This is a genomic window from Rhizobium sp. Leaf371 (assembly GCF_001424045.1).
Classification (GTDB): Bacteria; Pseudomonadota; Alphaproteobacteria; order Rhizobiales; family Rhizobiaceae; genus Ferranicluibacter.
Genome location: NZ_LMQB01000007.1, coordinates 1 through 41,214, shown reverse-complemented (window position 1 = coordinate 41,214; position 41,214 = coordinate 1). Strand labels below are relative to the sequence as shown.

Here is a 41,214-nt window from a genome sequence, read left to right as displayed (position 1 = left end):
GATGGAGGACTGGGAAAGAAGCCGTCATGGTGCTGATTACCCGCTTTAGATCACGGCCAGAAGCAGGGCGATCGCCAAGCCGACGAGCATGAGGCACTTCACCAACATGACCAGGACGCGGCGCATCCTGAAGGAACGTCGCCCTGCCAGTGGCGAGAGAGTATGATCGAACGCTTCATGGCTTCTCGGAGACAGGCTTCGATATGCAGCTTTGCCTCCCCATTCGTCGGTGGCGAAGACATGTGAATGCTTGATGGATGGCTTTTTGGAAGACATGGCGTCCTCCTCGATTTGAGGCCAAGGCGTTTAGCCCTTAAGCGGCAGCGCCCGCGAAATCTGCTGCAGAAGATCTAAAGCCCATTTCCTCGATCACCGCCTCGCGTTCGGGANTGGCGAAGACATGTGAATGCTTGATGGATGGCTTTTTGGAAGACATGGCGTCCTCCTCGATTTGAGGCCAAGGCGTTTAGCCCTTAAGCGGCAGCGCCCGCGAAATCTGCTGCAGAAGATCTACCCTGCGCTGAAGGCAAGCCGTTTGCAATGACTATGACGATCGAGGACTAGCCAGAGCGGAGGGTTCGTGTGAATAAGCACAACTAAAACGAGTCGCGTTTCTGCTCGTTGGGTCGAAAGTAGAGCGCTGGGAGTATTGCGTTATGGACCCGAAAAAATGGGATAGCCCTGTTACCTTTGAGGAAAACAGTCGCGGCGGCTTCAGGACAATTGCAAGCACAGAAGAGGCGGCAAGGGTATTGCTCATGGACTGGCCAGTTCGAGGGACAAAGGCGCACCAGCGGGCCAAGGAGGTGATGATGTTTGTTCTGATGGGAGAGCGTCCGCCGGAGGAGGCGCGCAGTGCATTCCTTGCTGCCGCTGCCGATGCAAATGTCTTTATTCGAAACGCTTAAGTAACGCGCGAATTTTCTTCCGCCTTCCCTGAAGTTTTAAAGGCGTAGCTTCTACATTATTCTTTGCCGTCTGTTGAAGCCCTGTTCGCACAAAGTCTGACGTGAAGCGGCCAAGCACGGGGGCGGCGGCTAAAATCTTAGCTCATTGGGAAAAGCCATCGACACGATGGCAAGGTGAAGACGGGTTTGAGATCAAAGAGGTTTCGACAGCAGTCTGATTTCTTTCAGAGAGGTCAGCTGAAAGTCTGGTGGTGCCCCTGCCGAGGAATTGAACCTGGATCTGCTACAGACGAGGTAGCTGCTCTGGCGTTGAGCTACGAGGGGCATGTTCTCCATACGCCGCCATTCGGCCCGCCTTGCAAGTCGGTTCCGCCAGTAACGTTAGCGGGTAGGGGGTTGCGCACATCGGCTCGCATATGGGGCGCAAACCCGGATCTGCCAGGTGGCACGCTTTGTCTTCTGATCGCCGCTGCATTCGCGACGACGGCTACGTCAGTTGCTGCCTCAAACCGATGCATCGGATCAGTGTGCATGTAGCGCTTTGCCCTCGTCGGTCTTCGGCTTTCGGATGAAGAAGGCCGCCGCAACTGCGCCAAGCGAGATGATGGCTCCGCAGGAAAAGGCAGCGCGGACACCTGCTGCTATGGCCTCGCCCGATACGGCGCCGGAAAGCGTGGCTGCTTTGCCCTGTATGGTCATGATCGCGACGAAAAGCGCGGTCCCGGCGGCGCCCGCCACCTGCTGCGTCGTGCCGATCATCGCGCTCCCGTGCGAATAGAGGCCGGGGGGCAGTGAGCCAAGACTGGCGGTGAACAAGGGCGTAAACATCAGTGCAAGACCGATGCTCAGCACCACATGCGCGACCATTACCAACAAGATCGGCGTGTCGGACTGGATGAGTGTCAGTGCCCACATCACCATGCTGAAGAGGATCGAGCCAGGTACGACGAGCCACCGTGGCCCATGCATATCGTAGAGGCTCCCCACCTTAGGCGCACATAGTCCCATGATCAGGCCACCGGGTAGAAGCAGAAGGCCAGTCTGGAGCGTCGTTAGTTTCACCACATTTTGGAGAAAGATCGGTAGGAGGATGAAAACGCCGAACATCGACATCATCAAGATGGCCATCATGACAGCAGGAATGGTGAAAGCCGGTATGGCGAGCGTGCGCATGTCCAGAAGCGCCCTTTCCTGCCTCTGCAGGTGAGGCTGGCGGAGCACGAAGACCAGGATGATCACGGCACCCGCAACGAGCGGCACCCATGGCGAAATCGCCGGAGGATGGATCGCCGCTTCTCCCAAACCGCTAAGACCATAGACAAAGCTACCGAAACCCACCGCGGCCAGGGGTACGGAGGGGATGTCTATGGGCGCGCTCGAAGGCTGCGTGACATTGCAGATCTTCCATGCGCCGAGCGCCAGCGCGCCGAGTGCGATCGGGAGGACAAGCAGGAACATCCAGCGCCAGTCTAGAACAGAGAGAATGAGCCCGGAGATCGTCGGGCCAATGGCCGGTGCCACGGAGATCACGATCGAGATATTACCCATGATCTTGCCCCTTGTTTGCGGCGGCACCAGGTGCATGACCGTGGTCATCAGAAGCGGCATCATAATCGCCGTTCCGCTGGCATGCACGATGCGGCCAATGACCAGCACGGGAAAGCCTGGCGCCAGGGCGGAAACGAGGGTGCCTATCGAGAACAGCGACATGGCGAGCAGGAAGACCGGCCGCGTGTTCAGGCGTTGCAGCAGGTAACCGGTCACGGGGATGACGACTGCCATGGTCAGCATGAAGGCCGTTGAAAGCCACTGCGCCTGGCTCGCGGTAATCTCGAGATCCTAAATCAGCCGCGGCAGAGCGACAACCATGATCGTCTCGTTCAAAATCACCACGAAGGCCGAGATCAGGAGGAGACCGATGACCATCCGATTTCGGTCGGTGTGCTCCTCTGGCTCGGATCCATGACGAGATCCGGAAATGTTCTCGAAATCAGCGGTCATGACTGGCCTTCGCAGGGGTTAGAGAAATTGAAGCTGTTTGCTTGAAAGTGCCGATCTGCAATTGCATTGCCGCATTACACACGCTGATTCCGATGTTTCGTGCTTGGCTCGTTGCAAAGCCGTTGCCAGCCTGGCGTAACGATCTCCTCTGTGGCGCTGCGGCATAGGCCGTCGAAGAAGCGGGTGGTAGCAAATCGCTTTGGTGACGATCCCCATCGCGACAGGTTTTTCGAAAAAGCCAGTTTATGCGAGGTGTGCAACCGATTTCGTGCCTCTGTGAAAACAAACGTGAATGCCCCCCGGGTTGGTCCGGCTGACGTCCGGCTTCTGACAAGCAATGTTACCTCAGTCCCAGTCGGGAGCGCCGGCAGGAAAATAGGCACGATAGGGTCGCGCATCGTCAATGCGACGCGCGACGGAACGGCGGGTGAGCAAGCGCGCACGATAGGCTTTGAGCGTAACGAATTGATCTGCGATCGGGTTGACCCAATATGCACAGAAGAGTGCGGGGGCCGCAGCGCAGTCGGCAAGGGTGAGGTCCGCGCCGCGCGCCCAGTCGCGGCCTGCGAGTTCGCTGTTTCTCGTAGAGCGCGATCTGCGCCTTCCAAGTATAGGGCGAAAACGGATGACCGAAGAGCCAGATTACCAGGTGCCGTTCCTTATCTTCGCTTGACGTTCCTCTTCACGCGCACTTTCGATCGCGCCAAAAGACCCTGTTTCGACGGCACCTGCGGGTTCGTAAGTTGCAATGACGGTCCCGCCAGAGGATATTCGGTGTTCCACCAATCTGAGCGTGCCCGACGACGTGCCGTCATTGAACAGCCGCTTGCCACTGCCGAGCACGATCGGAAAGGTGTACAACACCAACTGGTCGAGCAGGCCTGCTGCTAGCAGTGCAGGATAGATCGTGCTTGATCCCTGGATCAACAGATCAGGACCATCGCCCTGTTTGAGCATCGTGACGTCGTCGATCCCGCGCACTCGATGGCTGTTTTCCCATGGCAGCGGTTGCTCACCCTTTGTCAGGACGTATTTGTTCGCCAAAGTGAAGGCCTTGCCCATCTCTTCGCCATCGGCGTAAGGCCAGTAGGCGGCGAAAATGTCATAGGTGCGCCGGCCCAGCAGGAGGTCATAGGGCCGCGAGAAAAACGCGCCAATCGCGGCGCCGACCTCTTCGTCGGCGACGGGAAACATCCAGCCGCCCTGGACAAATCCGCCGGTCGGGTCTTCTGTCGGTCCACCCGGCGCTTGTACGACGCCATCGAGTGATACGAACATGCCACCGATGATCTTACGCATCGCGCGTCTCCCCTGCGCGCGCCGCCTCGATTTTGGCGATGTCGATTTTGCGCATCTTCATCATCGCCTCCATCACGCGCTTGGCCGCTGCGGGGTTTGGGTCGGACATTCCGGCCATCAGCGCGCGGGGCACGATCTGCCACGAAAAGCCCCAGCGGTCCTTGCACCAGCTGCACATGCTCTCTGTACCGCCGTTGCCGACGATCGCATCCCAGTAGCGATCGGTTTCCTCCTGACTGTCGGTGAAGACCTGGAAACTGACCGCCTCGTTCGGGACGAAGCGCGAACCGCCATTCAGCCCGACGAACGATTGGCCGAGCACAGTGAACTCGACAGTGATCTCCTCGCCACGCTTGGTCGAGGGATTGTCCGCGGGGGAGTCTTGCCCCGCGCCGACATAGCTATCGGGGAACACGCTCGCGTAGAATTCGGCAGCCTCGCGGGCCTTGCCGTGGTCGAACCATAGACAGGTGGTTATCTTTGCCATTGTGTCACTCCCTATTTGCCACCGACCAGCGCAAAGGCAGCGCCTTGAGGATCATTACCCATGATGATGTGCATGCCGCCCGGCACCTCGTGCGGCCCCATTGTCACCGTGCCACCGCTCCGTTCGATCCGGCCCTTGAGGAAAGTGCGATCGAAATGCCTTGCACGGTCTTTGACCGTGTCTTCGACGGACAGGTCGAGCGGATGAACCGAACGATCAAGAGAGCTACCATCAAAGCATCAGCTACATCTCGATTTTCATAGACCCGATCACCGCTTCTCTCGACGCCAGGCTTGTCATGGCGCGATCGCCCATCTGGCGGGCCACGAGATTGAGGAGGCCTTCGCAGAAGACGATATAGGCACCCATGCTGTTGCTGAAGAAGCTGCTGGCATGGGGCACGAAAAATGCGTGTCGGGAGGGACTGACGAGGGGGGAGGCGCGTGTGTCCGTCACCGCGATGACAACAAGGCCGAGCTTGGCCGCGATTTCAGCCACGTTCGCGACGCTTCGGGTATAGGGCGCGCAACTTGCGACGACGACGACGTCCCCCTTCTCCAGCTGTGCCATTGCCTCCGCCACGCCGAGGCGAGGCGCGTCCAGCAGCGCGACGTCGCTGCGCAACATCCCCAGGCCATAGGTGAGGAAGCTCGCAAAGGCGTGAAACTGGCGCACGCCATGGACCCTGACGCGGCGGGCGTTGCCCAGGAGATCGGCGGCTTCCAGCAGTGCGGCCGGATCGAGCTGCGTCAGGAATCCATCGATATTGTTGCTCGTCTCGCGGCCGAGACGCTCAAAGATGTGCCGCTCTTCTTCGCTCTCCTCCTTCGTCGAGAAGAGGCGCCCGGCCTGCTGGCTGTAGAAATGCCGATCGTCCGCAGAAAACGCCTGGCGAAAAACCTTCTGAAAATCGCTGAACCCGGCAAAGCCGAGTTTCTGCGACAGCCGGGTTAGGGTCGATGCGTTTACCCCGAGAGCGGACGCCAGCTCGGAAATCGTTCGAACCGCCGTCTGCTCGGGTGTCTCGACCAGCTTTGCCAGCACGTCGAGCGCCTTGTTTCCGAGCGAAATATCGGCTTTCTCGCGATTGATGCTCACCGTGAGATTGCGGAGTTCCTCGATCGTCGCCGGTTTCGTAAAAGCCGTCACCTTATCCGTCAAAGCCATTCAACCGCCTGCCGTCACATTGCCCTGATCGTCAGATCCACGTTCTCGAAACGAGCTGCTGATCCCTCGCCATCATAAACGGCCCAATCGACGCTGTCCCTGCCGATTTTGAAGACCGCCGTGGCGAGCGTATTTTCGCCATCGGGATCATCTGGCTGCGTGCGGTAGATCGGCAAGGCACGCCGTTGCCTGTCCCGCAGAACGGACAGCGGCTCGGGCGATCGATCGCTTGTAGCGAGGATCGCCTCTCCACGTTCCTGCCGGGAGGCGGACGACCCCGTTATGATCTGTGGCTGCGACACCATGTCGGCATGCATGAGATGGTTAGCATGAACGGATGCGCCGGCAATATTGACGATCGAGCAATCCGTGTGCGTGAACTCGACGCTGGCCAGGCGCGACTGGCCCGCTTGCGCCAGTGTCAGGTGGAAAGCGCCGGCACGCGGCGCTTCGGGCAGCAGAGATAGCGCGGCATCGATCGTCGGGCAATCGAGAATCGCGCGGGTCAGCACCATGCGCGGCAGGCCGCTCCCGCCAAGCGTCGAGCGAATGTTGTTGACGGTCATCACGAGGCCGCGTCCATTGATCGCGAATGTATGCCCGGGTAACGAGCCCGGATAGATGAAGGCTGTAAACGACAGACCGTGTTCGGGTGCAATGGTCGCCAGTGCGCAGCCGGGTCTCAAGCCGGGATCGCCATCCTCGTTGTGCGCAACGACCGGGTCGGCGCCCGGGGTCCGGCCCGAAATTTGGCCCGGTATCTGGCCCGGTATCTGGCCCGGAATTTGAATAGTCGTGCAACCGTCCGGCGCCATTGCCCAGAGGTCCCCTCGGCAATTCCAGGCAAAAACCTCGTCGAAGGGAAGCCCCAGCCCGTCCGCGAGGCCTGAGAGCTCCTGCCAATAGTGCGGGTAGTGTTGCTCGACCAGCGATCTGGCAATGTGTATCCGCGCGTCGTCCTTCAGTTCCATCACCGTTGCCCAGGCATATGTTCTGACCAGATGGCGGTGGACCTGCGCTGCCCCATGGCGCCCGAGACCCCGGCCGACGTCGTAGTGGCTTCCCTCCAGGGTTATGCTGGGAAGGCGATGGCTGGCTTCAATGGACATGCTGCAGGAACTCGCGGAGGCGGGGATTTTCAGGGTTGTCGAGCAGGACGGCGGGATCGCCGTCCACGGCGATATTGCCGTTTTCCATGAAGATCAGCCGTGTTCCGACCTGGCGGGCAAAAGCGATCTCGTGCGTCACCACGATCATCGTCATGCCTTCCTCGGCGAGCGACTGCATGACGCGCAACACTTCATGACGCAGTTCCGGGTCAAGTGCCGACGTCGGCTCGTCGAACAGCATCAATTTCGGCTTCACGGCCAAGGCGCGTGCGATGGCGACACGTTGCTGCTGGCCGCCGGATAACTCTGACGGATAATGGTGGCCGCGATCGGCGAGGCCGACTTTCGCGAGCAAGGCGGTTGCCTGCTCGGTCGCTTCCGCCTTGCCGAGATTGCGGACCCTTCGCGGGCCGAAGGCGACATTTTCGAGCGCCGTCATCTGCGGAAACAGGTTGAACTGCTGGAATACCATCCCGGCTTCCTGGCGGATGAGCCGGACTTTCGCGCGACTTTCCCGAACGCTGATCCCGTCGACGACGAGATCGCCGCCGTTGATGTCCTCGAGAGCGTTGATGCACCGCAGCAGGGTGGACTTCCCTGATCCGGACGGGCCGATCAGGACGACGACCTCGCCGATGCCGATGTTGAGATCGACGTCCTTCAAGACGGAGATCGGTCCGAAATTCTTGGTAACATTTTTGAATTCTACGAGGCTCATAGGATCGGCATCCTTTTCTCGGTGATCCGCAGGACAAGGGTCAGCGTTCCCGTCATGACCAAATAGAATACGGCGACGGCCGACCAGATTTCGACGGCGCGAAAATTCGCCGCCATAATTTCCTGCCCCTGACGGGTCAGTTCACCGACGCCGATGACGATGAACAGCGACGTGTCTTTCAGACTGACGATGAACTGGTTGCCCAGCGCCGGAATCATGCGCCGGAAAGCCAGTGGTCCGATAACGTAGACGAGCACCTTCCAGAGAGGCAGGCCAAGCGCTAGGCCGGCTTCCTTCAGCCCCTTGTGAATGGACAGGAACGATCCCCGGACGATTTCCGCGATATAGGCGCCGGCATTGAAGACGATCGACACGATCGCGGCCATCAAGGGATTGATGCGAATGTCAGCCATGAGCGGCAGCGCGAAATAGATGAACATCACCTGCACGATGATCGGCGTACCGCGAATGATCTCGATGTAGAGAAAGGCAACGGAGTTGAGGGCGGCATTGCCATAGGCGCGCATCAGGCCGGCACCGATGCCGATCAGCAAGCCGCCGGCAAGGCCGGCAAGCGCGATCAGGACGGTCAGCCGCGCGCCCTTGAAGAGTTCCGGCAGGGCCTGCCAGACGACGGACCAATCGAATTCCATGAAAAAGCATCTCCAGGCGGGAAAGGAGCGCCGGCGTCGCCGGCGCTGGTAACGTCTTTGGAGATCAGCTCTTCGGCGGTTCCGTGCCGAACCACTTCTTGTAGATGGTCGTATAGGTGCCGTCGGCCTTCAGCTTGGCGAGCGAAGCATTGACCTTTGCGACAAGCTCGCTGCCTTTGGGAAACGCCATGCCGTATTGCTGTGCCATCATCTGGGCGCCGACCGTCTTCACTTTGCCCTGGCCATTGGTCTTGATGTAGTAGAGCACGTTCGGCGTATCGTGCATGGCGGCGTCGGCGCGGCCGGTGGCCACTTCGAGGTAGGCGTTGTCGCTGTTGGGGAACAGGCGGAGCTCCGAGTCCTTGAAGTGTTCCTTCGCATAGTCGGTCGCGGAGGTTCCGGTCTTTACCGCAAGCGTCTTGCCCTTCAAATCGTCCGGCCCCTTGATGACGCTGTCGGCGGGGACCATCAGCAGAAAGCCGCTGTCATAATAGCCGTCGGAGAAGTCGATGACCTTCTTGCGCTCGTCCTTGATGGTGATGCCGGCGAGACCGACATCGACCTGCTTTGTCTGCAACGCCGGGATGATCCCGTTGAAGTCCATCGGCTGAAGCGTGTAGGTGACACCAATATCCTTGGCTACGGCATCCCAGAGATCGATGTCGAAGCCGACATATTTGTCGCCTTCCTTGAATTCGAACGGCACGAAGGCCGTATCGGTGGCAACGACAAGGTCAGCCGCGCGTGCGGGCGACGACAACGCGATCGCCGTCGCGACGGCGGCACCCAGCAGGTATGCAAATCCCGATTTCATGTGAGTTCCCCTTCTTGGCAAAGCATGCGGCGTTTGCCTTCTGTCTACGAACGCAAATATAAAATGCTTTTATTGAGTTGTCGCATTGAAAATTTGCGCACCGATGCAGCGGCGAGCCGCGAAGGAAGAAAACTGCCCATGTGGTCGTGAAAAGGAAAAACGGCCCTCCGGAAATGGTTGAGAGCAATTACAACTGCTTAGCGTAAGCTCCATTGCGGTGGGCAGACTCCTGTCCGGCCCGATTGCCTTGGAAACATCCAGCATGATGAAAATCGATCCACATGGATCATAATTTTTCATCAGGAAACGAATGGATCACGAATTGTTTCAGTCGCAGATTGAGACCGATCATCGCGTCACGGTCCGTCATCAAATAGAAAACGGCCATGATGGTGGTCATCATGGCCGTTCCAGGATCGAGCGTCGGCCCAAGTGCGCAAGCCTGCGCGCAACATCACTCCATGGACGCGATGGCCGCATCCACGGCATCGCCGAGGCGCTCGACGATTTGATCGATGTCCTGCTTGCAGACAATGAAGGGCGGCGCCATCAGCACGTGATCGCCGATCTTTCCGTCGATCGTTCCGCCCATGGGATAGACCATCAGCCCGCGCGCCATGGCTTCCCTCTTGATGCGCGCATTGAGCTTCAGCGCAGGGTCGAAGGGAGACTTCGTGGTCCGGTCCCGCACGAGTTCGATAGCCTGGAACAGGCCACGCCCTCGGATATCCCCCACATTGTCGTGGCTGCCGAAACGCTCGCCCAGCCGTGTCTCCAGATGGTGCCCCATGTCGGTGACATTGGCGAGCAAGCCATCCCGCTTGAGGATCTCCTGCACGGCAAGGCCAGCCGCCGCCGCCATCGGATGCCCCATATAGGTGTGGCCGTGCTGGAAGAAGCCGGAGCCTTTGGAAAACGCGTCGAAGATCGCGCCGGAGAGAAGCACGGCCCCGACAGGCTGATACCCGCCTCCAAGCCCTTTGGCGATGGTCATCAGGTCCGGTGAGATGCCGTCCTGCTCGCAGGCATGCAATGTGCCGGTTCGGCCCATGCCGCACATGACCTCGTCCAGGATCAGCAGAACCCCGTATTTGTCGCAGATCGCCCGGATGCGCTTGAAATAGTCGGCAACCGCCGGGGCGGCGCCGATCGTGGCCCCGACGACGGTTTCGGCGACGAAGGCGATCACCTCGTCGCTGCCAAGCTCCAGGATCTTGTCTTCAAGCTCTTGTGCGGCGCGGGCCGCATAGGCCGCGTCGCTTTCGCCTTCGCTCTGGAAGCGGTAGGCATAGCAAGGGTCGATATGGTGCGTCTCGATCAACAGTGGCTTGAACTGCGACCGGCGCCATTCATTGCCGCCGGTCGCAAGCGCGCCGAGCGTGTTGCCATGATAGCTCTGACGGCGCGCGATAACGTGACGCCGGCGCGACTCGCCCTTCTCCACGAAATACTGCCGCGCCATCTTGAGGGCTGCTTCGACGGCCTCAGATCCGCCGCTGACGAGATAGACGCGATCGAGCCCCGCCGGTGCATCCTCGATCAGGCGATCCGCCAGCCGTTCCGCGATATCCGTGGTGAAGAAGCCTGTATGCGCATAGGCCATCGTGTCCAACTGCGCATGGAGCGCACGGATCACATCCGGATGCCCATGCCCGAGGCACGAGACGGCAGCGCCGCCGGACGCGTCGATATAGGCTTTCCCATCGGAATCGAAAAGTTCGATCCCCTTGCCGCCAGCGGCAATGGGCAACGGGGCGTGAATGGCCCGGTGGAGAAGGTGCGTCATGGCTGTCTCTTGGTGTTTCTGGGCTGGAGATGAACGTTGAAAGCGGCCAATTGCTCGTCGAAACGGCGAAGGGCCTGAACCGCCCCGTCTCCGCCATGGCCCGCGAGCAGGGTGCCGAGAACTTCCGCCACGGCGAAGGCGGGCGACATGGTGTGAAAGAAGGACGGGCCGTCAGTGGAGACCACGATCGTGGCTGTCGCGAACTGCGCGAGTGGCGAGACGTCGCTGTCGGTGATGGCGACGATCTTGATGCCGCGGCCATGGGCATATTCGGCGATCTCGATCGTCGCACGGGTGTAAGGCAGGACGCTGACGACGAGCAGAACGTCGTCCGGCGTCGCCGTCCCGAGCGCATCTGCGCCCGTTCCCGCGATGCCGTCGAGCATCGTCGTTTTATCGCCAATGAGCGTCAGGATGTAGTGGAGGTGCCAGGCGGCAGAATGGCTGGCGCGCAGTCCGAGGCAGGAGACACGGCGCGCCTTGGCCAAGGTCGCCGCGGCCTGCACGATGCGATCGAGGGACCGCGGCTCGGTCAGCCGGGCGATCTGTCCTCCGATCGATTGCAGCATTTCCGCCGCAAGAGCGTGGTCGCCCTTCAGCTTCTGGCTCAACGCCTGAACTCCGGCCTTGCCCGCAAAGCCGGCGTCGCCGCTGCGCATCGCTTCGGCATAGAGCGTGCGGATGTCGTCATAGCCATCCAGCCCCAGATGCTTGGCCAAGCGCGTCATCGTTGCCGGCTGCACCTTGGCCTGACGGGCCTGCTCCCGCATGGACAGGAGCGCGACATCGCTTGGATGATCGAGCACATAGCGTGCAGCCGCCTGCAATTGTACCGACATGCCGTCGAATGCCGTGATGATCGCGTCTGTCAGAGGCCCTTGATGCATGATCCCGATGTATATGTTTTCGGCGTCTTTTGCAACGTTCGTTTCAATGCTAGATGATAAGATCTATTTGGATCATTCGAGGTCGACCTTTCGATGACAGCAGAACTCGCCCTTCCATCAATTGCCATCGCCGTCGCGCCAAACGGCGGTCGCCGCACCAAGGTGGATCATCCGGCCATTCCCCTGACGGCGGCGGAACTGGCGCGAACGGCAGCGGAGTGTCTCGAAGCTGGCGCCGCGATGATCCATGTGCATGTGCGTACGCCCGACGGCCGGCACCTGATTGACGCCGACGCCTATCGCGCCGTCATTGCCGCGATAAGAGCGGAGGTAAGCGATCGGCTCCTCGTTCAGATCACCAGCGAAGCACTGGGACGATATCGGCCGCAAGAGCAGATAGCGGTGGTCAAAATGGTGAAGCCGGAAGCGGTATCCCTCGCGCTCCGCGAGCTTGTTCCCGACGGAACATATGAACCGATGTTCGCCGATCTGTTATCATGGATGAAAACCGAGAGGGTCTTTCCCCAGATCATCCTCTATGATCCGGCAGAGGCTGTCCGCCTCGCGGACATGATGCGCCGGGGCCTGGTTCCCTGGAACGACCTACCGGTTCTGTTCGTGCTTGGCCGCTACACCGTCCATCAGGTTTCGCGACCAACGGAGATCCTGTCATTCTTGGGAAGCGAGATGCCGCGGTTCGGCCACTGGAGTCTGTGCGCCTTCGGACATCAGGAAGCCGCCTGCGTCACAGCGGGAGCGCTGCTCGGTGGACATGCCCGCGTGGGTTTCGAGAACAACATCTCGATGCCGGATGGCACGCTTGCGAGCACGAACGCGGATCTCGTTGGTGTCGTCAGAGACGCTCTGGAGAAGCTTGGCGTTGACACCCAAGATGGCAATGCTCTTCGTCAGAGTCTTGATAAGATCTTGGTCTAAAGAGCAGATCCGGGCTCAACAGTGCGGTCGATTGATCCCTGGCGATAGTTAACGGAACATTAGCAGAACGTCACCGCGCAACTAAAGCGAGCATTTTCTCTGCCGCAGACTGTGTGGCATTTGCCCTAATTCCGGGAAGTCCGCGGTCGACTCCCAAGAACGCGGACTAATGACTTAGACTGTGATCTGGCCTTCGTCGTTATCGTCCCAATAACGCATCGATTTGGCATGGACCTTGATTGTCGCGACGCCGGATGTGTCGACCCCATCTCGGAAACAGCGGTCGAGGTCTCTGGTCCAGTGATCGGCGTACGCATCTTTGTCGTCGATCAACGATGCCGTTCATCAGATCAATTCCTAGAATGAATAGTTTCGGGATTTCACAAGTGCGATCAATGCTGTTCGCGGAGATTTTCTGTTTCCAATCGGAGTCGGTGTAGTGGCTGCTCGATTACGAGTGTAAATCTCAAAAATTATTGCGACGATTACTTGGAAAATAGGCTTCTACCCTATATTTTGCGGGAAGAATTTCGAGCTATCAGATAGAATGTTAGCTGATTTCGCTCGCCCGCCACCTGCCTCGCAGGCCGCTGCAACTAGCGCAGGTATCCGCGACAGCGCATGATCTAAGCTAGGAAAGCCAAGCAACTGAGTCAATCTGAGATTACAAAGACAGACAAGGTGTCGAGAGTTCGAATCCGCTCAAGGCGTAGGAGGCCAAAAGCGGCCTCCCGTCGGACAGAGCTGAAGCGGACGAGCGCTGTCATTTGTCAGCAGCGAAGTCAGTCGACACCGACACGAAGCGCCATTCTGAGAGGATCGCAGCGTCTTGCGCGTGTTTCTTCTCGATCGCGGCGACGGTGTCGCTTCCGAGCGGCAGGCGTACCGGAGGGTTTGGGGCTTCGGTAAACGCGATCAGAGCGTCCGCCAGCTTATCCGGGTCGCCGGGCTGGTTATGGCTGAGACCAGCGGCGATGGCGCGCACCTTTCCGACGGTTTCTGAATAATCGCCGATGATGTTGCCGCTGATCGACAGCGAGGTGGCATCGAGGAAATCGGTTCGGAAATAACCGGGCTCGATGACTGTGACGTGGATGCCGAGTGGCGCCAGTTCGTCGTGTAAGGCTTCGCTTAGACCCTCGACGGCAAATTTCGTCGAGGAATAGACGCCGAAGCCCGCCGCGCCGCGATAGCCCCCGATCGAGGAGATATTCAGGATCCGGCCGGAGCGCGCTTGGCGCATGAATGGCAAGACGGCGCGGGTCACGTTGAGAAGGCCGAAGACGTTGGTGTGATAGACGGCCTCGATTTCAGCGACGGTTGCTTCTTCGACTGCACCCATCAAGCCGAAGCCGGCATTGTTGAGGAGGATATCGATGCGACCGAAGCGATCGATGGCGGCTTTCGCTGCGGCGATCGCTTGGCTGTCATCGGTCACGTCAAGGGCGACCGGTAACAGGTTGGGATGTTCGCCGAACCGCTCCGTGATTGCTTTAGGATTGCGGGCGGTGGCGACGACGGCGTCTCCCTGCGCAAGTGCACGCGTGGTGATGAGCGCGCCAAAGCCACGTGAGGCGCCTGTGATGAACCAGATTTTCATGATGATGTTCCTTGATGTCGGGTGATAGTGAAAATGCTGTGCGTGCCTGATAGGTCGGCCGGGTGGCCGAGCTATTAGGGAAAGAGTCACGGCAGGACTTCTGCCAGCTCGATCAGATTGCCGAAGGGATCGCAGAAGAAGGCGAGGCGGCGGCTGATCGCCGGAAGCTCGAACGGCTCGGTGACGATGGTGACGCCTCGGGATCGCAGTTCCTCGACGGTGGCATCGACGCTTGCGACATTGAGACAGAAATGATGGTAGCCGGCATATTTGAGGCTATCGCCGAGATCCGTGTACGGGCGGACGTCTGCTGGCGATGGGTCTCCGCCACCAAGGATTTCCACGTAAAAATGGTCGTCCGTGGCCGGGGCAAGATAGGCGAGTTGCTCGTCGGCATAGTCCCATTCAGCCACGACACGGAAGTCGAGCTTCTCGACATACCAGCGCTTGGCGGTTTCGAGGTCCGGCGTGCGGACCGCGATGTGGTGACCGCGCATGTCGGCGAAGGGCGATGCAGTGTTGCGGGTGGGAGAGATGAAATCGGCCATTGTCTTGTCTCCTGTGTGGTCCGGCACCAGCGCCGGTTTGCAGGGAGAAATCTGGACCTTTTTGACAATTAGGATTAGAGAGATAATCTTCTTCTCAATGATGAGTGAGATTTGACAATGCGCAGCACGGATCTCTCGGAACTAGCCGCCTTCGACGCGGTTGCGCGTCACCGCAATTTTCGCCGGGCCGGCGAAGAGCGTGGGGTGACGGCCTCCGCGATCAGCCATGCAGTGGGCAATCTCGAGGCACGCGTGGGCATCCGCCTGCTCAATAGAACGACCCGCAGCGTGTCGCTCACCGATGCGGGAGCAATGCTGCTCGCGCAACTATCACCGGCATTCGGGGATATTGGATCGGCGCTGGATGCGCTCAACCAGTTCCGAGATACGCCGTTCGGCAAGGTGCGTATCAACGCGCCGAATTCCGTAGCGCCATTTGTCTTCCGATCCGTCATCGGCCCGCTGATCGCGGAAAATCCTGGACTACAGCTGGAAATCGTCGCGACCGACCGTCTCGTCGATATCGTGGAGGAGGGGTTTGATGCCGGCATCCGTCTCGGCGAGAGCCTTCGCGATGGGATGACGGCCGTGAAGATCGAACCACGGCTGCGGTTTGCCGTTGTGGGCTCAGTACGGTATTTCGAGCGTCATTCTGTGCCTAGGACACCTGAGGATCTCCGCAACCATGTCTGCATCCGCAACATCTATCCAAGTGGCAAACCCTACGCCTGGGAGTTCAACCGCGCCGGCAAGATCATCGAATTCGAGCCGACCGGATCGCTATCGCTGGATGATCACGAACTGATGGTCGAGGCAGCTCTGTCGGGCGTCGGGCTTGCCTATGTCTGGGAAGAGCGTGCGCGCCGATACGTCGCGGAGGGCACTCTAGTAGAATGTCTTGCCTCCTGGAGTGCGCCCGAGGACTGGCTTTATCTCTACTACCCAACCCGCAAGTATCTATCGGGCGGCCTGCGCGCGGTCATCGATGCGCTTCGGGTTTGAGTGGCCGTTGCACGGGAACCAAGTGAAGGATTAGCCATCCCCTGCGAAAGACGGCCCCGCCCGTTAAGGTGAGGGTATCACCAATCGTCAGACCGTCGCGTTCACGTGCCGCCTCTACGAGCATCGCGATTTCCGCTGAGGCGACACCACGAGCGTTGAATGTGTCGCAATTCTCCTGCCCCACGGTCAGGCTTTGCCATCCCGGCCATTCCCAGTTTGGAGAATAGCGCACAAGTGTGGAGCAGTTCGGATTGCGTGCGTTCAAAAGCTCCACAGGTGAGTTCCATCCGAAATCTCGCTATTTGACGCGATGATTGAGAGCTACCGCACAGTAGGGCTGCTGCCAGCTTGATCTGGCAGCTCAGAACCACAGCGAGAAGGGCCCTTCGCACACACCAAGGTGCCTGGCTTCTTTCGAAAAAGAAGCCGCCCGTTGGTCCGGATGCATCCTGACCTGCAAGCCAGACGATCGTGTCTGCGGCCTGCTCGACGGTGCGGGAGTGATTGTTAAAGTCCGTCTTCGTGTAACCGGGATCGGCGGCGTTCACCTTGATGCCGTCCTCCGCAAGATCCTTGGCTAGGGACAGAGCGATCGCATTCAGCGCAGTCTTCGAACTGTTGTACGCTAGATATTGACGGCATGGTATGGGTGCGCGGGGTCGGAAAGCCAAGTCAGTGAGCCCAGGCCGCTGCTGACCATAATCACGTTGGCCCGACCAGAAGCTCGAAGAAGGGGCCGGAACGCCTGCGTCACCCGGATTGGGCCGAAAACACGTCGGTCTGGTAAACCGTTTCGATCTGGCTCAGGTTCTGTTCGCCCGGGGCGGCACAACCGTTCCCGGCCAGTATGCCTATTTCTGTCAAAGTGGAAAACGCAGAAGCGGCCTTCGGTCCCCAGCACGTAAGTATCTGCCTGGATTAAAAAAATCGATGCCAATATACTCGCCGAACGACGGGCCCGCGGCTCTGATCCCTTCAAGGCGCTAGTAATGGCCGCAATGTACGCCGGTCCTAAGTAAGTGATCTCGCGCACGGTGCCACAAAACAGCGACGCTATCCCGCATTTGCAAAATCGCGGGCAGCCTGAATGAACGCACTGAAGGCAGCCGGCGGGTTCTTCCTGCCAGGGTAGTACAGCGCTAGCGGCGCCAATGAGGGTGTCCAGTCCCTGAGGACGCGTACCAGTCTCCCCGCCGCAATGTCATCACGCACATCCGCTTCCATGACGTATCCGAGCCCAACCCCATTCTGAGCCGCTATCTTGACCAAGCTTGACTCGTCGAGGGTGATCGAGCCCTGCACATCGATCTGGACAGCGTTCCCATCCTTTTCAAATTTCCATCGAAACAGGGCGTTGTTGGGCAGACGGGCGCGAATGCAGCGAAACCGGTACAGGTCGGTTGGTACGGTTGGCATGCCATGAATGCGCAGGAAGTCTGGTGATGCAACAACCGCATTACTTCGCTTTGTACCGAGTGGCACAGCGATCATGTCGGTGGGTACCAAATCGGCCGGCCTCAAGCCCAGGTCGAAGCCCGCCGCAACGATGTCAACGATCCGTCCCTCCGTGACCAGATCGATATGTACTTGAGGGTAGCGCTGCATGAACGACAATATGAGCGGTTCCATCACCTCGCGGGCTGCCGTCGCGAAGGCATTGATGCGCAATGTGCCTGCCGGAGTTTCCTGAAGAGATTGGACGGTGAGCATTGCATCGTGGATGTCCATCATTGCCGGTCCAACCCGCTCGGCAAAGGTTTTTCCCGCGTCGGTGAGCGAGACGCTACGCGTTGTACGGTTGAACAGGCGAACGCCGAGACGCTGCTCAAGCTTTGCAACGGCATTGCTTAATGCTGTGGCGGACATGCCGAGCTCGAGCGCGGCAGCCCGAAACGAGCCGAGGCGCGCGATGCTGAGAACGGCGTCCAAATCGACAAGTACAGAGCGTGTCATTATCCCTCTTTTCACAATTCCACATCCCCTTTTATCCCAGTTATCGTGGCAGACAATACGTCTTAGATTACCGTCATCGACCTCGTACGGGGGTGGTGCCCCCAGCTGGCAGAGGCTGGACTAGGATTGGAGGAACCCATGACGATCAATCTTCCCAAGGCGATCGAAGCGTATTTCGAGGCCGACCGGACAGGCCGCCCGGATGCGATCGCTGCTACATTTACCGAGAACGGCATCGTGAAAGATAAAGGCCACACGCACCAAGGCCGTGATGCCATCCGCGCATGGATGGCTAATGAAGCTCAGCAATACAGCTACACGGTCGAACCCTTCCTCATCGGTACAGCAAACGGGAAAACCCAGGTGACTGCCCATGCCGTTGGCGACTTCCCGGGCAGCCCCATTGATCTGCGCTTCTTTTTCGTCCTCGCGGGCGACAAAGTCGCCGAACTGGAGCTCACCGTATGACACAGTTCCTCACCTTGCAGGGTCATCGCGCCCTGATCACCGGCGGCACTTCGGGTGCCGGAGCCGCAACCGTAGCGCTGTTCAAAGAGCTTGGAGCACGTGTGCTGACCACCGCTCGCACCAAGCCGGCGGATTTCTCCGGTGCGGCATTCATCGAAGCCGACCTGACCACCCCGATGGGGGTACAGACCGTCGTTGAGGCGGTGCATCGGGAGCTCGGCGGCCTCGACATCCTGGTGAATGTGCTCGGCGGCTCTTCTGCCCCATCAGGTGGCTTTGCTGCGCTCACCGACGAGGAATGGGAGAAAGAGTTTAACCTCAACTTCTTTCCGGCCGTCAGGCTGGATCGCGCTCTCATTCCCGGAATGATCGCGCAGGGAAGCGGTGTCGTCATCCACGTCACCTCAATCCAAAGAAACCTTCCGCTACCCGAGGCGACTACTGGCTACGCTTCGGCCAAGGGTGCCCTTAACACCTACAGCAAAAGCCTCTCCAAGGAGGTTTCTCCAAAGGGCGTGCGGGTGGTGCGTGTCTCTCCCGGCTGGATCGCCGATCCGGGTGCCAACGGTCTTGCCCTGCGTATCGCCAAGGAAGCTGGTATCGATTACGATGCAGCAGTGCAGGTGATCATGAACTCGCTCGGCGGCATACCGCTCGGACGACCGGCAAAACCGGAAGAAGTCGCCGATCTCATAGCTTTCCTGGCATCGGATCGAGCAGCATCCATCACCGGGACCGAGCATGTGATCGACGGCGGGACGGTTCCGACCGCGTAAGCACTCACACTATTGCAGATCAGGCGGGTGGCTCCCACCCTCCGATTTGGGAGTAGATCGCGTCCCGCAGGTGCCGCACATCGCGGTTCAAGGCAGCGAGTTCCGGCGGTGTCTGGGTCGAGGCTTCGAGCAGGGTATCGCTTAGGCAGCCTGCCTTGTGCTGCAAGGCACGGCCCTGATCTGTCAAAGCCACGAGAACCTGACGCTCGTTATTAGCGTTGCGCATCCGACGCACAAATCCAGCGGCCTCTAGGCGTTTCAACAAAGGTGTCAGCGTGCTGGATTCGAGAGCAAGCTGGTCGGCAATGGACACCACCGTCTGCTCGTCCCTCGCCCAGAGAACGTTCAGGACGAGATACTGCGGATAGGTGAGCCCTAGCTCGTCGAGCAAGGGTTTGTATGCGCGCTGGATCGCGATGCCGGCGGTATAAATCGCATAGCAGAGCTGGTTCCGCAGGGGCGGGGGATCGTTGTGGTCTTGGATCATTTTAAACTCCTGTCGACCTCCATATAATCGAAATTATCACGAAAACCAATATCGCGATAAGAAAGATGTTGACGCACATAACAGGATATGAGACTACATAGATATCGCAATAACAATTATCGCAATTAAGAAGAGGTGAAAGCCATGCCAAGCAAGATCACTACCACTCTGTCTGCAATCGCAGCAGCAACTTCCCTTTCGACCGCTTTGCCGGCTCAGGCCGCTGAGGTATTGCCCCAGAGCCAATCCGTTAAAAACGTCGTCCTGGTTCATGGTGCGTTTGCCGACGGTTCTGGCTGGAAGGGTGTTTACGACAATCTGACGAAGCGCGGCTATCGCGTCACCATCGTGCAGAATCCGCTGACGTCGCTTGCAGACGATGTCGCCGCAACGAAGCGTGCGCTTGAGCGTCAGGACGGGCCAGTCATCCTCGTCGGACACTCCTGGGGCGGTACCGTCATCACGGAAGCTGGTATCGATCCGCAGGTTGCCGGCCTCGTCTATGTCTCTGCTCTTTCTCCAGATGCCGGCGAGACAACGGCCCAGCAATATGAGGGATTTGCGCCGGCATCCGAGTTCGTCATCGAAACCACAAAAGACGGTTTTGGCTATGTCAGCCCGGCAAAGTTTAAGGTGGGTTTTGCGCATGACGTGAGCGATGCCGAGGCTGCGTTCATGAGCGGTTCGCAGGTGCCGATCAACATGTCGGCGTTCGGCACCAAGCTCAAAAACGCCGCCTGGCGCAGCAAGCCCAGTTGGGCCGTTATCGCTAATGAGGACAAGGCTTTCGACCAGGCCATGCTGATCCATATGGCTGAGCGCATTGGTGCCAGGATCACTAAGGTATCGGCAAGCCACGCCCTGTTCATGACGCAGCCGGCGGTCATCTCCGATACTATCGATCAGGCCGCAAAGGCCGCCTCTGCAAAGAAGCAATGATCGATTTCGGGCTATCGGGACTGTCAACAGCTGTCCCGATAGCGCCGATACGAGCGCGTTAAACGGCTCGGCGCTACCGAAGCGACTTGCCGTGAATGTGAAAGACACGCGATCTGGACGCATTTCCATATCCTCGCCTGTCGCGACCCGGATTCCCACAACACGATCTGAACCAATTCACGGAGGACCCCACGTGAAACTGCCTATCCATGACAAGAATGCACCTGAGATTTCATCTTTTTCGCATGATGCCGCCTGCAATGTCTTCGACTTCATTGTCTGCGGCGCCGGATCCAGCGGCTCGGTTGTCGCAGCAAGACTGGCGGAGGATATCAACGCCAGTGTTCTCCTGTTAGAAGCAGGTGGCGATGATCAGTCTGAAACTGTGTCGGACCCTGCGCAATGGCCGCTCAATCTTGGATCGAGCCGGGACTGGGGCTTCGTCGGACAGCCGACGGCAGGTCTGGATGGCCGGCGGCTTCCCCTCAGCATGGGGAAAGGGCTCGGTGGCGGTTCGAGTATCAATGTCATGGTTTGGGCAAGAGGTCACAAGGCGGATTGGGACTATTTCGCCGCCGAGGCTGGCGATGACGCGTGGGAGTATGAGTCCGTCCTTGGCTATTATCGGCGGGTAGAAAATTGGCAGGGTGCTACGGACGTGCTTCGTCGCGGAACAGGCGGCCCTGTCCATGTGGCGCAGCCTTTGTCTCCCCAGCCCATAGCGCAAGCCCTGCTCAGCGCTGCATCGGCTATGGGCGTTCCAATCTTCGACTCAACCAACGGCGAGATGATGGAAGCGCCAGGAGGCGCATCCATCGCTGAACTTCGCATCCGGGATGGCAAGCGGGAATCTGTATTCGGCTCCTATGTTCGTCCGCTGCTGTCGCGCCCGAACCTGACCGTAATCACCGATGCGCTGGTCACGCGTCTCATTCTCGATGGCAAGCGGGTGAGGGGAGTTGAAGCTTTGATCGACGGTCGGCGGCGCCAGTTCCTGGCGTATTGCGAAACGGTGCTCTCCCTCGGAGCGATTAATACGCCGAAGGTCTTGATGCAGTCTGGTATCGGTCCGGAAGACGAGCTGCGATCGCATGGCGTTCCGGTCTTGCAACATCTGCCGGGCGTCGGCCGCAATCATCAGGACCATATCGCCTTCGGATGCACCTGGGCCTACCGCAAGCCGGAGGCAATCGGCGGTAGCGGTTGCGAGGCAAACATCTACTGGAAGAGTGACGCGCGTCTGGCCAGCCCGGACATTCTTCAGTGTCAGTTGGAGTTTGCGGTGCCTTCTCCGGCCGAAGCAGGACTTGACACGCCGGAGCATGGCTGGACGATGTTCAACGGTCTTGCTCAGCCGAAGAGCCGTGGTTGGCTCCGGCTCTCTGGTCCCGGCGTCAACGATCCCGTCCTGATCGAGCCGAATTCGCTCAGCGAACCGGAAGACATGGCAGCGGCTTTGGCGGCAGTTGAGTTATGTCGCGATCTCGGGAACAGTGACGGCTTCACGCCGCTGGTGTCACACGAGACTGCGCCGGGCCCACGTCACAGGTCAGGCATGATAGAATTCATCCGACGCTCGGCCGTGACCTACTGGCATCAATCTGGCACTGCCAAAATGGGGCGTGATAGCATGTCCGTGGTCGATAGTGAGCTCAAAGTCTATGGCATCGAGGGACTTCGCATCGCGGATTCGTCTATTATGCCCCGGATCACTACTGGTAACACGATGGCGCCCTGTGTTGTTATCGGAGAACGGGCGTCGGATCTAATGCGGAAAAAACACGGTCTCAATTCCGTGGTGGTCAACCAGACCCAGGCTCGCTGAAGGAAACCATAAAGATCTGGCGCCCGGCCCGGACCGGTCGCCAAGTCGTAAATTACCGGGTCAGCGGTGCGTAATGGTTCAAGAGCCAGATTCTTCACGCATCCGATAATCGAGACCACGCCTAGCCAATCGGCTTTTCCGCCACGATCGCATAACGATGCTGGAGACCGCGGGCAACGGCTTTGAAGAAGCCGAAATGGGATGCCTGTGCCTTGTGGATCTGCCTCAAGTCGGTGTCGCAGGTGACGGATGAGAAGCCGGCTTGGGTCAGCAGGTGGGAGACGGCATCCACCCTTGCGCCGCCGGAGAAATGGACTCGTGAAAGGATGCTTCCATGAGTCCCGGCCATGGCGGCGGAAGTATGAGGCGCTTCCGTCTTGACGAGGCCGAAGCGCTCAACGAGGGTGGCCAGGCGTTTCACCATTCGCTCGGCAAGACCGGTATTGACGAAGTCGCCGTCGATGATCAGCAGCTTGCCGCCGGGTTTCAGCACGCGCATCCATTCGCGAAAGCAGGCCTGGGGATCGACGAGCGTCCAGACGAGATGTCGCGTGACGATCACGTCGTAGCTGTCATCGGCCTCGACCGTGTTTTCCGCGTCTCCGAGATGAAAGTTTATGGCGCGTCCGCGTGTTGCCGCCTTGGCGCGCGCCTGTTCAAGCATTGGTTCCGCCCAATCGATGCCCGTTACCCTGTAGCCAAGATCGTCCATGAGATGGGAGATGACGCCTGTGCCGCTGGCGAGGTCCAGCGCCTTGCGGCCGTTACCGCTGCCCAGATGTTGTGTAATCAGCGCATGCCAGGCGGCGCGTTCTTCCTCGGAAAAGATTTCATGGCCTGGCGAGAGATCGAACGTGGCGGCGCGGGTCGACCAATAGGCCTTGATTTCATCCCGCAAGGTAAAATTGGCGCCCTCGGCCGTGCGATCGCCCTGCATGCTTCATTCCCCATTCCAGCTTCGAATACTTCTAAAAGATAAAACTTGACTGTGAAAGTCATCAAAAATAAGTGCAGCACAGTTCCACCGGAGATAAATCTCATGTGCCTTTCTGGCAAGTTGGCGATCGCAGCCCTTGGCCTTCTGGTTTCCACCGTTCTGCCCGCGATGGCCGATCCCGTCGTCATCAAGGATGTCACCGGTCGCGATGTCGAGGTCAACGTGCCCGTTAAGAACGTGATTCTCGGCGAAGGCCGCCAGATCTATTTCCTTGCGGCGCTCGACAAGGAAAACCCGTTTGAGCATGTCGCGGGCTGGCGCGATGACCTGCCGAAGGCTGATCCGGAAAGCTATGAGGCCTATCTCGCCAAGTATCCGGATATCGCCAAACTGCCGACCTTCGGCGGCATGAAGGATGGTACGTTCAACATCGAGCAGGCCGTCGCCCTGAAGCCGGATGTCATCCTGATGAACGTCGATGCCAAGACAGCGACGGAAGAGGCCGGCTATATCGAAAAGCTCGGCAAGGTCGGCATTCCGCTCGTCTATGTCGATTTCCGCGAAAAGCCCATGGAAAATACAGAGCCGAGCATGCGCATCATGGGCACGCTGATGGGCAAGGAAAAGGTCGCCGAAGACTTCATCACCTTCCGCGCCGATGCCATCAAGCGTGTTACCGAAGTTCTCGCCAAGAGCGATGCCAAGAAGCCGCTGGTCTTCGTCGAGCGCGCCGGCGGTTATTCGGATGATTGCTGCATGTCCTTCGGCAACGAGAATTTCGGCAAGATGGTCGAGCTTGCCGGTGGCACGAACATGGCCAAGGACATCATTCCCGGCACCTTCGGTACGGTGAACCCCGAGCAGATCATCGCTTCCAATCCCGATCAGATCATCATCACTGGCGGCAAGTGGGAAGCCTACGTGCCCGGCGGCAATTGGGTCGGCGTCGGTTATGGCGCGGATCTGACGGAGGCGCGCCGCAAGCTGGAAAACCTGACTAAGCGCCCGGCCTTCACCGGCGTTGAGGCGGTCAAGCAGGGGAACGTTCACGCCATCTGGCACCAGTTCTACAACAACCCCTACCAGTTCGTCGCCATCCAGGAGATTGCCAAGTGGCTGCATCCGGAGCTGTTCCAGGATCTCGATCCGGAAGCAACGTTCAAGGAACTGCACGTGAAGTTCCTGCCGCTGGACTACAAGCCCGGCTATTTCGTCTCGCTGAAAGATAAGTGAGCCATGAGTTTGGCTTCAATCGAAACCAGGGCATCGGGGCGCGATCAGTATCGCGCCCTTGCCTTTCGTCGTATTGTGATCCTGGCTGTACTGACGGCGGCGCTCGCATTGAGCATTGCCGTCGACATGGCGCTGGGACCGGCGAACTATACGCTGTCTGAGGTCCTTTCTGCTCTTGCCGATCCCGCCGCCGCAGGCGACCAGTTGCGTGTCGTTATCTGGGATATTCGCATGCCGATCGCGCTGATGGCGGTGACGGTCGGCGCATCGCTCTCGGTTGCCGGTGCGCAGATGCAGACGATCCTGTCCAATCCGCTGGCCAGTCCGTTTACGCTCGGGATTTCCGCCGCCGCCAGCTTCGGCGCTGCTTTGGGTCTCGTCGCGGGAGTTGCGATCTTTCCGGGCGCGGTTCAGTATATGGTGCCGATTAATGCCTTCATCATGGCGATGGTGGCAGCCATGTTCATCCATTTTGCCTCGACGATGCGTGGAGTGACGGTCGAGACGATCGTGCTCCTCGGCATTGCTCTGGTCTTCACCTTCAACGCGGCGCTGTCGCTGCTGGAATATCTCGCCTCCGAACAGGCACTGGCCGCCGTGGTGTTCTGGACGATGGGCAGCCTGACCAAGGCGACCTGGGACAAGGTCTATATCACCGCCGCCATTCTCGCCGTGACCCTGCCGTTGTTCATGCGCAACGCCTGGGCACTGACGGCGCTGCGCCTCGGTGACGACAAGGCGGCAAGCATGGGCGTCAATGTCCGTGGATTGCGCCTGCGCACCATGCTGACGGTGAGCCTGCTGGCGGCAATCCCGGTTTCCTTCGTCGGAACCATAGGTTTCGTTGGCCTCGTCGGTCCCCATATCGCCCGCATGCTCGTGGGCGAAGACCAGCGCTTCTTCCTGCCCGGTGCTGTCATCTGCGGTGCGCTGCTGCTGTCGGCAACATCGGTGGTGAGCAAGGTGCTGATCCCCGGCGCGATCCTGCCGATCGGCGTGATCACGGCGCTTGTCGGCGTGCCCTTCTTCTTCGTTCTGATTTTCTCCAACAGGAGACGCGCATGGTAGCCCTGGCGCTCAAGGATGTCGGTGCATCCTATGGCCGAACGATGGTTCTTTCCAATGTCGGTATCGATGTGCTGCAGCCGGGTACGGTGACTGCTGTCATCGGCCCGAATGCGGCTGGAAAATCGACGCTGTTCAAGCGGATCGCGGGGCTGATCTCCGGTCCGGGTGTGGTGCAGGTTTCCGACGCGACCCGTGGCGACCGGGCGATCTGTTACATGCCGCAGGACACCGGCGCCAATGCGGTGCTGACCGTCTATGAATCACTGCTGCTTTCAGCCAAACAAGGCGGCGGCTGGCGTGTTCACGATGATGAACTGTTCGAGATCGACGCGATTCTCAAGGCCTTGCGCATCGAGGACCTTGCTTTCCGCGGCCTTGAAGCCCTGTCGGGCGGCCAGAGGCAGCTTGTCTCGCTCGGTCAGGCTCTGGTGCGAAAGCCCGAAGTCCTGATGATGGACGAACCGACATCGGCGCTCGACCTGCATCGCCAGATCGACGTCCTGGAATTCGTGTCGGACCTTACCACGCGCGCAGGCATGATCGTGCTGATCGCGCTTCACGATCTCAACCATGCGCTCCGCTATTGCGCCAACACCATCGTCATCGCGGATGGAACGATGGCGTCCAGCGGCGCCACGGGGAATGTCATCACGCCGGACATGCTGCGGGACATCTATCGTATTGAGGCCCGCATCGAAGCCTGCTCACGCGGCCGGCCGATGGTCATCGTGGATGGGGCGCTTTGACTAGGTGTTTGATCCCAGTCGTTGGCCGGATCATTCGCCTTTGAGGAGGTGAGGTTCGTACGGTTAAGGCCGACGGATTTTGGGTTGCGGAGTTCTCGCCGGCACGATGCGACATGCGGATGCCTTCCGGCCGACCGCCTCGTGACGACGGTCTTGGAGCATCCTGGAGGGAAAGTTTCGGGCGATCGTCTCCATCGGCCTTCGCCCGTGTTCGGGCGCCCTGATCGTCCTGGTCTTTGCGCTGTCCCCTCATCTTGCGCTTGCCGGGACGACGTGCGTTTAAGCCATGGCGTCGGGACCGCCTGACCCCCAACTTCTTGGCTGCCCTGTCAAGCGTGGGCGAATGCACCGTTTCGCCATGGCTTTCGAGTTCGCTGGGACCCGTGCGGTGTTCCTGTTTTGCGTGACGGTGCCATGCGAAATGTTCGTCTCGGAAGGGATGTCGTAGCTTCGACGTCACGGATTGCGATCTGGCGACTGTTGTGCGCGGTGCGCGGGGCGATCCTGTCTATTCCATAGTGACGGGCGCGGGCTTACGCGCTGACTGGATCATTGCCGCTGTTTTCCCGCAAGCCCATGCGCAAAGCGGCTTCACTTCGCTGGAAATTCTCTATGGCACCGAAAGCTCCGGTGCCAATATTGGGAAAGCCGGCTTGGCGAGCATCATTTATGCCGCAGCAGCGCGCTTATCACGAACAGCGCGCCGATCGAGCTGGTCACCACACCGACAGGTAGCTCCTATGGCGGCAGCAGAGTGCGGGCGATAAGGTCACTGCCGAGCAGAAGGACTGCGCCGAACAAGGCACAGGTGAGGGAAAGGCGTCCGTGGAGCGGACCGGCAATTGGTCGCGCGACATGCGGAATCATCAGGCGGATGAAGCCGATAACGCCGGCGATGGAGACGAGGAGCGCGGTCGAGAAGCTGGCGACAAGGAAGGTGGCGGTGCGCAGGCGTGCGACCCGAACGCCAAGGCTTTCGGCCGTTTCCTCTCCGCCGAGCAGCGCATCGAGATGGCGGTGACGGACGAGCGCGTAGCAGAGCACCAGAGCCGCGCCCGCGATGCCGATGGCGATATTGCGCCAGCTCGCCAGCCCCAACCCACCCATCGTCCAGAACAGGACGGAATGTCTTCTCGAATCCTCAAGCCGGTGTCGAGCCGATGCGTCGCAAAGCCATTCTCAGAGATGGAGCTTGGCGAAGCGACGGTGTGATCCTGCCGTTGCCGGGGGAGTGGCAGCTGAGGATCGACGTGCTTATTGCTCTGGGACAAAACTTTGGACCGCCGGGAACTAGAGTTTTCCGGCTCTGATCACGATGGCTGGCTGGTTGCGCCACCGGGATTATGCAGGTCAATCGGGACGTTATATCCGATCGCCGAGTGAGGACGTTCCTCGTTGTCGTATCGACGCCAAGTCTCCAACTTTTCGCGCGAATCCGCAAGTGTCAGAAACCAATGAGCGTTCAGGCACTCCGCCCGGAGCTTGCTGTTGAACGCCTCGATGAAGCCGTTATCTGTCGGCTTGCCAGGCCGTGAGAAGTCCAGGGTGACGTTGTTGGCATAGGCCCACAGGTCGAGATCGCGGGAGATGAACTCGCTGCCGTTGTCCACCCTGATCGTCTTGGGATAGCCGGTCTTCCGGCGGATGCCTTCCAGTATCTGGACGACATCCTTGCCCCGGTAAGTGAAGCGGGCGTCGGCGGCCGGGCAGTAGCGCGAGTGCGTGTCGACCACGGTCAGGATACGCAGCTTCTTGCCGGTCGCGAGCTGATCCTGAACGAAGTCCATCGCCCAGACGTCGTTCGGCCCGACAGCCTCCTTGCGATCATCTCTGAGCTTTGCCTTCACCCGGCGCTTCGGATGTTTGTTGCGCAGCTGAAGCCCTAACTCGCTGTAATCCTGCGTGTCTTCTTCATGTTGATCTTCCATCCATCGCGGCGCAAGTGAACATGGACACGCCGGTAGCCATACCGCACGCGTGTCTCACAAATCTCCTTGATGCGTCGTTCGAGTGGGGCCTGTCCGGTGCGGCGGGACTTGTAGTGGTATGTCGAGGTGTCGAACCTCAGGACCTTGCAGGCCCGTCGGATTGATATGCCCCAGTCCACCAGCATCCCGTCGATCAGCTTGCGCTGCCGGGCAGGCCTCAGAGCTTTCGGCGGATGACGTCCTGCAGCATCTCGCGGTCCAGTGTCAGATCGGCGACGATCTTCTTCAGTCTGGAATTCTCATCCTTCAGAGCCTTCAATCGACGCATCTCGTCGGGCAGCAGACCTGCATACTTCTTGCGCCAATTGAAATACGTCGCCTGGCTGATCCCCGCCTTCCGGCAGATCTCGGCCACCGGCACGCCGTCGTCGCCCTGCTTCAAGATAAACGCCTTCTGGGCGTCCGAAAACTTCGATGCCTTCATGCTTCCGCTCCTTTTCCCAGCCAGAAAATTACCGCGGAAAACTCCAATTATGAACGGTCCAGTTTATGGGGATCAGAGCATTTCGGCCCGTCGATCACCAGCGGCGCGACCATTGCAGTGATGCGCAAGCCCGCGACCAGCGTGGTGGCTGTGAGAAAGCCCAAGCCGCGGGTCTTGCGCTCCGATCTCGCTGCCGTCAGGTGATGAGGTCGAAGTCCGCCACTGTCAGGGTGAGGCCCTTGTCGAGCAGCGCAAACTGGATGGCCGCACCCATGCCCGAGCCATCGGCATCGTAAAAGAGCTTGCCGCTCGCCTTGTCCCAGATCACCCGGTCGCTGGCATCATGCGCCGCAGTGCCGATGTAGAAGGCATCGACGGAAAGGTCACCGACCTTGCCGATCTGGGTGAAGATATCGTCGTCGAGCCAGATCGTGTCGTCCTTGGCCGAAAAATCGTCTATCCTGTCGATATTGCCCGTGCCAAGCTTGGTGTTGAAGATAAATGTATCCTTGCCTGCGCCGCCAATCAGCACATCCATTCCCAGCCCGCCAAAAAGCCGGTCATTGCCGGCGCTACCATCCAGCGTGTTGTTGCCTGCATTGCCGGTGATCGTGTTGGCAAGGCTGTTGCCGGTGCCGTTGATGGCGGAGGTGCCGGTCAAGGTGAGGTTCTCGATCGTGGCATAGGCTGCAAGCGAGCGCGAGACCGTCGAGGTGATCGTGTCGGTGCCAGCCGAATCCGAGATGCTGTCGCTGTCGGCGCCGAGCACATAGGTATCATTGCCGGCCCCGCCGATCAGCGCGTCCGTGCCGGTGCCACCATCCAGCATGTTGTTGCCTGCATTGCCGGTGATCGTGTTGGCAAGGCTGTTGCCGGTGCCGTTGATGGCGGAGGTGCCGGTCAAGGTGAGGTTCTCGATCGTGGCATAGGCTGCAAGCGAGCGCGAGACTGTCGAGGTGATCGTGTCGGTNGTGTCGGTGCCAGCCGAATCCGAGATGCTGTCGCTGTCGGCGCCGAGCACATAGGTATCATTGCCGGCCCCGCCGATCAGCGCGTCCGTGCCGGTGCCACCATCCAGCATGTTGTTGCCTGCATTGCCGGTGATCGTGTTGGCAAGGCTGTTACCGGTGCCGTTGATGGCGGAGGTGCCGGTCAAGGTGAGGTTCTCGATCGTGGCATAGGCTGCAAGCGAGCGCGAGACTGTCGAGGTGATCGTGTCGGTGCCAGCCGAATCCGAGATGCTGTCGCTGTCGGCGCCGAGCACATAGGTATCATTGCCGGCCCCGCCGATCAGCGCGTCNTGTCGAGGTGATCGTGTCGGTGCCAGCCGAATCCGAGAYGCTGTCGCTGTCGGCGCCGAGCACATAGGTATCATTGCCGGCCCCGCCGATCAGCGCGTCCGTGCCGGTGCCGCCATCCAGCGTGTTTTTGCCGGAGTTTCCGGTGATCGTGTTGGCAAGGGCGTTGCCGGTGCCGTTGATSGCGGCGGTGCCGGTGAGGGTCAGGTTCTCGATCGTGGCATAGGCTGCAAGCGAGCGCGAGACCGTCGAGGTGATCGTGTCTATGCCAGCCGAATCCGAGATGCTGTCGCTGTCGGCGCCRAGCACATAGGTATCATTGCCGGCCCCGCCGATCAGCGCATCCGTGCCGGCGCCGCCATCCAGCGTGTTGTTGCCGGAGTTTCCGGTGATCGTGTTGGCAAGGGCGTTGCCGGTGCCGTTGATGGCGGCAGTGCCGGTGAGGGTCAGGTTCTCGATCGTSGCRTAGSCTGCAAGCGAGCGCGAGMCCGTCGAGGTGATCGTGTCGGTGCCGGAGGAGTCCGAGACGCTGTCGCTGTCGGCGCCGAGCACATAGGTATCATTGCCGGCCCCGCCGATCAGCGCATCAGTGCCGGCGCCGCCATCCAGCATGTTGTTGCCTGCATTGCCGGTGATCGTGTTGGCAATGGCGTTGCCGGTGCCGTTGATGGCGGCGGTGCCGGTCAAGGTGAGGTTCTCGATCGTGGCATAGGCTGCAAGCGAGCGCGAGACCGTCGAGGTGATCGTGTCGGTGCCAGCCGAATCCGAGACGCTGTCGCTGTCGGCGCCAAGCACATAGGTATCATTGCCGGCGCCGCCGATCAGCGCATCCGTGCCGGTGCCACCATCCAGCGTGTTATTGCCGGCATTGCCGGTGATCGTATTGGCGAGGCTGTTGCCGGTGCCGTTGATGTTGTCCGTACCGGTCAGGGTGAGGTTTTCGAGGTTACTGTCAAGCCCGAAGCTGACCGACGATTTGATGAGATCGGTGCCTTTATCAGCATCTTCGTACACATCGTCGTTGGTGGCATTTACGATATAAGTGTCATCACCGTCGCCACCTTGTTGAAAATCGTCGCCGACGCCGCCATCCAGCGTGTCATCGCCAGCGCCACCGTAAAGGTAATCAACACCCTCGCCGCCATTCAGCCTGTCGTTATCATCTAGGCCGTAAAGAAAATCGTCGCCGCCATCGCCATTCAGGGTGTCGTTGCCATCGTAACCGAAAAGAAAATCGTTGCCGTCGTTGCCATCAAGCGTGTCGTCGCCGGCAGCGGCATAAATGGTATTGTTCCCCGAATTTCCCGTGATGACATTGTCGAGATTATTGCCGTCGCCACTGATGTCGTCCGTACCGGTCAAGGTGAGGTTTTCGACATTGCTGTCAAGCCCGAAGCTGACAGAGGCCTCGATCGTATCGGTGCCTTCGGCAGCATTTTCCGTCACTGTGTCGTTGGCGTCATCAACAATATAGGTATCGTCGCCCGCCCCACCCGACATCGCGTCAGCACCCGTGCCGCCATCCAGCGTGTTGTTGCCGGAATTGCCGGTTAGGATATTCGCAAGGCCGTTGCCGGTGGCATTGATGGCGGAAGTACCAGTGAGGGTGAGGTCTTCGAGATTGCTGCCAAGCGAGAAACTGATCGACGATTTGACAAGGTCGGTGCCTACTTCAGCATATTCGGCTATAGTGTTAGCGCTGTTATCGACGATGTAGGTGTCATTACCGAGGCCGCCATACATGTTGCCGCCGCCTGCGCCGTCAATCAGCGTGTCGTCGCCCTCGCCACCATAAAGATGGTCGTCGCCACCACCGCCATTCAGCGTGTCAGCCCCGTTGCCACCGACAAGGACATCATTCCCGTCACCGCCATTCAGGGTGTCGTTGCCATCCTCACCGTAAAGAGCGTCTTCGCCTTCGTTGCCATCAAGCGTGTCATCGCCGGCACTGGCTAAGATGTAATTACTCCCCGAATTTCCTGACATGACGTTGTCGAGATCGTTGCCCAAGCCGATGATGTCGTCCGTACCGGTCAGGGTGAGGTTTTCGACATTGGTGCCGAGCGTGAAACGGACAGAGGATTCGACCGTGTCGGTGCCTTCGTCGGCATTTTCGGTCACCGTGTCGCTGATGTCATCGACGATATAGGTTTCGTCGCCCGCGCCGCCAAGCAGGGAGTCCGCACCCGCGCCGCCGTCCAGCGTATTGTTGCCGGCGTTGCCGGTGATGGTATTGTCAAGGCTGTTGCCGGTGCCGTCGATGTCGGACGTGCCGGTGAGGATGAGGTTCTCGACATTGTCCGTCAAGGTGTAACCTAAAGAGGCACTGACCGTGTCCAAGCCGTCATCCGCATTCTCCGTTACCGTGTCGCCGGCATTGTCTACGATGTAGGTGTCGTCACCTGCACCGCCGACCATTAAGTCTATACCCGCACCGCCATCCAGCGTGTCGTTACCGTCCACCATGTCGGTGCCGTCATCACCGTAGAGGACGTCATAGCCGTCACCACCGCTAATCGTGTCATCACCGTACCCGCCGAAGAGAGTGTTATTTCCAGAATTGCCGGTGATGGTATTGTTGAGGCTGTTGCCTATGCCGAAGAGGCTGGCCGTACCGGTCAGTGTGAGGTTTTCGAAATTGTCCTGCAGGCTGTAGTTAACCGAGGCCGTGACCACCGTGTCGGTGCCTGCATCCGCGTATTCCGCGATTACGTCGCTGGCATTGTCGACGGTGTAGGTGTCGTCACCCGTACCGCCGTACATTTGGTCCGCACCCGCGCCGCCATCCAGCGTGTCGTCACCCGCGCCGCCATCCAGCGTGTCGTTGCCTTCGCCACCGCTGATCGTGTCGTTACCGCCGTAACCGGAGAGGACGTTAGCTCCCGAATTGCCCGTGATCGTGTTGTCGAGGTCGTTGCCGAAGGCGTTGATGCCCGCCGTGCCGGTGAGGGTGAGGTTCTCGACATTTTCCGACAGGGTGTAGCCGACCGACGCCCTGACCGTGTCGAGGCCCTCATCCGCAATTTCCGTTATCATGTCGCCGGTATCGTCGACGATATAGGTGTCGTCTCCCGCACCTCCGGACATTTGGTCCACACCCGCGCCGCCATCCAGCATGTCGTTGCCTGCGTCGCCGGAGATGGTGTCGTTTCCGCCAAGCCCGTAGATGATTTCAGCATCGCCAGAGCCGTTGATGACATCCGCATTCTCGGTGCCGAAGATTTCGGACAGTGCGGAAAGCTGTTCTATCGGGGAACCGGACATGCTTGCTTCCTAATCTCTACAAAAACGACAATGACGACGGTGACCGCTGCTGACGTTGCCGTCCCCTGAGCTTGTGTTTTGCTACCAGAGGTGGTTCAAGCATGCTTGACTTTTTCTGGGGAGATTTCGGCCGGGAAGGGCAAGGTGGCCAGGTCCTTGTGTGTCGCGAGGGCTGCGAAGGCGTGGTCGATGATCGACAGCTTGACGGCCTGGGCCTCGTCATATTCGCGGCGGAAGGTCCGCGACACCCAGAGCCCGGAGCGTCCGCGGCGGCCGTCCCATCCCATCGAGCCGAGGTCTTCGGCCTGTTTCAGCTTGCGGGATAGATGCGTGCGGGAAAGGCCGAACATTGCGGCCATGTCGGTTATATCAACGGTGCCGACGGGAACGCGTTCGGCTTCGGCCGGCATGTCCGGCATGGCGGCGATCAGCCAGTCCATCACCGCACCGCCATTATCGAGCCAGGTAAACAGTGAGAATGTGCCGGCCGGTACGCGCACTGCGCGGCTTGCCAGCAGGCCCTTCGCAATGGCGGGCTGGATATGGGCAATCATATCGGGACTGCGCAGGTAGATGTTCAGCCGTTCGCCCCCGGCCATCGCGTCGAGAGTGGCGAAATGGATTTGCAGCCAGCCTGAAATCGCATCGAGCGCAACAGGCGCGATGATCAGGCGCTGCCGTCGGCGGTCAGCGGGGTCTGCAGTCTGCTGCACGAAACTGTAGCGGATCAGTTCGTTGATACAGGCCTCTGCCGTGTTGCGGCTGGCGACACCGCTGCCATGCACTGCATCCAGCGCCTGCGTCTTCCCGAAACCGGGAGGCCTGCCGGCCGCAATCAGGTTGAAATGCATGGCGAGGACGATATGCGACATCAGCCAGCGCTGTTGCGTGGCAAACAGTGCCGAGAGGCGCGGTTGTTGCGCAAACATGGAAAGCAGTCTCTGCGACTGAACACGAATCAGCGCATGCAGACCACCCGTGTCCAGAATGTCGCGTGGTGTTAGCGCCAACAGTGCCCTGCCTTGCCGAAGCGACTGCCGTATCGAAAGGTTCGTGAATAGCATCTAGGCGTGAAGATCACTGGCGGCAATATGTACATAATAGTGCAGGCGCCTATACTGCGCAGTCACGTGGATCATATTACTTTCCGATGGATCGCACAGATATGCTTTCATTGCAAGCTATAGATAAGCAATAGATAAATTATCACGGAGACACAGGTTATGGTAGTCTTTGCGCAGTGGGCGTTCATTAGCGCTGGCCGACAATCCCGTTTCGCCTGGCCGGTGAATTGAAACGTCATTGACTTCCCCTTTGACGAGAAAAGGCGCGGCACGCTTCAATATTTCCTGTTCTTGCCGAAGGATTTCGTTGCCAGCGTAACCGTTTAAGCTCGGCCGCCATGTCTTCGGTAGCGGATCCTGCCGGCGCATCAATCGCTCTATCACGACTACAACCGATCCAACCCACCAGCGTCGTTAGGTCGACGCCCAGGTCCCGTACGATCTCGCGCTGGGTCCTGCCGCTCGCCTGCGCCAAGCCCACCGCCTCGGTCTCAAATTCCTCGTTAGAATTCTTCTGCTTAGTCGTCCTCAAGATTCCGACATTTGCTCCCGAGGGTCTGCAAACGGCGTTGTCACGTAAACCGGCTTGCAGTTGCTTGCATTTCGGGTTGGGCATAGATTTCGGCGATGCAAACACCCGATATCAGTTTCAAGCGTCACCGTTTTCCGCCGCGGATAGTCGTTCACGCAGTTTGGCTAAACCTGCGGTTTAACCTGAGCCTGCGTGAAGTTGAGGAAATGCTTCTTGAGCGCGGTGTCGACGTTTCCTATGAGACGGTCCGCCGTTGGATTGCCAAGTTCGGACCCCAGATCGCCCACAACTTGAGGCGACGAAAGGCGCGCCCTGGCGATATTTGGTATCTGGACGAGGTCGTTGTGAAATGCGCTGGAGAAAAGTTCTGGCTCTGGCGCGCAGTGGATCAGTATGGCACCGTTCGATGAAATCTTGCAGAAGCGACGCGATAAAAGGGCGGCAAGGCGATTGCTGGTGGCATTGATGAAGCGCTATGGCTTTGTTCCAAAGCGGATCATAACCGATAAACTGCGCTCCTACGGCGCGGCAAAGGCGGACGTGGCACCCAGCCTCGACCATTGGTCCCAGAAGGGTCTCAACAATAGGGCTGAGAATAGCCACCTGCCGTTTCGGAAGCGAGAACGTATCAAGCAAGGCCACCGGTCACCGGGAGCATTGCAACGGTTCGTCTCTATGCATTCCGCTACCCGCAATTGCTTTTCAGTTCCATCCCGTCGCCGCGCAGCACAAACAATCCGCTACCATCGGCTCGAAGCGTTCGATGCATGGAAAGCTGCAGCATGCATCGCCTAAAAATTCTGGAGCCGCGGCTGTCCTTCTCGGCTTGGCAAACTTAATGTGAAAACCCCCTTTGCGTGTCCCGGCTATCCGCGGCAGTTTCCTATCACGCCGCCATTGCCAGAGCTGGGTCTCGATAATCTTCCTGCTTCGTCAGAATGGCCGATATTGTTCGAGCCATCTTGTTCGCCAGTGCGATCGCCACCAGCATGCGCGGCTTCTTCGCGAGCATCCGCGAAAGCCACGAGCCCTGTACGGGTGGTTTTCGACCCGCCCAACTCAGGCGCGCCATTGCCCCGATGATTAGGAGCCTGCGGATGTCGGCCTGACCAGCCTTCGACACCCGGCCAAGCCTTTCTTTTCATGAGCCAAGCAGCCAACCGCCACCGCGGTCGATATATGCGTCGCGGCGGCGGACCTCGTCGGGTATCGCGAGGGTGAAAGCAGTTAGGATCTCGTCGATGTTGTGGCCGATGAGATCCGCGAAACGCTTCATTCCGGTTCGGTCCATTCTATGAAGTTGCTCGACCAGCCTTCGTGATATGCCTGCCGTCAGGCCTACCGTCAGGCGTCGCTGCGCGCCGGGCGCGTCAATGCCGAATGCTTGGAGGAAGAGGAAGAAGTCCTCCTCCGTTATTTCCGCGAGCTTCGTTGCTTCGCCGATCGCATAGGGCAGGAGATCCGTCAGGTTCGGATCGAGCCGCGTCGGCATCAGGTCGTATCTTGGTGCAACGCGGACGCCACCAGTGGGTTCGTAGAGGAGGGCGAAATTCTTGGCGTGGGCATCGACATTGCCGATCATCAGGTCGAACAAGGTCGCCGAGATGAACCGTCGCTTCTCAGCCGTGGGCTCGTTCGTTGCACCGAGCACGCGATTGATGGCGGCGGCATCGAACCTGCGGTCCTCTGTACCGTTTCGCTCGTATTTCAGGGACGGTGGCAGGCCTAGCGCCTGCGCGAAGTCTTCTTGATGGATGCGAACAACCCGATCGTTGCCATCGAGGGCCCGATCGAAGCGACGAATTATGAGGGCATTGACGCCCTCGAACTCCCGGACGATCGCTTCGGCGGTCTCAAATCCGAGCTCCGCAGATAGCCGCAAAGCCTCCAGTTCAAGTTGCGGATCGCTCGGGTGTCCCTGGTCTGGAACCTTTACGATGTGTGTGGTCGGCGCGCCGGTTCCTGGCAATGGCTCTGCGAACGATCCGTCCGGCAGGATCGTCAATGCGATCTTGCTCTGGACGCCGGCAAGCGGCGAGGGATCTTCGGTCTCGTCCGGCAGGCGCTGGCGCCGGTATAGGGAATGGACAATCCTCGTCATCCGGGCTTCGTCCAGCCGACGGTAATCGGTCTGGAAATTTCCCGGCACCTTGGCCGCGGGCGCTCCCAGCGGCAACACCGAGATCGATCCCGGGCAGTCCCGTCCAAGATGGAAAAGCAGCCCCGCGACATCGCTTCTTGCCAGTCCTTCGCGATCCATGACCCGTTGGAGCGGGCCATCGCGCTCCTGCAGGAGATTGTCGAAGAACGGCCGCGCATTCGGGTCGACAAAGGTGGCGTCGGTGAGCGGAAGCGATAGCGAAAGTGGAATGGCGTTGGGATTGTCCAGGTATTGCGATCGGTAGGCGAATGCCAGTGCGCCCTCTTCATCGCGAACTAGGTTGCCGATCGGGTCATCGAAGCCATCCAGGCGGACATCGAGCGCGATTATGTCCATCAGCGCTGCCGTCCCTGGAGCGAAATGCCGGCGCCAAGGGCGACCTTCAGCGCCTTGCCGAATTCGACCGTCGGCTTGCCGTTCTCGAGTTCCGAGACGAAGCGCCGGCCAACCCCCGTCAAGTCAGCGAATTCCTGCTGTGTCAGACCCTTCTCCTCGCGAGCTTTCTTTACCAGTCGACCGAGGTCCGCAGTCGTGTGTATGTCCTGTGCTATGTGGGTCGCGGCAATCGACGAGGATTGCAGGACCGTTGCGGTGGGGTGGGGGAATTCTCCGTATTTCGATGGTGCGATGTGCTTGCTGTCGATGACGGCCGACATCGGCAGTGACCCGGAGTTGAAAGCTCCCTTGATGCGCATCGACATGGATGGAATGGAAACAGTTGGCCCCTCCTTGTTCGAAGGCTCTTTTTCCGTAATTGCCTCGCGCAGTCCCTGCCCGCTCGGAGATCGGGCCAAGAGCCTTGCGAGTGTCGCGGCGTCTTTTTGGGGGCGTTTGCTGGGTTGGTTGCTCAATTTTTTGCTCCTGTACGGGAGCATATAGCAATCTTGGTGTCGCTTCAATACCGCGTGCTCCCGAACGGGAGCGATATGATATTGTCATGATACCGAACGGGAGCTTGAGGCCGAAAGACGAAGAGGCGAAAAGGAAATGCTCCCGTTCGGGAGCGGGATTTCCAATGAATAAGATCTGTCTGGGATAATCGTTCACGCAGCCTTGTAAATATATGTCTGCAATCTACGCGCATAGGAGGTTTTTGAGCGACTTGCGAAATGCACTGTCAGAACCCCAATATGGGCTGCTCCTTTGTGCTGCTGCAAGTTCTCGGCTTTGTCGGGCAAAGCTACGCAGAGTGAGCGGCCGCTGCACTCTCTGGGTGCGTTTGTCGAAACAGAATGTCCTGGAGCCGATCCGCGAAATCGTGCCTACGAGATACATCGATTGAGGCGATGGTGACTATGGCATCGCCTCCGTTTATTCCGTGATGGCTCAAGGCTCGTTCGTCACCGTCAAGGCCTGCATGGTGAGGATACACGCGCATATCCCACAAGACGTAGGGGAGGCGCGGTTTTGTTCATGACTTATGTTCAGTGCAAGAGCTTGTTTTGACAAGCATTCAATTCCTGAGCATAACCCTTGAATTATGATTTTGGTTTTAGTCGGCCTTGGTTGCGTTCGACGTTTCTTGCGACTTCCTTGTCCGTTAAAAAGGGTTTTCTGGTTTCAGCTTCCGGAAATAGCAGTAGTTGTCCATTAACGGCTCGGTCCAAGATTGAATGGGCGAAATTAATAGCCACCATCATGTATCTTTTCTCAGATTCTGTTTCCACACCTGCTCCGCGATCATGTTCTATCATTCGAATAAAAGAGACCGGCGATGTATGTGTATGTTGAGAAAAAAACCTATAATGAAATCTGAAAACGTCTTTGTCTTCTCCCATCTTCTCGATAAATTCATCTTGGGTAAAAGGTGTTTTGTGCCCTTTTAGCGCTTCTCTGCGTGCCTTTTCATCCAGTTTACTGAGGTAAGTATTGGCATCAAACCGCGCTTTTAGATCGTTGACCACAGCTTCTCAAGGTTCGGATTCTGGAAAAAGGCGGCCTCGCGACCCATTGTCGTGACAATACAATAATATAAAGCGCGCTTGCCGTTCTTGATCATCAATTATATCTTCACACAGCCAGAAAAACCATAAATATACTTCAAACAAGTTTCTTGATATGGACGCAACAGAGCTGAAATCCCAGTGCTGCTTGGGTTTACAATCAGGCAGCATCTTCTCAAGAGTTTTTGCTATGACTACAATTCGTGTGAAAAGCATAGATGCGTAGGCAAGACGATTACCATCAACATATATACCTCCGCTACCACGAGATATCTTCATAGCTTTGCTTAGAATTTCTCTATATAGACTTCGTGTAATTAAGTATCTTTCGGTCAACTGCCGTGGACTTAGTAAATTAAAATCTTCGGTGTCCATCTGATCCCCGTTTTTTATTATAATTAACAGTCAAACTTAATTCACGAATTATGCAACATCCGGAATGCTGAATTTTTTAATATTTTGATAACTAATTTTAACTGCATTTCATGTGCTAGGAAATAGGTTCTCTGTCGGAATGGCACAATGAATGTCATGGGCGCGTCACGCTCATAATTCGTGATTTTTGAACACGTTGGGCTATGGAAGCTGCGGCTGACAATCGCCCCTGAATTCGCCAAAACGACCGTCGCTTCCGTCAAGCGCTTCCGCCACAAAGCAATAATTCTAACTAAATTCTTGGAGACCAATGTATTATCATTGATTTAGCTAGTTTTTTCCAATTATATATACTGAATTAATCCGAATAATACCAAAGAAATTTCTACAGTCGAGCTACAGTATTATTTGCGCGGTCCCGTCCTTGATGGCGAGTTTTGATCCGAAAGAAATGGATTGCTCCTGAAACCGCTTCAAGATCCTATCTGCATCGGCGCCTTGGGCGAGATGCGGCATGAGTCGTTCTTCCAACATGGTGTGCTGCCCGCTGGAACTTGCGCCGATGACGACAGGATGGAAATCTATAGCGGTAAGCTCTCCGGCTTCATTGAAGGCGCATAACCCGATGACGCTCTCCCAGATCTCCGCTGCCGTCCACTGCGACTTCTCAGATTTTACATGAAATATGAAGTTGCCAAGGCTGTAGAAGATCGGTCGGTTTCGATAGATCTCCACCGGCTGGAGAACGGGGGCGCCGTGGCTGACGAACATCGCTGCGCCCGCAGCGATGCAGGCTTTCGCGACATCCCCAACCCAGCTCGACACCTCATACCAGTCTGAAGCCCAATGGTGGTGATGAAGGTAGGCGATGACGAGGTAGCCGTCCTTGGCTGCACTGCGGATCTCCGACAAATGTCTGGTTAGACTGGCCTGATCGATCTTGATACGTCTTCCGAAATGCTCCGCGCGCCTGAAGATTGCCCGAGAAATGCAAATTTCGCTCTCGGCATCGACAGGGGGCGATCGTCCGGCTGGCTGTCATTGCCGAGGTCCATGTCGGTGTAGCCGATGCGGTCGCGGATCAGGCGAAGGTATTCGAATGCCTCGGCATCGACGTCAACGACCTTCGTCAGGTGTAACCGGTTCACGCCTGGACGCTCCGGTCGCTCACCTGCGGCGTCCCCGGCATACATGAAGTCTGGACCGGGTCCAGCATCCATGGCCACCAGCGCAACCTTTCGGCCGTTGAACGACCCCGTGCCTGCCCGAGCGGCCATGGTCTGGTTGCGCCCGATGCCGGCATGCAGGAACCCGCGCTTCTCCACCTCTTCCAGCGTTGAAAGGATCCCCGAGGGCCCAAGGTCGAAAGCGTGATTGTTCGATAGCGAGAGACCGTGGAAACCGAGGTCCTTCAAACTGTCGAGAACGATAGGCTGACTGCAGCCGAAGAAGGACCCCTTCAGCGGCCATCCCCCATGCTGCCCATCGATCGTGCTCTCGAAGTTCGTGAAGGCAAAATCGGCCTTCTCAAGAAAATCCCGTACACTCTGGAATGCCAGGTCATCGGTGTTGCGAATGTCGTGCTTGATCAAGGACTGGCCAGTCACGGCAATCGTGAATGTCTTTGTCATGGGAATGCTCCTGCGCTCCGAAAGGTGCTCAGCTGACTGTGGAAAACGAGGGGGTAGAAGGCGCTGTTGAAATACGCTGCCCTCAGATTGTTGATTTCCACTGAGAGCTGACCCGGCATTTCCACCGAGAAGTGACCCGCCTTAGGTATCGTTTGTGTTGGTCGTAGTGGTCAAGTTCCTGCGTTTC

At 58.6% G+C, this 41,214-nt stretch carries 34 protein-coding genes, 1 tRNA gene and 5 pseudogenes; 11 read left to right on the top strand and 29 right to left on the bottom strand.

The window, feature by feature from the left end:
• Positions 1-45: 45 nt before the first annotated feature.
• On the bottom strand, positions 46-276 hold the full coding sequence (locus tag ASG39_RS07695; RefSeq protein ID WP_062594455.1) for a hypothetical protein: 231 nt from the start codon (positions 274-276) through the stop codon (positions 46-48).
• 380 nt (positions 277-656) lie between these two features.
• Here ASG39_RS07695 and ASG39_RS07690 point away from each other — a divergent pair, with 380 nt between their 5' ends.
• Positions 657-908 carry a DUF982 domain-containing protein gene (locus ASG39_RS07690; RefSeq protein WP_062594454.1) on the top strand — a complete coding sequence of 84 codons (252 nt, stop codon included), beginning with the start codon at positions 657-659 and terminating at the stop codon, positions 906-908.
• 249 nt (positions 909-1,157) lie between these two features.
• Here ASG39_RS07690 and ASG39_RS07685 read toward each other — a convergent pair.
• From ASG39_RS07685 to ASG39_RS07635, 13 genes are all read right to left on the bottom strand, one after another.
• Positions 1,158-1,233, bottom strand: a tRNA-Thr gene (locus ASG39_RS07685).
• A 197-nt stretch (positions 1,234-1,430) separates the two neighbouring features.
• A complete protein-coding gene (locus tag ASG39_RS07680) occupies positions 1,431-2,738 on the bottom strand; it encodes a DHA2 family efflux MFS transporter permease subunit (RefSeq protein ID WP_277995958.1) in 1,308 nt (435 codons plus the stop codon).
• Positions 2,739-2,747: 9 nt separating this feature from the next.
• On the bottom strand, positions 2,748-2,909 hold the full coding sequence (locus tag ASG39_RS24470) for a hypothetical protein (RefSeq protein WP_244481165.1): 162 nt from the start codon (positions 2,907-2,909) through the stop codon (positions 2,748-2,750).
• 345 nt (positions 2,910-3,254) lie between these two features.
• Positions 3,255-3,521, bottom strand: coding sequence for a glutathione binding-like protein (locus ASG39_RS23720; RefSeq protein ID WP_244481168.1), 267 nt, complete (start codon positions 3,519-3,521; stop codon positions 3,255-3,257).
• 30 nt (positions 3,522-3,551) lie between these two features.
• The gene (locus ASG39_RS07675; protein WP_062594453.1) at positions 3,552-4,208 is read right to left on the bottom strand and encodes a dihydrofolate reductase family protein; all 657 of its coding nucleotides are present in this window, start codon (positions 4,206-4,208) and stop codon (positions 3,552-3,554) included.
• Positions 4,201-4,695 (bottom strand): VOC family protein, encoded by a 495-nt coding sequence (locus ASG39_RS07670; protein WP_062594452.1) that lies wholly within the window; start codon positions 4,693-4,695, stop codon positions 4,201-4,203. Before ASG39_RS07670 ends, ASG39_RS07675 begins: the two co-directional genes overlap by 8 nt.
• Positions 4,696-4,938: 243 nt before the next feature.
• Positions 4,939-5,862 (bottom strand): MurR/RpiR family transcriptional regulator, encoded by a 924-nt coding sequence (locus ASG39_RS07665; protein WP_062594451.1) that lies wholly within the window; start codon positions 5,860-5,862, stop codon positions 4,939-4,941.
• A 14-nt stretch (positions 5,863-5,876) separates the two neighbouring features.
• The gene (locus ASG39_RS07660) at positions 5,877-6,971 is read right to left on the bottom strand and encodes a C45 family peptidase (RefSeq protein ID WP_062594450.1); all 1,095 of its coding nucleotides are present in this window, start codon (positions 6,969-6,971) and stop codon (positions 5,877-5,879) included.
• Positions 6,961-7,689: a glutamine ABC transporter ATP-binding protein GlnQ gene (gene glnQ / locus ASG39_RS07655; protein WP_062594449.1), complete on the bottom strand. Its 729-nt coding sequence runs from the start codon at positions 7,687-7,689 to the stop codon at positions 6,961-6,963. The genes ASG39_RS07660 and glnQ overlap by 11 nt, the downstream gene beginning before the upstream one ends.
• Positions 7,686-8,342, bottom strand: coding sequence for a glutamine ABC transporter permease GlnP (glnP, locus tag ASG39_RS07650; protein WP_062594448.1), 657 nt, complete (start codon positions 8,340-8,342; stop codon positions 7,686-7,688). The genes glnQ and glnP overlap by 4 nt, the downstream gene beginning before the upstream one ends.
• Before the next feature lie 64 nt (positions 8,343-8,406).
• A complete protein-coding gene (gene glnH, locus ASG39_RS07645; RefSeq protein WP_062594447.1) occupies positions 8,407-9,156 on the bottom strand; it encodes a glutamine ABC transporter substrate-binding protein GlnH in 750 nt (249 codons plus the stop codon).
• Between the two features lie 454 nt (positions 9,157-9,610).
• Positions 9,611-10,942 (bottom strand): aspartate aminotransferase family protein, encoded by a 1,332-nt coding sequence (locus ASG39_RS07640; protein ID WP_062594446.1) that lies wholly within the window; start codon positions 10,940-10,942, stop codon positions 9,611-9,613.
• Positions 10,939-11,829 carry a MurR/RpiR family transcriptional regulator gene (locus ASG39_RS07635; RefSeq protein WP_062594445.1) on the bottom strand — a complete coding sequence of 297 codons (891 nt, stop codon included), beginning with the start codon at positions 11,827-11,829 and terminating at the stop codon, positions 10,939-10,941. Before ASG39_RS07635 ends, ASG39_RS07640 begins: the two co-directional genes overlap by 4 nt.
• A gap of 93 nt (positions 11,830-11,922) precedes the next feature.
• Here ASG39_RS07635 and ASG39_RS07630 point away from each other — a divergent pair, with 93 nt between their 5' ends.
• Positions 11,923-12,765, top strand: a complete 843-nt coding sequence (locus ASG39_RS07630; RefSeq protein WP_062594444.1) for a 3-keto-5-aminohexanoate cleavage protein — start codon at positions 11,923-11,925, stop codon at positions 12,763-12,765.
• Between the two features lie 763 nt (positions 12,766-13,528).
• Here ASG39_RS07630 and ASG39_RS07625 read toward each other — a convergent pair.
• Entirely contained in the window at positions 13,529-14,365 is an 837-nt protein-coding gene (locus ASG39_RS07625; RefSeq protein WP_062594443.1) for an oxidoreductase, read from the bottom strand.
• 86 nt (positions 14,366-14,451) lie between these two features.
• Positions 14,452-14,913 carry a VOC family protein gene (locus tag ASG39_RS07620; protein ID WP_062594442.1) on the bottom strand — a complete coding sequence of 154 codons (462 nt, stop codon included), beginning with the start codon at positions 14,911-14,913 and terminating at the stop codon, positions 14,452-14,454.
• 117 nt (positions 14,914-15,030) lie between these two features.
• On the opposite strand from ASG39_RS07620, the gene ASG39_RS07615 reads away from it, so the two are divergent.
• Positions 15,031-15,915, top strand: a complete 885-nt coding sequence (locus tag ASG39_RS07615; protein ID WP_062594441.1) for a LysR family transcriptional regulator — start codon at positions 15,031-15,033, stop codon at positions 15,913-15,915.
• 101 nt (positions 15,916-16,016) lie between these two features.
• On the opposite strand, the gene ASG39_RS23140 is transcribed toward ASG39_RS07615, so the two are convergent.
• Positions 16,017-16,586, bottom strand: coding sequence for an SDR family NAD(P)-dependent oxidoreductase (locus ASG39_RS23140; RefSeq protein ID WP_244481164.1), 570 nt, complete (start codon positions 16,584-16,586; stop codon positions 16,017-16,019).
• Positions 16,587-16,968: 382 nt separating this feature from the next.
• Positions 16,969-17,868, bottom strand: a complete 900-nt coding sequence (locus tag ASG39_RS07610; protein WP_062594440.1) for a LysR family transcriptional regulator — start codon at positions 17,866-17,868, stop codon at positions 16,969-16,971.
• 138 nt (positions 17,869-18,006) lie between these two features.
• Here ASG39_RS07610 and ASG39_RS07605 point away from each other — a divergent pair, with 138 nt between their 5' ends.
• Positions 18,007-18,336 carry a nuclear transport factor 2 family protein gene (locus ASG39_RS07605; protein ID WP_062594439.1) on the top strand — a complete coding sequence of 110 codons (330 nt, stop codon included), beginning with the start codon at positions 18,007-18,009 and terminating at the stop codon, positions 18,334-18,336.
• Complete coding sequence (locus ASG39_RS07600) at positions 18,333-19,112, top strand: SDR family oxidoreductase (RefSeq protein WP_062594438.1); 780 nt, start codon at positions 18,333-18,335, stop codon at positions 19,110-19,112. Before ASG39_RS07605 ends, ASG39_RS07600 begins: the two co-directional genes overlap by 4 nt.
• 19 nt (positions 19,113-19,131) lie before the next feature.
• On the opposite strand, the gene ASG39_RS07595 is transcribed toward ASG39_RS07600, so the two are convergent.
• Positions 19,132-19,599 (bottom strand): MarR family transcriptional regulator, encoded by a 468-nt coding sequence (locus ASG39_RS07595; RefSeq protein ID WP_062594437.1) that lies wholly within the window; start codon positions 19,597-19,599, stop codon positions 19,132-19,134.
• A 144-nt stretch (positions 19,600-19,743) separates the two neighbouring features.
• Here ASG39_RS07595 and ASG39_RS07590 point away from each other — a divergent pair, with 144 nt between their 5' ends.
• Both ASG39_RS07590 and ASG39_RS07585 read left to right on the top strand, forming a co-directional pair.
• Positions 19,744-20,538 (top strand): alpha/beta hydrolase, encoded by a 795-nt coding sequence (locus ASG39_RS07590; RefSeq protein WP_062594436.1) that lies wholly within the window; start codon positions 19,744-19,746, stop codon positions 20,536-20,538.
• A 205-nt stretch (positions 20,539-20,743) separates the two neighbouring features.
• Positions 20,744-22,363, top strand: a complete 1,620-nt coding sequence (locus ASG39_RS07585; protein WP_244481167.1) for a GMC family oxidoreductase — start codon at positions 20,744-20,746, stop codon at positions 22,361-22,363.
• Between the two features lie 121 nt (positions 22,364-22,484).
• Here ASG39_RS07585 and ASG39_RS07580 read toward each other — a convergent pair whose 3' ends face one another.
• Positions 22,485-23,300, bottom strand: coding sequence for a class I SAM-dependent methyltransferase (locus tag ASG39_RS07580; RefSeq protein ID WP_062594434.1), 816 nt, complete (start codon positions 23,298-23,300; stop codon positions 22,485-22,487).
• Between the two features lie 102 nt (positions 23,301-23,402).
• Between ASG39_RS07580 and ASG39_RS07575 the strand changes: the two genes are divergently transcribed.
• The 3 genes from ASG39_RS07575 to ASG39_RS07565 are packed head-to-tail and all read left to right on the top strand — an operon-like array spanning position 23,403 to position 26,347.
• Positions 23,403-24,533 carry an ABC transporter substrate-binding protein gene (locus ASG39_RS07575; RefSeq protein ID WP_062594433.1) on the top strand — a complete coding sequence of 377 codons (1,131 nt, stop codon included), beginning with the start codon at positions 23,403-23,405 and terminating at the stop codon, positions 24,531-24,533.
• 3 nt (positions 24,534-24,536) lie between these two features.
• Positions 24,537-25,601 carry an iron ABC transporter permease gene (locus ASG39_RS07570; protein WP_062594432.1) on the top strand — a complete coding sequence of 355 codons (1,065 nt, stop codon included), beginning with the start codon at positions 24,537-24,539 and terminating at the stop codon, positions 25,599-25,601.
• A complete protein-coding gene (locus ASG39_RS07565; RefSeq protein WP_062594431.1) occupies positions 25,595-26,347 on the top strand; it encodes an ABC transporter ATP-binding protein in 753 nt (250 codons plus the stop codon). The genes ASG39_RS07570 and ASG39_RS07565 overlap by 7 nt, the downstream gene beginning before the upstream one ends.
• Positions 26,348-27,085: 738 nt before the next feature.
• Here ASG39_RS07565 and ASG39_RS07560 read toward each other — a convergent pair.
• The 4 genes and pseudogenes from ASG39_RS07560 to ASG39_RS07535 all read right to left on the bottom strand — a co-directional run.
• Positions 27,086-27,478, bottom strand: a pseudogene (locus tag ASG39_RS07560) (iron chelate uptake ABC transporter family permease subunit); the annotation flags it as partial.
• A gap of 179 nt (positions 27,479-27,657) precedes the next feature.
• Positions 27,658-28,759 (bottom strand): annotated as a pseudogene (locus tag ASG39_RS07555) (IS3 family transposase).
• A 1,301-nt stretch (positions 28,760-30,060) separates the two neighbouring features.
• The coding region (locus ASG39_RS07540) for a calcium-binding protein (RefSeq protein ID WP_277995957.1) at positions 30,061-33,321 on the bottom strand (3,261 nt) is incomplete at its 3' end.
• Positions 33,322-33,416: 95 nt separating this feature from the next.
• Positions 33,417-34,250 (bottom strand): hypothetical protein, encoded by an 834-nt coding sequence (locus ASG39_RS07535; protein WP_062594426.1) that lies wholly within the window; start codon positions 34,248-34,250, stop codon positions 33,417-33,419.
• Positions 34,251-35,012: 762 nt separating this feature from the next.
• On the opposite strand from ASG39_RS07535, the pseudogene ASG39_RS07530 reads away from it, so the two are divergent.
• A pseudogene (locus tag ASG39_RS07530) lies at positions 35,013-35,712 on the top strand (IS6 family transposase).
• A gap of 91 nt (positions 35,713-35,803) precedes the next feature.
• Here the strand turns inward: ASG39_RS07530 and ASG39_RS07525 are convergent.
• From ASG39_RS07525 to ASG39_RS07510, 5 genes and pseudogenes are all read right to left on the bottom strand, one after another.
• Positions 35,804-36,049: pseudogene (locus ASG39_RS07525) on the bottom strand (IS110 family transposase); the annotation flags it as partial.
• 9 nt (positions 36,050-36,058) lie between these two features.
• Positions 36,059-37,414, bottom strand: a complete 1,356-nt coding sequence (locus ASG39_RS07520; RefSeq protein WP_062594425.1) for a HipA domain-containing protein — start codon at positions 37,412-37,414, stop codon at positions 36,059-36,061.
• Entirely contained in the window at positions 37,414-37,929 is a 516-nt protein-coding gene (locus ASG39_RS24460) for a helix-turn-helix transcriptional regulator (protein ID WP_244481163.1), read from the bottom strand. Before ASG39_RS24460 ends, ASG39_RS07520 begins: the two co-directional genes overlap by 1 nt.
• 627 nt (positions 37,930-38,556) lie before the next feature.
• A complete protein-coding gene (locus ASG39_RS24770; protein WP_156468065.1) occupies positions 38,557-38,982 on the bottom strand; it encodes a DUF5677 domain-containing protein in 426 nt (141 codons plus the stop codon).
• Positions 38,983-39,792: 810 nt separating this feature from the next.
• Positions 39,793-41,027, bottom strand: a pseudogene (locus ASG39_RS07510) (CapA family protein).
• Positions 41,028-41,214 lie beyond the last annotated feature (187 nt).

Bases quoted from the DNA above. Each gene is read 5' to 3' on its own strand.
- ASG39_RS07695 (WP_062594455.1), bottom strand. From the start codon at position 276: ATGTCTTCCAAAAAGCCATCCATCAAGCATTCACATGTCTTCGCCACC.
- ASG39_RS07690 (WP_062594454.1), top strand. From the start codon at position 657: ATGGACCCGAAAAAATGGGATAGCCCTGTTACCTTTGAGGAAAACAGT.
- ASG39_RS24470 (WP_244481165.1), bottom strand. From the start codon at position 2,909: ATGACCGCTGATTTCGAGAACATTTCCGGATCTCGTCATGGATCCGAG.
- ASG39_RS07675 (WP_062594453.1), bottom strand. From the start codon at position 4,208: ATGCGTAAGATCATCGGTGGCATGTTCGTATCACTCGATGGCGTCGTA.
- ASG39_RS07670 (WP_062594452.1), bottom strand. From the start codon at position 4,695: ATGGCAAAGATAACCACCTGTCTATGGTTCGACCACGGCAAGGCCCGC.
- ASG39_RS07665 (WP_062594451.1), bottom strand. From the start codon at position 5,862: ATGGCTTTGACGGATAAGGTGACGGCTTTTACGAAACCGGCGACGATC.
- ASG39_RS07660 (WP_062594450.1), bottom strand. From the start codon at position 6,971: ATGTCCATTGAAGCCAGCCATCGCCTTCCCAGCATAACCCTGGAGGGA.
- glnQ (WP_062594449.1), bottom strand. From the start codon at position 7,689: ATGAGCCTCGTAGAATTCAAAAATGTTACCAAGAATTTCGGACCGATC.
- glnP (WP_062594448.1), bottom strand. From the start codon at position 8,342: ATGGAATTCGATTGGTCCGTCGTCTGGCAGGCCCTGCCGGAACTCTTC.
- glnH (WP_062594447.1), bottom strand. From the start codon at position 9,156: ATGAAATCGGGATTTGCATACCTGCTGGGTGCCGCCGTCGCGACGGCG.
- ASG39_RS07640 (WP_062594446.1), bottom strand. From the start codon at position 10,942: ATGACGCACCTTCTCCACCGGGCCATTCACGCCCCGTTGCCCATTGCC.
- ASG39_RS07635 (WP_062594445.1), bottom strand. From the start codon at position 11,829: ATGCATCAAGGGCCTCTGACAGACGCGATCATCACGGCATTCGACGGC.
- ASG39_RS07630 (WP_062594444.1), top strand. From the start codon at position 11,923: ATGACAGCAGAACTCGCCCTTCCATCAATTGCCATCGCCGTCGCGCCA.
- ASG39_RS07625 (WP_062594443.1), bottom strand. From the start codon at position 14,365: ATGAAAATCTGGTTCATCACAGGCGCCTCACGTGGCTTTGGCGCGCTC.
- ASG39_RS07620 (WP_062594442.1), bottom strand. From the start codon at position 14,913: ATGGCCGATTTCATCTCTCCCACCCGCAACACTGCATCGCCCTTCGCC.
- ASG39_RS07615 (WP_062594441.1), top strand. From the start codon at position 15,031: ATGCGCAGCACGGATCTCTCGGAACTAGCCGCCTTCGACGCGGTTGCG.
- ASG39_RS07610 (WP_062594440.1), bottom strand. From the start codon at position 17,868: ATGACACGCTCTGTACTTGTCGATTTGGACGCCGTTCTCAGCATCGCG.
- ASG39_RS07605 (WP_062594439.1), top strand. From the start codon at position 18,007: ATGACGATCAATCTTCCCAAGGCGATCGAAGCGTATTTCGAGGCCGAC.
- ASG39_RS07600 (WP_062594438.1), top strand. From the start codon at position 18,333: ATGACACAGTTCCTCACCTTGCAGGGTCATCGCGCCCTGATCACCGGC.
- ASG39_RS07595 (WP_062594437.1), bottom strand. From the start codon at position 19,599: ATGATCCAAGACCACAACGATCCCCCGCCCCTGCGGAACCAGCTCTGC.
- ASG39_RS07590 (WP_062594436.1), top strand. From the start codon at position 19,744: ATGCCAAGCAAGATCACTACCACTCTGTCTGCAATCGCAGCAGCAACT.
- ASG39_RS07580 (WP_062594434.1), bottom strand. From the start codon at position 23,300: ATGCAGGGCGATCGCACGGCCGAGGGCGCCAATTTTACCTTGCGGGAT.
- ASG39_RS07575 (WP_062594433.1), top strand. From the start codon at position 23,403: ATGTGCCTTTCTGGCAAGTTGGCGATCGCAGCCCTTGGCCTTCTGGTT.
- ASG39_RS07570 (WP_062594432.1), top strand. From the start codon at position 24,537: ATGAGTTTGGCTTCAATCGAAACCAGGGCATCGGGGCGCGATCAGTAT.
- ASG39_RS07565 (WP_062594431.1), top strand. From the start codon at position 25,595: ATGGTAGCCCTGGCGCTCAAGGATGTCGGTGCATCCTATGGCCGAACG.
- ASG39_RS07535 (WP_062594426.1), bottom strand. From the start codon at position 34,250: ATGTTTGCGCAACAACCGCGCCTCTCGGCACTGTTTGCCACGCAACAG.
- ASG39_RS07520 (WP_062594425.1), bottom strand. From the start codon at position 37,414: ATGGACATAATCGCGCTCGATGTCCGCCTGGATGGCTTCGATGACCCG.